Source organism: Leptospira kemamanensis, from assembly GCF_004769665.1.
GTDB classification, from domain to species: Bacteria; Spirochaetota; Leptospiria; order Leptospirales; family Leptospiraceae; genus Leptospira_A; species Leptospira_A kemamanensis.
In genome coordinates this window covers 1-57,671 of the sequence record NZ_RQGG01000015.1, presented here as the reverse complement: position 1 = coordinate 57,671, position 57,671 = coordinate 1, and the positions used below count along the sequence as shown (strand labels likewise).

Genomic DNA, 57,671 nt, shown 5'->3' with positions numbered 1-57,671 from the left:
CGCCATCACATCCAATGCGGACGCAAACGTTCCCAATTACCAACTCGATTTGTCGCGGCAATTCATCAAATCTTCCAATAAGATTCGAGAAGAAGATAAATCCTTTTTAAGGGGAAGTTCCTCGGGCTCTGGATCTGGTGGTGGTAGTGGCGGGCTGTCTGGAGGTGGAGGAAATGCTTGTGGTGGTTGATCCCTAGAAAATAACATTCAAAGAAATGAAGTTTCTTATTTTACAACTGTCGGTATTGGTTTGTGTTTCTATCAATTTCTTCAGTTGTAAAGAGAATTCATTTCTGGATGAACATTGGAAACATCCCTTACCTCTGTTAAATGATTCAAACCAAGGCATACAATTTCAACTTTCCTCTTTTGAATCCAATTTTGATCCAAAACAATGTGCCACTTGCCATGAAACTCAATGGAGAGGATGGAAAAATAGCTTTCATTCCAAGTCGATTGGGAGTGGACTTGTTTGGCAAAAGGAAATCTTAGATGCGAATGAATTTAATAATTGTTTGGATTGTCACTCTCCCTTACCCGAAACCAAAGCAGAAGTCTCCGAATCTTTTCGAACAAAAGAAATACTAATATCACAAAAGAATCATTTCCCTGAAGGGATTACCAATCCCTCGATTCAATGTGCTAGTTGCCATATCCGAAATCAGATCTGGTATGGACCTCCACCACGAAATTCTGTCTTCAAAGAAACAGAAAACAATCATCTACCACATAACGGATTTCAGTCGAAGTCAGAATTTGAGGCTTCTGGTTTTTGTAAATCATGCCATGAAAGCCCGGAAAAAGGGACTCTCTTGAATGGAAAACGTTTGATGGAGGTATACAAGGAATGGGAAGAGTCTTCCTATGCAAAACAAGGGGTTCAATGCCAAAATTGTCATATGCCAAACAGAGAACATTCTTGGAAAGGAATCCATGACAAAGAATTTGTTCGTAGTGCAGTAGAACCGAAATGGGAACTGAATAGAATCAAAAATGATACCATTCATATCCATGCGGAATTAAAAAGCATCCATGTAGGTCATAAATTTCCAACCTATCTAATTCCTAAAATTACCTTACGCTTTTTTGCCATCGACACTAGTGGGAAACGGAATTTGATCGAAGAATCGATCATTGGGAGACTTGTGGACACAAAACTCACACATGAATACTATGATACGAGAATTTCACCAAACGAAAATCATACGGTAAACTTCGAATTTCATCTAAATGGAGAAAACATAAAATCTATTGTATGGGAAACGGAAGTGAATCCAGATGAACACTATGTTCGCAGTTTTGAAGAAAGTTTAGAAATCAGAAGTGATCATTTATCAGAAAAAACGAAAAATCAATTAGAACTATCTCTTTCCGAAAAAAGAGATAGTCGATATATTTTGTTTACTTTGAGTTTGCCAATGCCTGCTTCACTTCGGCAATGATATCATCAATGTGTTCTAGTCCTACAGACACTCGGATGAGTCCAGGTTTGATTCCAACAGCCAACCGTTCCTCTTCTGTAAGTTTGGAGTGTGTGGTGGTTGTGGGATGGGTCACAGTCGTTCTTGTATCACCCAAATTAGCAGTTAAAGAAAACCATTGGAGTGCATCTAAGAATTTTTTAGCCCTTTCTACTCCTCCTTTGATGACAAAAGAAACGATGCCTCCACCAGATCTCATTTGTTTTTTGGCGATCGCATAACCAGGGTCATTTGGCAAAAAAGGATACCTAACTAACTCCACATCACTTGACTCTTGTAAAAAAGTAGCAAGTTTCATTGCATTTTCTGCATGGCGATCCATACGAACTGCCAATGTTTCCAAACTTTTGGATATAATCCAAGCATTCATTGGCGAAAGGGAAGGGCCTGTGTTTCTTGCCATATACCGAATCGGTTGGATGAGTTCTTTTTTCCCTAAAATCACACCCGCAATGGTTCGTCCTTGTCCATCCAAATATTTAGTTGCTGAGTGGATCACAATATCCGCACCAAAATCAGCTGGTCTTTGAATGTATGGTGAACAAAAACAATTATCAACAATAAGGATCACTTTTTTCTTTTTGCATAAAGATGCGACCCATTCCAAATCCACAATATCAAGTCCTGGATTCGAAGGTGTTTCAATATAAAGGATCTTTGTATTCTCCTTAATAGCGGCTTCCCAAACCTCTTGTTTATCGATGTCCACATAAGTTGTTGTCACACCAAACCGCGGTAAGATGTTCGCAAAAATTTGGTGAGTGGAACCAAAGATGGCTCTTGCCGAAACAATATGATCTCCAGATTTTACAAGTCCAAAGATGGAAGTAAACACTGCAGACATTCCTGAGGCAGTGGCGATTCCATCTTCTGTATGTTCCAATGCACATAATTTTTGGATGAGTTCAGTTGTGTTGGGATTAGAAAACCTTGTGTATTGGTTTCCTGTTACCTCTTCTGCAAAAAGGGCCCTTGCATGTTCGGCATCATCAAACACAAAGCTGGAAGTTAAAAATAAGGGGGTGGAATGTTCTTTTTCCCCTGTGCGTTTGGTTTGGATGCGGATGGCGTCGGTTTCAAAATGTTCAAACATGTCTTCTACCAAACTGGGTGAAGAGCATACGAATTCATCATTTTTTTTGGAAAATATCTGCTATAGAATCGAAATTAGACTGCTATAGCAGATATTTCAGGAAATTTCAGCGATTTTTCCATCCACCATGTGGATCCGTTGTTGTGCAATGCCCGCATAATCAGGGTCATGCGTCACAAATAGGATTGTGGTTCCATCTTCTTTGTTGATACGTTTGAAGATATCCATCACCTTGTCTCCGTTAGCTGTATCTAAATTGCCAGTTGGCTCATCAGCAAACAAAAACTTGGGTTTTTGAACAAGTGCACGTGCAATGGCAACTCTTTGGCCTTCCCCACCTGACATTTGGCTTGGAAACTTATCTTTACAGTGAGAAACTGAAAAACTTTCCATCAGATGTAATGCATACTCTTCTACTCGTTTTTGATTCCCTGTTTTGCGAGCGGGCATTGTGATATTTTCCAAACCTGTTAGTTCAGGTAATAAGTAGTGAAATTGAAAAACAAACCCTATCGAAAGATTCCTCAATTCATGAATCGCTTTGCTATCCATTTCGGATAAGGATTTACCACTGAGTCTGACCTCTCCACTGGTTGGATTGTCAAGGCCACTTACAATGTACAGAAGAGTCGATTTACCTGAACCTGACTTCCCAGTGAGTGCAACAAAATCACCTTCTTTGATTTTTAATGAGACATCCTGTAAAACTACTTGCGGTGGTTCTCCAAACGATTTAAAAATATTGTCTGCTTCAATTCCTAAATTCATGTAGCACCTCGAATGATGTCAACTGGTGACAAACGACTTGCCATACGTGCTGGAATAAAACTAGCAATCGATGCACTGAGAACCGCAATGGAGAACCCTTTCACATAAATCATTACATCCCAAGAAATCATCATGGTTTTCATAAGTGCTTTTGAGTTTTGTTTAGGATCTCCAATGGGAATACCATCTATATAATAACATCCAAGTATCCCTACAAAAATTCCAATGATGGCTCCTAAGGTTCCTAAAAATAAACCCTGAAAAATAAACAACTGAATTGTGTCTTTCTCATCAAAACCAATGGATCGCAAAATGGCAACTTCCTTCTTTTTTTGGTTCACTACCATGTTGAGTATATTATAAATTCCAAATGCAACGACAAGAATGATGGTAAATGTAGTTGAGTTTCGCACGATGTCTTGGGTTCGGAATACTTGTAAGATACTAGCATTCACTTCGTCCCAACTTTCCACCTTGTCTTTACTGAAGTAACGCCAATCTTCTGCAATGGATGCGGCTTCGCGAATGTCTTTGATTTTAACAATGATCTGCGAAATTTCCCCACTGGACTTCGTTATACTTTGAACCGTGGAAAGAGAAGAATATACCGTCACCTCATCTACCAAACGATTTCCTGTGCTTAAAATACCAACAATTTTGATCGGGATCAGATCTGTTCCAGGAATATACACAAAAATCGTATCGTCTATTTTGGCACCGAGTTTATTGAGAACTCCCTCTCCCGCAATCGCAAGCGAAGTTCCACGTGAAAGATCACCTAGTTTCCCTTCCACAATGTAATCACTGAGATTGGTCACTTTAGGTTGGATATTCGGATCCACACCCACAAACCTTGCCGGAGCAGTTGATTTTCCATTCACAAAAATCACTTCTTTGGTGAGTTGTGGTGCATAGGATATCACCCGATGATCGTTCGACAATTTATCCATCCACCCAAGAACATTCGTTAAACGTGAATTATCGGTTCTACCGGAAGGAGGAGAAAGCCATCGAACTTCTTTTCCTTGAAAGAATACATCATCAAACGTACGTTCCGTGATGAGCTCATCTTTTGGCGAAATTTTAATTTGCCCATCCGAATTCACAAGTTGGTCAGTAATGACGGCCTGGAACCCGAGCATAATTCCAGAAAATACAATATAACCAGCAGTCCCAAGAATAATCCCAATTAAGGTTAAAATGGATTGTTGGGGTCTCGATAAAATTTGGCGGATCGCAAGAAATAACATTTAATTTTTTACGAGAACCTCATCCCCTTCGAGTAAATCCCCTTGGATGAGTTCACCAAACTCTGCATTGATGGCACCAATACGAACTTCGATTTTTTCTTTTTTCCCATTTCTATATCGTGTGAGTTTGCCTCGTTCTACAGCCACAAGTGGAACAAGAATCACATTGTCTTTCGAGGAAACTTCGATGGCAACATCCGTTGTCATATCTGGTAAAATTCCTTGGGGAAGTTCACTTGGTTCAATTCTCACGAGAAACTGGCCGTTCGATGGATAAATACGTTCCACTTCCCCTTTATAAACATTTCCTCTGATGGATTCAAAACTGAGTTGGGCATGTTGGCCTGGTTTTACACGTAGTGCAGACTCTTGGTCGAGGGATACGGATATAAAGACTTCCTTTAAATTTTGGATTTCCAAAATGGGAAGCCCAGGCATAGCCGTTTCATTTTTGGCAATGCTTAGTTTGGTAACAGTGCCTGTGAATGGGGAACGGAAGGTAATTCCAGAATCATTGACAAGGAGTGAATCTCCTTTTTTCACAGATTGACCTTCTTCCACAAAGATCTCGCGAACCGATGCTGCGATTCCAAATTTCAAAATGAAACTATCTACAGGTTTTACAGTGCCAAGGGCATACACAGCCTCCACTAACGAACCTTTTTTGATGACAAGAAGATTGGATTTAGAACCTCGAAAGAAATATACAAGGACCAAGATTAGAATGATACCAATTAAGGATACGAACCCGTAGAGTTTTTTACGATTCATGATGAACCTATCATGATCACTTCTCTGGTTTTGGAAATCTTTTTTCTTAAGTATTAACGAGCAAAGGTAAAGAGGAATTCTCCTTCTTTGTCTTTGGCGGGGAAATATTCTTCACACCTAACATCGACAAATTGACCTTTTTGTAAGGTATCAATCGGGAACGTTTCGGGAAGGCGTCCTTTTAAATAATGATCCGTCACAAGTCTTCCATCATTTTCCAAAATCGCTTCAAAGGTTTTCCCTATTGCTGTTTTTGCATAAGTTTCGTGTAATTTAGAACTGAGTGCCATAAGATCCAAGACACGGCGTTTTTTTTCATCCCCAGGAATGGGATCCCCTAAAGCTTCGGCAGTGGTTCCTTTTCTTACTGAATAAGGGAAAACATGTAATTTAGCAAAACCAAGCTCAATTAACAATTGTTTGGTTTCTTGACATTCGACTTCTGTTTCAGATGGAAAGCCGACAATCACATCTGTTCCTAAAAATAAATTAGGGAGTTTTGATTTCGCAAGTTCGATTCGCGTACGAAACGCATCTGGATGGTAGGTCCGTCTCATATCTTTTAAAATTTTACGACTGCCACTTTGGATGGGAACATGTAAAAATTTACAAAACCTAGGGTGTTGCATAAGATCCAGCAAACCAGATCCCACGTCGGGTGGTTCAATCGAAGACAAACGGATCCGTGAGTATTCTAATACTTTTAAGATGTCTTCCACTAAATTCAGGAAACCTTTGTCTCCATTTTCCAAACGATACCAACCCAAATTAACGCCCGTTAACTGGATTTCACCAACGCCATTGTCTTGTAAGTATTTGACTTGGTCGATAATATCCCCGTAGTTTCGGCTGACCCCAAGTCCCCTTGCTGCAGGTATCTTGCAATAAGAACACTTTCGATTACAACCATCTTGGATTTTTAAATACGCTCTGGTATGTCCTTCTGGTAATACATCTGAATAAGAAAAACGATCTAAGTTTTGTGGTTGTGAATAGGTCTTCCCTTCCCAGTCCGCTAAGATTTGGTAAGGCAGGCTACTTTTTTCGGTATTCCCAAAAACTCCAAAGACACCAGGGATATTTTGTAATACCTCTTTGTCTGTCTCCGCATAACAGCCAGTCACATAGACTTTTGCACCAGGATTTGTGCGAATGGCATTGCGGATGATATTTCTGTTTTTAACATCAGCTTTGTTGGTAACCGTACAAGTATTGACAACGATGTACTCTGCGTTTTCATCCGCTGTTGCAAGGGTAAACCCTTTGTCTTTTAGGACAGTGTACATTCCATCTGTCTCAAAAAAATTGAGACGGCAACCGAGTGTATGGAACTTAATTTTCACAGCGCTGCGAGTGAAGTGATCCTTTTGGAATTTTCTTTGATGGTGTTACTTTCTCCATTTAGAGAAGATGCTTTTTCAATACAGGTTTTGGCTTCTTCCAAATAAGAATTGGCCATACTTTTTTTGCCCAATTTTTTATTGGTTCTGTAGAGTGATTCTTGAACGAGTGCTAGGTTATTCCAAATTTCAGCAGAGTTTTGGTTGATGCTCGATGCCCATCGCAAACTCATATCAGCTTTATCATAATTTTTTAATTGGTAATAAATTTTCCCTTCTAACTCAAGCATACGAACATCACTCGGACTTCCTGCTTTTGCTTTTTCAATTTGGGAAAGAGCCGTTTTAGATGCACCTTTTTCAGAGAGGGCCAAGGCATAATAATATCGAATCTCAGGATTTTGCGGGTACATCGGAATGGCTTTTTCCGCTAACTCAATTGCGGGTTTCCATTTTTTGTGACGAGTTAAGATAGCAAGACTTCCTTGTAGAAGGTCTTCATCATCAGGTTTACGTTTTCTTGCTTCCAACATGTTTTTGTAGGAATTGTCAAAATCGTTTAACTTATCATAGTTGTAAGCAAGTAAGGCATAAAATTCGTAAGAGGACTTACCATCAACGAGTAGGCTTTTTACTAGTTCGATTGATTTTGCATAATTTTTGATTTTGAATTCATCTACCGCTTGGAAATACGCAGAACCAACTTGTTCTTTCTCTTGCGCATACAATGAGGATACAAGTAGACAAATAACGGCAGTGATGAGAGACAAATGTTTCATAATAAATCCGAGGGAACCGTAATGGAGTTCAAATTGACCGTATCGATCCGAGAATGGTATGGCTCAATAGGGTCCAGGTATAGGAAAACGCTTCCCCCCTTGGAAAGCAAGTAATGTTCGATATGTTCTTCCGTAATGATTTCCAAATCCCCGACATAGAGAATTGGATTTTCCCCAGGGCCTAAATGTAGGTGGAATTCTTCGGTAGGCAAAAAATCGGATAAACCCAGGTAACCCGATCCAAAATACAAACCGGATTGGAAGTAGTATTTGTAGTGAACTTTGACTTCGGGAAGGATTAGGTTCGGACGGATGTACCCAAGTTCGATTCGTTCAATGGTCCCAACTGTGCGAATTTTACGAAGTTGGAACCAAATTTTACGGATGAAAAAGTAGGAAAATAGGAAGACGAGGGGAATGAGTATTGCCATTTCCGTTCGCCTTCCCCATCACTCTCTAAACGAGAGCTAGATCTTTTTCCTCAGTGTTTGGAGAAGATCCGTCATCTTTTTTCGGGACTTCTTTGTAGTCAGACCAAGGAGTTTCGGAATACACAAGTTTTCCTTCTGCCAAATCTACCAAAATTTTGGTAGGATTGTCATAAACCCCTTTCAATGACTGCACTGCCATATAATCTTCCAACTCTCTTTGGAACACTCTTCTCAGAGGACGAGCACCATAGTTTTGGTCGTATCCAATGGTAGCAAAATGTTCTTTTGCTCCTTGAGTGAGTTCCACTAGAACTTTTTTCTCCGTCAAACGTTTGTTAAAATCTTTTAACATGATATCGACAATGCTAACGATTTCTTCTTTTTTGAGAGGAGCAAAGTATACAACTTCATCTACACGGTTGAGAAACTCAGGATTGAAGTGTTTTTTCAATTGTTCTCTTGCTTGTTCTGCTTTGTAAGATTCTCTTTCTTCAGCAAAATCTTCAAAACCTAAACGTCCCCCTTTGGAAATCTCCTTAGCGGCAATATTGGATGTCATGATGATAATGGTATCTCTGAAGTTGACCTTACGACCTTTGGTGTCTGTTAAATTCCCTTCTTCCATAATTTGGAGTAGGATATTAAACAAATCATGGTGCGCTTTTTCAATTTCGTCGAGTAACACCAAACTATATGGTTTTCTTCTCACAAATTCTGTAAGTTGCCCACCATCATCATACCCTACATATCCAGGAGGAGCTCCAATGAGTCTGGAAACTGCATGAGGTTCCATGTATTCAGACATATCAATGCGAAGCATATTGTCTTCAGAACCAAACAACTGCTCTGCGAGTGCCTTCGCAAGTTCTGTTTTTCCCACACCTGTTGGTCCAAGGAAAATAAAAGATCCTGTAGGGCGTTTTTCACTTTTCAGACCGGTGCGAGAACGTCTGACAGCACGTGCCACTTTTTCGATAGCTTCCGTTTGCCCAACAATACGAGATTTAATTTCTTCTTCCATATTGAGGAGTTTCGTGTTTTCGGACTGTTCCATTTTTTTCAAAGGAATTCCTGTCCATAAACTAACCACTGAAAGGATGTCTTCTTCTTCGATCGATACAGCATACCCTTCCATACGTTCTTGCCATTGTTTGGTTTTTTCTTCCAATTGGCCTTTTTTGCGATTCACTTCATCGCGAACAGCCGCTGCTTTTTCATACTCTTGGCTACGTACTAAATCTTCTTTTTTGACAGAAAGAGCTTTGATTTCTTCTTCAATCTCTTTGATTTCATTTGGTCGTTGGCAATTGGCAAGACGTGCTTTTGCCCCTGCTTCATCAATGATGTCAATTGCCTTGTCTGGTAAAAAACGATCATTGATATATCGGTGAGATAATTTCACAGCTTGTTCGATGGCTTTTTCCGAATAACGCACCTTATGGTGGGATTCGTATGCTTTTTTCAAACCATCTAAAATGAGAACCGCATCGTCTACAGAAGGTTCAAGCACCTTCACCATTTGGAATCGTCTTTCCAAAGCAGAATCTTTTTCGATGTACTTACGGTATTCGTTATTGGTAGTTGCACCAATACATTGTAGTTCCCCACGTGCGAGTGCTGGTTTAAGAATGTTAGCAGCATCCACTGCTCCTTCTGCTGCCCCTGCTCCAATGAGAGTGTGTAACTCATCAATGAAGATGATGATGTTTTGTGAAGTTACGATCTCTTTCATGATTTTTTTCAATCGTTCTTCAAACTCACCACGGTATTTGGTACCTGCAATGAGGCTTGCCAAATCCAATGATAACACTCGTTTGTCGAAAAGGAGATCCGGTACTAACTTTTCTATGACTGCTTGTGCAAGTCCTTCTACGATAGCTGTTTTACCAACACCCGATTCCCCTACGAGAACTGGGTTGTTTTTGGTTTTACGAGATAAAATCTGAATGACTCGTTCGATCTCTTTGGACCTTCCAATGACTGGATCCAATTTTTTTTCACGAGCGAGTTGTGTGAGGTCGCGCGCAAATTCATCTAGGATCGGAGTTTTACTTTTTTCTTGTCTTGGAGTGGCGCTTTGCGTTTGGCCTTGTCCTGTGGTTTGTGAACCAGTTGATCCAGCACTTCCGACAGAACCAGACGGTGGAGCTCCGAGTAGGCGTAAAATTTCCGATTTGATGACATTATAGTTCACACTGAAGGAAGATAAAGATCCACCAGCGATATTATTATTATCACGAAGTAATGCGAGTAAGATGTGTTCGGTTCCCACATAGTTGTGTTTGAGGCGTTTTGCCTCTTCTTTGGAAACTTCGATCATTTTTTGGTACTTGTCTTGCCCTTGGCTGACATCGAGTAACAAAGCACCCGAACCCTCACGAGTACGTTTCTCCACTTCTTTTCGGAGTTCGTTTAAATTGATATTTAGATTCGTTAGAATCTTAATCGCGACAGAGTCCTCCTCCCGGAGAAGCCCAAGTAAAATGTGTTCAGGACCGATAAAATCGGAACCCAAACGTTTTGCCTCATCTTGGGCGATTTCGTTGATGACTCTTTTTGCTCTTTTGGTGAATTCCAACATGCCGCACCCTGCCTTTAGTAATTAGACGAACGTCCTTGTTCCCATCATGACCGTACTGGGTCAAAGGGAGCCTCGTAAACCAAGAATTTTGTAAAACTGACGTTTTTGGACCGCGAATGCGTTCTTCCACGAGATTTTTACGACAAGTCCACGGAAATTTCCCAGGGACTCTCTTCTATGATCGGTGGAAGGAGCAAATTCTATACCAAATTCAGAAAGTTTCTCGAAAAGTGAAAAGAATCGGGGATCGATACCCGTTTTCATCCCAAGAAGGAAAGAATCCCTCCTTCCTTTTCCCAAATTCGTAGGACAAGAGGAAAGAAACCCAATATCCTTTGCGTAGGCCCAAAGTTTTCGCTTGGTAACAAAACGAAGTAGAGAACGTTTTTCCTTCGTGAGTTTCGTTTTGCCCATTTCGTTTCGTTTCCGATACGCACCAAAATCTAAATCCAAAGTTTGGTAGATTTCCAAACGAAGGTGGTCTTCCGAACCTAAATACAAACGGTACATTGGGTCTAAACCCATTTCTCGTAGGAAAAAAATATTTTTTTCCTCTTTTAAAAAATGCAACACCCCATTTTCAGCTAACATCTGTTTTACTTCTTTTTCCTTTGGTTCATAATAGGGAAAAAGGGTATGAGAAAGGTTTCTTGTGATCCGAGTTCGGACAGATAAAACACGGAGCTTGGATGGATTTGTTTGTAGGATCTCTTCGATTTCCAAAAGGAGTGACGTCGGAATCCAATTCCTACGTGGGCTTTTTGGATAGGGAAATTGTGAGACGCAGTGTTCACATCCAAATTTACCTGAGATGCAAAATTGGGACTCTGTTGTCCCACAAATCCGACAATGCATTACGGGCTAACGGGTGATAGTTTACCAGAAACAATACGATTTCGTTTATGAGCCATTGATGCAAGTTCTAAGTCATGTGTCACAAGGATGAGAGAAAACTTAAACTCATTTTGTAAGTCTTTGATGAGATCCATGAGATGTCTTGAGTTATCACGGTCGAGGTTTCCCGTGGGTTCATCGGCAAGGATGAGTTGCCTTCTTCCCACAAGGGCACGCGCCACTCCCACCCGAGCACTTTCTCCCCCTGAGAGTTGGGAAGGAAAACTTTCGGTTCGTTCCCCGAGGCCAACTTTTTTTAAGATCTCAATGGCTTCGGCTTTTGCTTGTGATGGATTCATCCTCGCAATGAGAAGAGGCATCATCACATTTTCTAAGGCAGTAAAATCAGGAAGTAGTAAATGTTGTTGGAAGATAAAGGAAATTTTTTCCGCACGAAAACTTTCTCTTTGTTTTTCGTTTAGGTTTTTGAGGGAGACTCCACAAACTTCCACCTCACCGTCGTCAAACGAATCCATGGCGCCTAGGATATTGAGGAGTGTGGATTTTCCAACACCGGATGCCCCTTCTACCGAAACGATTTCCCCAGGTAACACTTCAAAGTCGAGACCAGAAATGATATGGTATCGTTTGTCCACAACTTGGTAATACTTTTCTAATTTGCGAACAGAAACTGTTGGTTTGATTTCAGAATTAGTCATTGCGAATGGTATCCACTGGGTTAAGATTAGCGGCCATACGTGCAGGGAAATACCCAGCAAGGCCTGAGAGAATGGTAGCGGCAGTTGTCACCATAAAGATAAACGAAATATCAATGTCCACTGGGATGTGATCAAAGTAATAAATGTCTTTCGGAACCAGTTCCACAGGATCCCAATCTCCAGGATTTAGGAGACTTCCCACACCATTGATGATTTCTGAAATCGCATTGATGATGACTTCTAACTTCGTGGCGATAAAAATCCCCGTCATCCCACCTACAAGCGAAGATAATATTCCAACGATCATCGCATTCAATGTAAAGATCAGTAAGATATCGTTCGAGGCAAGGCCAAGGGCCTTTAAGGTTCCAATGGATCTACGTTTGGCACGAATGAGAGAGTGGACCGTTGCTACCATCCCAAGGGCCGCAAGCACGATGAAGAGAAAGACAATGATGGAGATGATGGTTTTTTCCAAACGAAGGGCTGCAAGGAAGTTCTCTTGTTCTTCTGCAATGGTTCGAACAGACCAAGAAGTATCATCTTGGATTTTTTGGTTCCAATTTTCTTCGTTTAACCGAGATAAGATTCTATGTTTAGTGAGTTTTAAGTCATCCAATGAACGAACCTTGATGGCAATTTGGTTCACAGCACCTTTCATCTTAAAAAACTCTTGGGCTTGCGGGAGTGATAAAAAAACAAACTTCGAATCGTAGTTATAGTATCCAGTTTTAAAAAGTCCTACCAAACGAAAGGATTGTACATTCACTTGTACACCTCGTTCGACAGTGAACCTCCCCCCAGGCACGGCCATGGTGATCTCACGCCCAATCCCATACCCATAAATCGCACTCATTTCCTTTCCTACCACGACCATTTTTTTGGTATTGATATCTGGGATTTCGTCTCGGTTGTATTGCAAAATGCGAGGGAAGTTGGGAAGCCCATTTTCTACCAATTTTTCAATGGAGTCAATGGGAACAGCTCGGATCATAATCGGGTTAAAATTATTATTACTTTGGATGAGACCGTGGCTTGTGATATTTCCTTCCACAGACACAAAGGATTCCGCAAGTTTTGGATCCGATTTTAGGTGAGCAATGACTGTTTCATAATCATAAATGGCCCCCGACCCGTACGAATTTTCAATCGTGATGTGTGGACCACCTTGCCAAAGGGATTCCTTCACTTGTTTTTGGAATCCATTAAAAATGGACAAAACGACAACAAGAAGCCCCACTCCCACTGCCATCACAATGAACGATAGTCTGGATTTAATGGAGAGGAATCCCAAAACGCGGGACCCTCGGATGTAACGGATTGTGATTAAAGAGACGATTCCCATGATGACCTAATCTTTTTGACAGCTTTCTTTGAAAGATGGATACTGTCAAAAAAGAACCTTATGCCCGAAACACCAAACTATTATTCTGTCAAAGTCAATCTTCGAGACGAAGCCAATATGGTGTACACCATGGTTTGTGCCATCATAGACCCGGTTGAAATCAAATCGGTAAAATATGAAGGCGTTTCGTGTACAAGTCCTCTCTCCCTTTTGCCGGTTCGATCCACCTTCCAAGACTTCTACAACCGAATGCAGAGGGTGATTTACAAAGGGGAACAACAAAAAAACATCACCAAGTCCTTACAAGAACTCATCAAAACCAAATTTGGTTCGGAAAGTTTTTTAGAAGAGATCCTCCACTACATGGATCACAATCTTACAGACCGATTGGACTTTGTGTTCAGCGAGATTCACAAACGAACCGCTGGCAATTCAGAGCCAAAGGTGGAAATCCACTTTGAACTCATTGATCCAAACGATATGACAAAAACCACTGTGGATGAAGAGGAGATTGCCAAAAAAGAAGGACCTCTCGTGACTCCAGTGCCACAAGCTTCGGGGTTTCTCATCCCTGCTGACAAACAAATTGTACAGTTTAAATTCCAACTCTCTCCTGTGAACGGTGTGCCTCTCGTCGAACTGAAAGCAGGTGACAATGTGTATGTGCGTTTGGTGCCTGGGGATTCGATCACTGATTCCATCATCAACACTTTGGAACTCAAAGAAGAGTCGGGTGCAATCAAACAGATTCCTGCCAAAATTGTGAACATTTCGAATAACAAAAATTTTTCGGAAGTAGTGATCAAAATCAACGAACAAATTTATGGAAAAATCATCGAAGAAGAAAACTCAGTGAAAATCAAAACCACTGATACAAGCCAAGGGGCAGCCAATATTATGAACTCAGTGGCATCTCCTACAGCGAAAATGACGAAAGCTAAACAAAATCCAAATTTAGCTGCTGATGAAAGTTTCCATTTACTGCCTTATATCATTATGCTTGTGGTACTCGCCATTGGAATGATGACGATATTTGTAATTCTCTAACACATGATGACCCAATTCAAAAAAAAATTACCAATCCTATCTCCTCTCTTCATTGCCCTTGTGATTTTCCACTCTCTCTTTGTGGATTACTCGGTGCAGTTTCCAGATTTTATTTCATCCGACTCTTCCGAACCGAGTAGAGAAATGATGAAACCCAAAGTGATTCAGGAATCTGGGCTTGTGGGAAAAATCTCTTATTTAGAATCCTTTTTAGCCGAACTGGAATCGAAAGAACTTCCGATTGATACAGACTTAGAAGACACAAAAGATAGCGTCAAACGGGCGCTCATCGGACAAAAACTTTTTTTAGGACTTGTTTTATTTTATCTCTTTCTTACTTTTTCTGCTTCAATTACCTATGCGTTCCGAGCTTGGTTTCATAAATCCATCGCACATGTTTTATATCCAGTCTCTTTGGTAGTTTTGTTACCTAAACTTTTTTTCCAACTCAACTTAATGGCCCAAGAGGATGTTTTATCCTATTTTTATTTTGTTTTTTTAGTGTTTACGTATGTAATTACCATCTGGGCTTATCGCCTCATCATCAAAGACAAAGAAAGTTTTGAAGGATTTCAAGCCTTACAATTTTCATCTTCCTTAGAAGAAGAAGGCCGTTCTCCGAGTAATACCAAAACAGGAACCTACTTTGCTCCGATTTTTCACGTGCTTGTGATTATACTGATTGGTATCCTGATTGGAAACCTAGTGTACATTCCCATCTTTTTATTACAAAAACACTATGTGAGTGAGTTTAGTTATTTTATTTTCTTTCTCATTGCACTTCTGTCTGTTTTTTATATCTTCAATTACAATAAAGTGGGTGGGGAAAAGGAAAACAATAAATGGCAAAACCTCGCCGTAAGTTTTGCATATTTACAATATCGTTTCTTAAGAAATGGGTTTTTATCGATCTTTAGCACCATTCTCATCGTTTTGTTTGTTACATTTTTATTTAGTTTATTACTCTTTAACATTGATCTCATCCAACACAACTTAGGGTTGTTTGGCAAAACATCTGAGTTCTAATACTGATAGTTGATTGTATCTAATAGAAGTCAAGTTAGGGAAAGGCATATTCGAAATCATCGAAATCCAATCTCTGATTTGATCTCAGTTGCAGAGATTCACTATTGACAAACTGCAGGTTGATTCTTTCTCATCACACACCAAACTGATCCATTCGGATAGTACGTGTTACGCGAAAGAAGCTCCCCTGATTCAGAATACAATTCGGAAGCTTCTTTTACACCAGTTGGATAATAATAAAACCATTCGCCGATTTTTTTATCTTCCAAATAACTTCCTTTCTCTTCTACTTTGGTATCGGGATAATAGCGAACCCAATCTCCTGTCCGAAGTCCACCATCAAAAAATCCTTTTTCATTCAAACGACCATTGCGGAAGTATCGAAAGTAAGCTCCGTTTTCATTTCCTAATTCTGCGGTAAGGATCCAAAGTTGTTTTTTACGATAACCTGCTTTGTAATTTTGTTCGATGTAAAGTTTGCCATCTGAGAAATAAAATTTCCAAAGTCCATCTCTCTCGCCATTGACCATCTTACCTTCCATAATGGTAATGCCATCCAGATAGTTTAACTTTTTACCAACTCCATCGGATAATCCCATTTGATTTACTGGAAATAGAGTGACTAGGTTTCCATTTTCATACCATTCACGAAAAAAACCTTCACTCGTTTGTTGGTAGTGATTTGTTTTTTTATCATACTTTGCATCTTTTGGAACTGATTGTGGTCTTTCCACAGAACCTTTACAAGGTCCAAATACAATTCCAGACAATACAACAAACAATAATAAACCGATAATAATCCAAATGGAATTGTCTTTAGTGGGTGTGGATGTAGATGTCATTTTCTTCTTTGAACTTTGTTAAAATTTCTTTTGAGATTAAAATACGATTCAGACGTTTGGATCGAATGGGTGTGAGATACCGTAAACACAACAAAATTATTCCTTCTGGTTCCAAGGAAGTATAAACGATCGGAGTGGTTTTTCCAAGTCTCACGAGATAGTTTTTTGACATTTCCCGAATTTTCGATTCCACAAGTTCTGGTGCGAGCACCAGTTCTTCATGTAAAATCTGAGAACAGATTTTTTCTGCTTTTTCCCAATTGGATTTTAAATCCAAAAAAATTCGAAATTCATCCCAAACAAAATCCATGGTTTCAGAAACGATAAAAAATCGATGTAACACAATGTTGTAATTTGGGAAATGGATGAGTCTGTTTGTGGATTGTTCAAATCTTGGATCTTGTGCAATTTCGAGTAAGGTAAACTTAAAAAACCCAATATTGACAACATCTCCCTTGATGTTATCAATTTCGATTCGATCCCCTACTTTAAATCCGTTGGCTCCCATAATCATAAACCAACCCACCATATTGAGCCACACTTCTTTCAGTGAGATCACAATCCCGGCACCAGCAAGTCCAAGCACAGTCGGTAGTAAAGACAAACTAGAAAAAATCACAGGAAGGTAAGCAATTCCAAAAACGAGTAAAAAACCCATCCTTGCCACTTTCCTACGATTGTATTCGTGAACCGAATCTAACGCAGGTTTGATTCTTTCCACAAGGAACATTGTGATTTTATAACAAATCACAGCAAAGATCACCATATACGCAAAAAGTATCAAAGTCTCCGCGAAGTCCCGATTATGACTTCGCAGGATTGTCAACGGATTGAGATCGAGGTAAAATTCTTTAATACTTCCACTACCCATGAAGCTTCATTCCTTTATGGCGTTTCAAAATATCTAAGATCATTTTTCTTTCAACAGGAACACCGAATTTGGGTTTTCCAAAATCTTCCAATAGGACATATTTTAAGGTATTTCCATCTTTCTTTTTGTCATGTTCCATATGTTGCAAAACAAGTTCCGGTTTTTCTTCTAAAACGGTTGGTAACTCCAACTGGTTCATCATAGAAATTGCTTTTTGAAAATTGGATTCTGAAAAACCTAAAATCTCTTTGGACAATAGTAATGCTGTGACAAGTCCCACAGACACTGCTTCTCCATGAGAATACTTTTTATAAGATGTGAGAGATTCAATGGCATGACCAGTTGTATGCCCCAAATTGAGAACAGCACGTAAACCAGATTCTTTTTCGTCTTGAGATACAATCTGAGATTTCACACGCACGGACTCTTCGATCGCATAACGAACGATATCCGACTTCTCGGAAAAATCGGATCGTTTAGACTTGGATAGTGTTTCCAAAAAGGTTCCACCATCTAAAAAGGAGTGTTTCACCACTTCAGCGATCCCACAACTCCATTCTTTTTTGGGTAAAGTAGATAAAGTAAATAAAGGTGCAAAAACAAATTCTGGTTGGTAAAATGCTCCTACCATATTTTTACCAGAATCCACATTCACAGCCACCTTACCTCCAACAGACGAGTCAACGGATGCAAGTAAGGTTGTTGGAACTTGTACAAATCGTACCCCTCTTTGATAAGTGGCAGCAACAAATCCAGTGAAATCGCCTACAACACCACCACCGAACGCAATGATTACAGCATTACGATCAGCTTCTGCTTGGATGAGTTGGTGATATACCTTTTTCATGCGGTCGATGTGTTTGTTTTTTTCGCCCGCTTTCAGATAAATAAAATGGAAGGGTATGTTACTATTTTTTAATTCTTTTGTGATGTATTTTTCGTAAATCCCAGCAATTTCGCGATTTGTGAATACAAACACTTGGGATACTTTTTTTAAGTTCTTTAGTTTTTCAGAAAGACCAACAAAGTCTTCATGTAATTCGATCGGATAACGAAAATCGGATCCAACGATTTCTCTTTCTGATAACTTCATGGTTCATTCACCCATGGGCTAGAAATATATCTAGGTTTATTTGTGCTTTTAGAGCGAAAGTAATGTTTTATGTCTGGGCGTAAATCCATACCCAGAATCTCTTTTGGAGTAAAATACCCAAATCCAGAGATTGCCTTTTCTTTGGCATTCAGAACAGGTAAAAGTTCTTTCACTTTGGTTAAAAAAACAATTTGGATGAGGTGTCTTTTTTTATTGGGATCAATGGATTCGTTTAATAATAAAAATTCCGTAGAACTCACTTCGAGAGACAATTCTTCTTTTAATTCTCGTTTGAGAGCTTCTTCTCCTGATTCTCCAAATTCGATCCCACCACCAGGAAGTAACCAATAACCCGATTGTTTTTTCTGTTGTTGGACGAGTAAAATTTTTCCTTTGGAATCTTGGATGAGAGCTGCCACTCGGACTCGCATAGATTTGGATTTTAATAAAAAATCGATCATAGTAGTTTTAAAAATTGAAGAGCAGCTTTTGCTGCCATTTGTTCAGCTCTTCGTTTATTTTTTCCATCACCGCTCGTTTGAAAGTATTGTTCACAAGAGACAGAAACTAAAAATTCTTTCTCGTGATCAGGGCCTTCTTCTTTCAAAAGAACATACTCTGGTAATTTTTTCCATTTCTTTTGGCAAAATTCTTGTAAAATGGTTTTATAATCTTTTGTTTCTTCCGCGTTTTCAATCGCCTTTTCCATCTTCTGGAAGTGAGGAGTTAAAAAAATACGACAACTGTTTAATCCTTGGTCTAGATACAAGGCACCTAAAAAGGCTTCAAAACAATCTGCTTGTAAATTCAGGTTCACTTCTCCCTTTTCTTTTTCTCCTTTTCCTAGGAGTAAGAACTCAGGGAAGAGGTAGTGACGCGATAGTTTGGCAATGGCGGGGGCTGAAACCATTTTGCTCTTGAGCTTTGCGAGAATCCCTTCTTTGCCCTTAGGAAGCGATTTGTAAAGGTATTCAGCGGCCAAAATGCCAAGCACAGAGTCTCCTAAAAATTCCAATCGTTCATTGTCTGATAAATACCGATCCGAGTCTTCGTTGGCAAATGACCTATGAACAAAGGCTAGGTGAAGAAGTGAAATATCCTTAAAACTAGTATGGGTAAGAGTTTGTAATTCTTGGAGAGAGGAAATTCTTTCGGGAGAGAGTTTGATGCGAATGGAATGGGACAAGGGAAAAAGATCCGGGTTCCTCTATTCGGGGAACCCGGTTTTTGGATTGGGAATTACCCCTTAAGTTTATCGATGAATTTAATTACATCGCCTACGGTTTGGATTTTTTCTGCGTCTTCATCAGAAATTTCCACACCAAACTCTTCTTCAAGAGCCATCACTAGTTCAACTGTGTCAAGAGAGTCAGCACCAAGATCATTGATGAAGTGAGCTTCAGGTGTAACTTCTGATTCATCAACACCAAGTTGTTCTACGATGATTGACTTAATTTTTTCGAAATCTGCCATTTTATATCCTCCAGGCCACTGTGAACAGTGGGGCAAGTGTTAAATCGTTTTCCGCCAGGTATATATGTACGCCTAGCGTTTTTTTAAAATGAAATTGTCGGAATTTTTGGCAAGTCTAAATAGATTATTTTCCTCTTGAAACCTTTGCCATCATTCTAACATCACCTAACATAGATTATAACCGATAATCCACCGAGTACCCAATAAAAAAGAACCAATCTGTCTTCCTTTCGGAGCTTTGGCAATATCTTACTCTGAATTCCAATAGATTGATCTATTTTAACAGAATTATATTCCGCTATAACAGATTCTACTTCCCGAAACCAAAAGGGAGTCCGAAATCAACCCTAAGAAATTTATTTTTTAGGAGCCAGCCATGATTCAGAAATGGACAAAAACTCTCTCTTCCCTATTCCTACTTTCCTCTTTTGTTTTTTGTACAGAAAAAAAAGACAACAATGATGCCTTACTTGCCGGGTTATTACTCTCTTTAGCCAACCAAGTGAAAGTGAATTCAGCAACTGATTTAGTCAATGAGTCAGCAGAGGATTACAACGAAAACAATTGGGGACTCATCACAGGATCTACCTTAAATCGATTTGTGTCCGATTGGCAGGCAAACAAACCAAGCCATATCACAGGAAATCTAATCATCTTACAAACAGATGTGGCGAACCGAGTTGCAGCAGATTCTCATCTAGCTTACGTAAAATCGGATGCCTCAAAGGGTGTTTATGTATACGAATTAAATGATTACCGAACCGGTTTTCGTTTCAACCAGACAAGAGATTCTGGTCTTTTTTCCAATTCAGTTGCTTACCAAGCAAATGGTGAATTTGTCGATGATTGGCTGAATACATTTGGCATCAATCCAACAAGAGATCTAATCGTTTTTGCTGTTGGTACTGGAAATGGAACCACAGTTGCCGCTGACCCGGGAACAGCAACTGCAACTGCGGCAGGTGGAGTTCAAGATATTACCAGAGGTGTTTATTGGTTACGGTATTGGGGTGTTGATATCAAACACCTTGCAATATTAAATGGTAATTTGCGAAGTAACTTTGCACAAACTTATACAGCTCAAACCAGTTCATCCAAAAGTACGCTTCCCGGAAAAGGAAACTTTAGTGTGAAAAGTATAAGAGTGGATAATACCATCATCACTTCTGGACTTGAAGACATCTACGAAATTGCAAAAAACAATCTAGAAGCACAAATCCCAGGGCTTACCACAAAACAGTTCTTAATTGACGCAAGGCCGACAGCACAATTTGGAGCTTCAGCCTCAAGATCTGCCGGAGTGAATGGAAATATTACACAATACATTACGACTAGTTGGGATTCTGCTGGAGCTCCAGTAGTATGGACAGCGACCGGTGACCGCAATATTGCAGAGACTACTGGAAAAACCTATGTGCCTTTCGAACGGATTTGCTGCCTTAAATATTCTCGGGTATCCATCGACATACTATGATGGTTCACTTGTCGAATGGACATCACTCATTGCTACACATCCAGACTCAAGTATCAACCAAGTCCCTACTGATTTTAAATGGAGAACTGACTTAAATGCAGTAAGTGTATTTGATTATAACCCACAGCTCAATAATACAGGGAATGTTGGTGCTGCATTTAATAGGGTTAAACCAGCACCAATCAATCTTCAAGCAACCACCACAAAAAAATTCATTCAGGAAGACAAAGCTTACAAGTATTAAATTCTTTCCCAGTTTACACTTTCGTCTCTTGGTGAAAACCAAGAGACATTCTTTTCCAAATTAAAATCCCTTTTCAAAAAACTTTTTATCTGGCAGTTTGGCCAAATGGCAAGGAACGAAAAAGAAGAATCCATCCACATAGGATTTCGCGAAGCAATTACACTCATAGTACCTTATTTTCAAAAGAAATTATGGTTACAAACGAAATCAGTCGTGTGGGTTGTTTTGTATCTAACCTTATTCCAACTCATCATATTAAGGATTCCGATCAAAGAAGCAGGAACTATCTCGATTGGAATTTTTGCAATCATACTCGGACTTACTTTTTTTATGGAAGGATTGTATTTAGGGATTATGCCTTTAGGAGAAAGCATTGGCCTTCGACTTCCTAGAAAAGTTGGATTGTTTTCGATCATTCTTTTTTGTTTATTTGTTGGGATTGTAGCGACACTTGCTGAACCTGCCATCGCTGTTTTAAAACAATGTGGGTCCACCGTTTCTCCCTGGGAAGCGCCACTGCTTTATCACCTTCTGAATGAAGGAGCAGATGTTTTATTTTTCAGTATTGCTTTCGGTGTTGGTGTATCAATCGTACTGGGAGTTCTAAGAATCATCTACGGAGTTTCTCTTTCGAAATTTTTGATTCCAAGTTTGGTTGTATTACTTTGTATCACTGTTTATTCTTTTTTTGATGAAAACTTACGATTGGTTTCGGGTCTTGCTTGGGATTCAGGAGTTGTGGCAACGGGTTCTCTCACCGTTCCCTTGATTGTTGCATTAGGAATAGGAGTTTCTAAATCAGCACAATCCAGTGATTCCACAACTGGATTTGGTGTTGTGACTCTCGCCTCCTTGTTTCCCATTTTTAGTGTTTTTTTTGTAGGAATATATTTTTCCAGTGTAGTGCCAAATCCAATGCCCAAAGAAGTTTTTCTAAAAGGTGGAATATCAGCACAAGAACACAAACTGATGTTTGGTGAAAAAGAAATCAATTTTCAAAATGGAGACTTAAATCGGGAACAAACTTCTCAACTTTCTATCCATAGTAAAATTTCAAAAATTTTAGAAGGTATGGGTGAGGGATTTACGAATTCACTCCAAGCAATTTTACCGCTAGCAGGATGTTTACTTATTTTTTTATACTTCATTTTGAAAGAATCAGTTCCTTTTGCCGACGAATTGTATTTAGGAATTGTTTTTGTTTTGATTGGACTTTCCATTTTCAATTTTGGAATCTTTTTTGGTTTGAGTAAATTAGGGAGCCAAGTTGGAAATAAATTACCTTCCTCCTTTCGTTCGATTGAACTAACAGACTCAATTCGCGAAATCCAGGGATTTAATCCTTCGATAGTTGTAAAAGCCACAGATGAAGTTGGAACCACAGAAGAGTTCTTCTATTTAAAGGAGAAAAAGTCATTTAGCCAAATTCCCTACCGTGAAAAAAATTATCATCCTGAATCCAAACTTTACCAATATGTTCCGATCCATGGACCATTATTTGGCAAGGAAGAAAATCTATTAGGTTATTTTGTTGTATTGGTTTTTGCTTTTGTATTAGGATACAGTGCAACCCTAGCAGAACCTGCGTTAAGTGCATTAGGAAATAGCGTAGAAGAAGTAACAGTTGGAACCGTCAAAAAAACAATTCTGATCCAAGCCGTTGGGATTGGTGTAGGAATTGGAACTTTGTTAGGGATTTTAAAAATCCTAATCAGTATTCCCTTACTTTATATATTATTACCGTCTTATCTTGTTTTGATTTTATTAACACTTGTCAGCAAACCCGAATTCATCGATATCGCCTGGGATAGTGCAGGTGTCACCACAGGTCCAATTACTGTTCCCTTAGTGATTGTATTAGGGTTAGGAATTGGAAACCAACTCAATATCGTCGATGGATTTGGTGTTCTCTCTTCCACTGCTATTTTCCCTGTTCTCACCGTTCTCATCATGGGATTATGGATGGAACGCGCCAGAAGACAATCCATCGCAGAATTGGAGACGGAATCAGAATGAACCATTGTGACGCGATTCGAATTACAACAATTGTCCATAAAGACTTAAGTGACGAATTACAAAAAACATTCAAAGATTTGAATGTTCCGTATTATTCTTGGGAACTAGGTCGGTATCCTATTTTAAAACGGAATCGAATTTTTTTATTAAATTTGTATTCGAGTAACCAACTTTATGACCTACCAGTGGTCATCTTCCAAGTGTTTACCGACAAAAAAACGGAAGATTTTTTATTAAATTCCATCATAGAAGCGGCTGATCTCACAATTCCTGGGCATGGTTCGATTTATTCAGAAGAAGTGAAAGTATACAACCCAATCGCGGAATCCTTCCTCTATCACAATCCCATGAAAGTGAAAAAAGCTCTCGGATTTACTGGACTTACTGGTATTTTCTGTATCATCCAAAGAGGAGCTGCCGACAACATGTCCCATTATATTTTGGAGAATGGAATTGCTGTTCCCACAATCACTTATGGGATCGGAAGAGGACTCCGTGACCGACTTGGACTCTTACGAATTACCATTCCAAAAGAAAAAGAAATTGTGAAGATGGTTGTCCATTCTTCTGACGCAGAACATGCTTTGAATTTTATTATCGAAGCAGGGAAACTCGACCTACCAGGAAAAGGATTTATCTTCCAATACCCAATCAAACGAGGACTCATCAATACCAAAATCAGTTTGGATGGACCCAAACAAGCGGCAAGTATGGAACAAGTGATTTCTGCTTTAGACCATTTGTATGGGAATCTAGAATGGAGAAGGCAATTCACAACCTTTCGCAAAGGGGGAAGAAAACGAAATTACTTTGAAGGAGTCAATATCCACCTCAATGCCAAAGAAGGAACTGTTGAAAAAATTTTAATGAAACTGGCAAAATTAGGAATTTCTGGCGCCACAATTTCACAAGACAAACTGATCAAAAGAGAAAATGAAGAAATCAATTTTGATCCAGCAAGAGACTCAGCAAATCTTCTAATCCCCAAATCAATGTTAGCGGAAGTAATTTCTGAGTTGGACGGGTATGGATTTTTTACAAATGAATTTGAAGGGATTGCTTACACAATGGAAATTCCAAGAGCTTTTTCTTACCAATCGAAACCGTTGAAACAAAAGTAGGAAAATCGATCAGTGGATGAGGAGAAATATTGTGAAATTGGTTCTGTGTGGTGAGAAATGACTCCACTTGAGATGTAGATACCCCAAGTGGATGGAAAGAATCCTTCTTTTTAGTGACCGCCACCTGGTAAAAAGCCACCACCATTGATGTCCAGGATATGCCCTGTGATAAAAGAAGAAGCATCTGATGCAAGGAATGCAATTCCATTTGCGATGTCTTCAGGAAGACCAGCACGTTTTAATGGAATCGCTTGCACCATACCGTGTCTGATATTCTCAGGAATTGCTTCTGTCATTTCTGTTGCAATGAAACCTGGAGCAATCGCATTACAACGAACTTTTCTAGAAGCCATCTCAAGAGCCACAGCTTTTGTAAAACCAATCACACCTGCTTTTGATGCAGAGTAATTTGTTTGTCCAATATTTCCGTTTTCGCCAGAGATAGAAGATAAGTTAATGATGGATCCACCATTTTCTTGTTTCATCATCACTTTGATCGCTGCTTGTGTACAGAGATAAGTTCCAGTAAGGTTTACAGCAATGACCGCATCCCACTGCTCTTTTTTCATTCTCATAAGGAGTGTATCACGAGTGATACCTGCGTTATTCACAAGGATATCAACTGATCCAAATTCTTTTTTTGCTGTATCAATTAGTTTTTGAGCATCTTCTTCCACAGATACATTGGCAACAACTGCGATTGCTTTGTATCCTTTGGATTTAAGTTCTTCCGCAGTAGCGTTTGTTGCTTCTGGGTTCATGTCTGCTACAACGATGTTTGCACCAAGAGATGCAAGTTTCAAACAAGTTGCCTTTCCGATTCCTCTTGCACCACCGGTTACGATGGCTGTTTTCCCTGATAAACTGATCATTTTTGGTTCCTCTTTTTTCTAATTCCTAAACAATTTACTAAACAAATCAAATAAATGAAAACAAACATGTCCAAATTCGAATCGCAAAATCACCTAATTCTAATTCTGCGAGATATCTAAATACGCGATCCAAACTCTCTCTTTTTGATTCTCTGTTTTTTTAGTGAGAATCCCCCAAGATATTTTTATATTCTCCCAAACGTTCACGAATTCTTTCGTTGATGCCATGTTTAGCACATTCAGCAATCACTCTTACTGCATTCTTCACCGCAAGAGCGTTAGACGATCCATGTCCAATCATACAAATCCCTTCCACACCTAGCAGAAGTGCGCCGCCATATTCAGCGTAATCCAATCGTTTTTTCACAGCAGTAAATGTGGATTTTAATAATAAAGCACCTGTTTTTGCAAGGCTAGATTGTCTGATGGAATTGCGTAAGACATTGAAAATTGATTTCGCAAGACCTTCTGTGGCTTTTAGGACAATGTTTCCTATAAATCCATCACAGACGACAACATCCACTTCTCGTCCACTACCGTATAAATCACGTCCTTCCACATTACCGACAAAGTTAAACGGAATTTTTTTTAAGAGATCAAAGGTTTTGACAGAAACGGTATTTCCTTTTTTGTCTTCTTCCCCATTGGATAGGATTCCTACTTTGGGACTTTTGATGCCAAATAGTTCTTTTGCATAAATTTCACCCATAATGGCAAATTGCGCAAGGTATTCTGGTTTGCAGTCAACATTGGCACCGGCATCTAACAGAAGTACAGGTGGCCCTTCTTCTCTGGGAATATGAGCCGCAATGGGTGGGCGTAAAACGCCAGGTAGGCGACCAAGGTGTAATAATGCAGCGGCCATAGTAGCGCCAGTGTTTCCCGGGGAAAACACACCGATACATTCTTTATCTGCTACTAAACGAACTGCTTTGACTACGGAAGAATCCTCCATAGCGCGGACAGCTATGGATGGAGAATCATTCATACCGATGATCTCGGTAGAATGTATGACACGGATTTTTTCTGTGTCATAATCGAATTTTAACAGGATATCAAGTAACTCTTGTTCATCGCCAACGAGCGAAACAGACAGTCCGAATTCTCGTACTGCCAGCACCGCGCCCTCGACAATACCTTCAGGGCCGTAATCTCCGCTCATCGCGTCCACGGCGACCCACATGACGGTTAGTTATCTTCGGTCGTTTTTTTAACTTTTTGAGCGACTACGAGTTTACCCTTATAAAAACCGCAATAAGGGCATACACGGTGGGAAAGAACAAATGATCCACAATTGGAACACGGGTTTAAGTTAGGTTTGCCTATCGCGTGATGGGCTCTTTTCGTTCTAACTTTCGATTTTGATTTACGTCTCTTTGGGACTGCCATGGCTATCCTCTATGGAATTATAACTGGTTTTTACTATGTTTTGGAAATCCGATGTGAAAACAATATTTTAATTTTCTAGGCTCTCGATAAGAGACCGTAATTCGGCGTGTTTGTGATAAAAAGAGGATCGATTGCTCACTAAACGGGCCGTACTATACAAAATCGACTCAAATTCCTTGAGACCGTTGGCTTTTAAGGTGCCACCAGTGGAAACTAAGTCCACAATACAGTCCGAAAGACCTACAATGGGAGCAAGTTCTATCGAACCATAGAGTTTGATGATTTCACAAGAAATGCCTTTGGAAAAAAAATACTCCCGAGTGAGGTTCGGGTATTTGGTTGCCACACGCACTTTGGAACGTTTGGCGAAGAGATCAAAGTCAGGGAAGGATGCGAGGGAGAGACGACAGGCTCCTAATTTGAGATCCACAGGTGCCACAAGGTCGAAACCACCCTCTTTTAGGATATCCCAACCCACAATTCCAGCATCTGCAGCTGCTTCTTCCACATAGGTGCATACATCTTGGGATCTAACAAATAATAGGCGGAGGCGTTTGTCTTCGGAGACGTAAGTAAGTTCTTTGGAACCCTCAGATGGCAAATTTTTTAGCCACCCTTTGGATTGCAAAAGAAGTGCAGTTTCTTCGGCAAGCCTACCTTTCGGGAGAGCCAAAGTTAACATAAGTTAGTTTTTCCCGAGTTTCAGCAGTAAATAACTAGAAAGAAGTTTCACTTCTTCCCCAGATTCTGCGCCATCGAGTTTTACAGCTTTTTCTAAGAATTGTTTCGCACCTGGTTTATCTCCCGTAAGGAAAGACAACCGTCCTGCTTGGTAATAAGACCATGCTTTGAACCCATTGAGTTCACGAGCCGGTTCCACCACAGTCGCTGCGATTTTATAATTTTCTAAAGATTTGGCATTGTTTTTTTCACGTTCCCGGTAATTGCCCGCGATGTAAAAATAAAGAGCTTTGATTTCTTTGGGAGTATCGATTTTTTTTGCCGCATCTTCTAAGTAAGACGCTGCTTTCCCAAATTCACCCTTCTCAGCATACAACTTAGAAAGGTCTTTCCAAACTCGAAGTTCCATTCGACCGGTACTTTGGTTTTGTAAAAACACTTCCAAACTTTGGATTTGTGCATCCAAACTAACATTTACTTTTTGATGAGTGAGTTTTAAGTCTTCTAAGGTAACCGTTTCTTTATCAAAAAGATATTGTCTGTATTCAAAAAAACCAATCACACCAGCTAACACAACGATAGCAGATGCTAGACTGATAAATACAGACTTACGATTTTTAGATAAAAAATGAGTGAACTTTAAAAAAACAAGTTCCGCTTTGGAACCTTCAAAATCAGCGAACTCATCCTTCTCGATGAGTTCGGCTTGTTTTTTTTGTTCGATGATGTTCTTCTTATGAAACTTATCCATAGACCTATCGGTTTTGGTTTAAATTCATAAAAGATCCGATGGATTCACGTGAAGGTTGGTTGTCTTCCTTCATGTATTTAGCCATCTCTTCTCTTTCTACAGCTTTATCAAAGTCTTTGATTGAGAGGGAGATCTTTTTGTTGTTAGGTTCAATTTTCACCACAACAGTGCGAACAGAATCACCTACTTTGTAAAGGTCTTCTAACTTGATGTTACGACCATCTGGGATTTCAGAAATGTGAACAAGGCCTTCGTAACCTGGTTCCACTTCCACAAACACCCCAAAACTAACGATGGATTTCACACGACCTTCTACAAGAGTACCTGGTGGGTATTTTTTGCGAAGAGCTTCATAAGGATGCTCAGAAAGTTGTTTTAATCCACAGCTAATGCGTTGTGCATCTAAGTTGACATCTAGGATTTTGTATTGAACCGATTGGCCTTTTTTGAGGAGGTTTAAAGGGTTCTTTTCTTTTTCATCCCAAGTGATGTCGGAGATATGAATGAGTCCTTCGATTCCACTTTCTACTTCTACGAAAGCACCGTATTTAGTGATTCCAGTGATTTTACCTTCGAGAACATTTCCTGCACGAACGTTTGCAGAAAGAGCTTCCCAAGGGTTAGGAAGGAGTTGTTTGAGTCCGAGAGACAAACGTCTTGCTTCGAAATCAATGTCTAAAATTTCAGAGTCAACTTCTTGGCCTTTTTTCAAAACATCTTTTGGATGAGGTGGTTTTTTTGCCCAAGAAAGTTCTGTTGTATGGATGAGTCCTTCTAAACCTTCTTTGAGTTCAACGAAAGCACCGAAGTTAGTAAGGGAAGTCACGATTCCTCGCACCACCATTCCTTTTTCGAGTTCTTTCTTTGCCCAAGCCCAAGGATCTTCATACAACTGTTTGATGCCTAGGGAAAGTTTGTTATTTTCCTTATCAACTTCTAAGACAATCACTTCGACTTCCGCGCCGATGTTGAAGTATTGTTTGAAAGGAGCAAATTTTTTATAAGAGATATCGTTTTGACGAAGAAGTCCTACTACATCGTAAACAGAAAGGAAAACACCAAAATTGGCAATTTTAACCACCTTTCCTGTTACCTTGTCTCCTACTTTGACCTTACCGAGGAGTTCTTCCCACTTTTCGCCGTTGATTTCGTCGAGAAGGGTTTTTCGAGACACCACACCGGTTCTCGTTTTTTCGTTGAGTTCAATGATTTTGAAGGAAAACTCTTTTCCACCTTCAGTGGATTCTTTGAAACGGACACCTACGTGAGAAGCAGGGAGGAATAATTGGATTCCTTCACTTTCTACGAGGTAACCTTTGTTTTTCACTTCGCCGACAATTTTGCCAGAGAGGGGATATCCGTTTTGACTTGCATCTTTGATGGTTTCCCAACCAACTCTTTGGTCCGCTTCTTTTTTGGAGAGGACACAATACCCGTCGACCCGCTTTTTGATGATCGCACTGACTTTCTCACCACGTTTTGGCGTTTCAGAGAAGTCTTCACGAGAAACACGAGCTTCTAATTTTTCTCCAATATCAAGGAAAACAGTGTCACCGATGACATCGACTACAGTCCCTTCAATCAGGGTGCCTTTTCCTGCGGAGTTCTCTTGTTCTTGTGCTTGTGACTGCGATTCCCACTTCTCTAATAATTCGCCGAAGGAAGTGGTCTCATTTTTGGGGGAGGATGGGTTGGTTGAATTCAATGGTTACCGGGATACAAAACTTAGATTTGCCCAGAGGATGAAACCTTGGACAGGATAGTATTTAGGACAGTTTCTGTGTCGAGGGTGCTCGTGTCAATCAGGATTGCGTCGGAAGCTTTTTTCAGGGGAGCCACAGTACGGGTGGTGTCACTCTCATCCCTGGCCACAATCTCATCCTTGATGTGGTTTAGGTCGGCTTTGAAGCCTTTGGCAACTAGTTCATCGTATCGGCGTTTGGCCCGGACTTCCACAGAGGCAGTGAGAAAAAATTTAAATTTCGACTTTGGAAACACTTCGGTTCCAATGTCTCGGCCATCCATCACGAGTTTGTGAGTTCTGGCAAATTCTCGGATGTGGCGGTTTAAGATTTCTCGAAAAGCGCGTCTTGGGGCAATGTAACGGATTTTTTTTGTGATCTCTGGATCGCGAATTTCATGGCTTATGTCTCTTTCTCCCAGGAACATGATGTTTTCGCCTTGGGAAGAGAGTTCACAATGTACGGGAATCTTTGCCACAGAGAATCCAAACTCGGCTTCGTCTTTTTCCAAGAGGCAAGCATCTGCCAGTTTCTCTGTGAAAAATGGAAATTTAGATTCATCTTCTCCAGTGGTTTGGAATTTTTCCCAAATCGCAAACGTGAGGGCGCGGTAAAAGGCACCTGAATCCAAATAATGAAATCCCAATTTGGTGGCGATCATGCGGGCAAGAGTACTTTTTCCAGAACCAGCTGGCCCATCAATGGCGATTACGTTTTCTATCAATTGTAAACTCATAACTAGAAAACCAAAATACTCGAATGGAATTGACTTTGTCTAGAGGAATTCTCGTCCGAAAGAGAGTCGAACTTCCCGGAACCATCTCTATCGATGATTTCCATTTACGAAACGGAACTTGAGTTGGTTCTCAATTTTGATTTTGGATCACATTGATTCCAGAATCTCAAAAAATCCCGGGAAACTAGTATCTACCCAACTCGTATCATCAAACGAAAGTGCAACGCCAGATAATTTAGAGAGGATCGCAAAACTCATTGCTATGCGATGATCCATATAGGTTTCAATTTTAGTGGATTGGATGGTTTGTATTTCTCCAAACTCATAGCCGTCCTTAGTTTCGTTCACCTTCACTCCCAATTTTTCTAAATTGGAAACCATGGATTGGATTCGATCGGATTCTTTGGCTCGAAGTTCTTCCGCATGAGAGATTTGGAAACCACCTTCCGAAAAAAGTCCTGCAATGGTAAGGATTGGAATTTCATCGATGATCGAAGGAATTAAATCTTCCGTGATTACCGTGCGTTTCAATTGAGATGGATAAACAAGTAGATCCCCAATCTCTTCTCCACATTCCACACGTTTGGCGACGATTTCAATTTTGCCACCCATGTTGTGTAAAACGGTAAGAATTCCAATCCGAGAAGGATTCAGTCCAATGTTTTTGACGAGAAGTGGTTCACTTCCCCCTGCACAAAGACCAAACACAATATAAAATGCAGCACTAGAAATATCTCCAGGGATCACATACTTGGTGCCTTCAAATTGGTAAGGAGGTTTGACAGTAAAGTGAACTGGAGAATGGTGAATGATATTCCCACCCAGGAATCGAATCATATTTTCCGTGTGATCTCTTGATACTTCCGATTCCTTGTACTCAATCGAAATACCAGAAGCCAAAGCAGCAAGAACAAGCGCACTTTTGATTTGAGCAGAGGCAATGGTACTCTCGTAAGAATAGTCTTTTAATTGTTTTCCTTGGATGTGGAGAGGTGCTCTGTCGTTCCCATCGATCGATCGAATCTCAGCTCCCATTTCTTTTAAAGGGTTCATGATCCTTGCCATAGGCCGTTTGCAGAGAGAGGCATCACCAGTGAGAGTCGCTTCGATCCCCGGAAGGCCTGCGAGTAACCCAGCAGAGAGTCGAATTCCTGTTCCTGCGTTTCCAAAATCCAATACTCCTTTCGGAGACTTGAGGTTGTGTTTTCCAGGACTCACCACTGCATAACTTCCTTTTCCTAGGGAAGAGACAGAAAGTCCCATCGATTCAAAACAATGTAAGGTGTGGAGAGGATCTTCTCCTTCTAAAAATCCATGAATTTCGGATTTTCCTTGGGAGAGAGCGCAAAAAAGGACGGATCTATGTGAGATCGACTTATCCCCTGGGACATAAATTTCTTTTTTCGCATTTAATTTGATTTGTGGTCGTAACATGTTGTATTTTTCTAAAAAGTATTTTGCAATTTGGCGCTTCTTTATTAGCGTTTGTCGGAAACCTAAGTTTCCTTTACGAACAACCAAATGCCTCTAGATACCAGTAAAAATAACCAAAAGATCCCAGTCAATCCCGGTGAAGTCCTTTTCATTGGAGGTAAAGCCTCTCAGTCCATGAACATCCTTCACGAGGGTTCGGTGCGAGTGGAAACCACACTCGGAGACACAAGCATTGTTCTTTATAGTTTGGATGGGGCAAACCTAACACCAGGTATCTTTGCACTCCTGGAAGGAACACCCTATCCCTATACCATTCGTGCAAAAACTTCCTGTGTTGTGTCCACATATGTGATGAACCAAGCAAATGCTAAAAAAACTCTCACTTCCAAGGTATCAGTGGGAGTGATGGCAGTTCGCACTTTACTAAAAGAAATCGGGGAACTCTACAAACGAGTTTTATCCATCAAGGGCCTTGCAGCCAAGTTTGATCAAACGATGGATAATTTAGGTGCTGTGTATTATATTTTAAATCCTTCTATCTTTTCTGATGTCAATCCCGGTGGGATGATCACAAGAGATGAAACCATTATCGATCCCGTGATGAAACTCATCCGAAACAATTTAGCTGGGTTCCAAGAACATGGTGGTATGTTACCAGACAAACCAACAATCAACTTCTTAGAAGAGGACCATGGTGAGTTTTTTGAAAAAGATTATAACGAATCCATTGAGTGGAACGATGCGGAATTCCATTTCATTCGAAAAATTCTATCGGTGAATCCAAAAATTTCACAAGCATTGTTTGAAGCAGACCCAACTCTTTTACAAAGTGCTGCAGAAAGTTATGTAAAAACCTATCGCGAGTTATTCGAATTACTCAGCAAAGAAACATTTGATTTATCTGAAACGATGACTTCTATGTTTGTTGGGGAAAATTCCTTATTAGAAAAATTTAACCTCACGTTAGACCTATTTAATACTGGTTATTCAACAATCCCATCTACTGTATTACTTCCCATCACAGAATGGGCTTTAAAAAAATCCAAATCCTTGTTAGAGGAATACAAACAAATTTTTGGAACCAACTTTGGTTCTCTTGGCAATAACCTGGACAAACTTGAATCCAAACAAGCAGAACTCACTTCTAAATATGGTCATGAACTGAGTGCACAAAAAAACAAAGAAGAAGCCATTGCCCAAGGGGGAGATCCAATCCGTGCCGGCATTGATACCCAAGCTCTCAAAGTAGAACTTTTAAACTCGGCAAGCCAAATCCTCAATTATTCACAGGTTGATCCCGAATCCGTAAAAGAGTTTTCCACTCTCATGGTAAAACTGAAGTCTTTCAAAAACCCACTCGATCCAGAGCCGGACAACCGAAAAATCCGTAGAACCATTGCCAAAACCTATTGGGATGTGTACAAAAAATCCTTCACCAAATGGTTACAATCAGGCAAACAAGCGCCAAAAGCCGTTGAACTAATGTTACGTTATGGTTATTTTGACGAAACCTTACTCGACGATGGCCATATTGTAGAACTCGTAGGTCGTTTGTACCAACCAGGTGGGAATCCAAGTGCTCCGATCCACCACGGTACCGATTGGTTAGAAAAAATTTATTCAAGAGAAGTTCCAACATCTGTAGATGAACTCGGGCAAACTTTTTTTGAAAAACTAAAAATGGATCTCAAAGATTCTGGAATCAAATCCGAAAAAGACATTCCCCCTGATTATGATACAGGAGAAGCAAGACTTGGTTCGGAAATTTCTTCCATGTATGAACCAAACGTACGTTTGACATCAGGTAACATTGCAAGTCACTTCCCAATTCTCACAAAATACCATATCACCATTCCTTTGGAAAAATGTTTTGTTTCGAAAGATGATGTGGAAAAGGCACTGCAATACATCTTAAGTATTGATTACACCGCTTTCAATCGTGAGGTCATTTACCGAAACGAAGACATTGGAATCAAAAACGAATTTATCCAAAGGTCCATCATTCCAGATTTTATCCTCGTCCCTTCTATAGGACCCAAAATCATGATGTGGCAAGACCTTTCGATCTTTCGTGGTGCGGGATCCAAAGAATCCAGAGGAAAGTATGCCGTAGGTTTGAAAACAGTGTGAGTTAACTCTAAGGCTCTTAAGTAATTGTCCAAACGTTTCACTTTGACAAAATTGATGATTTCGGTTTGGATTTTCTCTTTGGGAAGGTATCCCACGATGATCATACGAGGAAAGAGGTTCTTCTTCAGTAGACCAATGAAGTCCTCAAAACTATCCACACGGTCAATGAACCCTTCGTAAGCTCCACCACCCAAGTTCATAATCTGGGTCACAATGTCCATGGAAAAGGATACTCCTTCCATCGTAGACATATCTGAAATGATGACAAGTCCCTCGTCTGGTTGGAACACTTTGAACATGTCCACACCTTTGAAGTGCCGGCGGAGGAGTTTGGCTGCGGAAACGTCAATTTCCTGGGCCTTTGCCAAAAGCACCTTCCCTTGTGGGTCTAAAATGGGGTCTCGGGTGATGAGATACCGCTTTTTCACGGCATTTTGGTTCATAACTCGAAAGGCCTTTACTTTTTCTTCGATTTCATCTAAAGTAGAGTAACCAATTTTGAGTACGTTCTCCCGTTTGCGTTTCCCGATGTCTGTTTCTTCCATGAAAGCTTGGTGCCTAAATCTTTGTATTGCTTATCCTATGGTAATTCTGCCAATGTATAGCATATTTTTGTCTAAGGTTTAAAATGCGGTTCAAATTTTACGGATTTCTAATGGTTTGTTTTTTTTGGGGTTGTTCTTCGGTCGATTTCATCCCAGAACCTGATTTTAGGCCAAATGATCACCGTTATAAGTTGCAAACTTGGGAAGAAGTGGAAATCCTTCGAGAAAGACCAAAAAAACTCTTTAAAATCGTGGGTGAGATCATCATTCGAAATACAGAGGACCTGACTTGGGAAGACTATGAACCCCGCTTAAAAAAAGATATGTTCCGACGAAAAATCGACGGGGTTTGGATGACAGAAAAGAATCAATCCTTGGTTGACAATGTTTCGGTGCAAACCATGGACCAAAAGGGTCGCACAACCAATTCCTATGTGCAAAAGTCCAACCTGCCTTATTGGAAAGGCTATGCCTTCCGTTATAAATAATCCTATGCCAAGAAAATTTGATTCTGAAATCTACATCTCCCCGGCCGACGAATGGATCTTTCGTGGGAATCCCATTGATAAAGAGGAAATCCTCACCTACTTTCGTAACAATCTACATGGTAACGAAAAAGGTGTGTATATTGAAAATACCTTTGGTGAACTTTCGGAACACGGGTACTTAAAAATAGACGGCTTTCCTTGTCATGTTGTACACGTGGAAGTGACAGAAGGGGAAATTTCCTTTATTACCGATGATGGACGGAGTTATCTCCTTGGTGAGTTTGAAATTTATGAAACAAAAGACGGTGGAATTTTGGGACTAAAGGCAAATGAAGAAAGGATCAAATACCGTTTCACTTGGAATGCCGCCAAAGAATTGTCTGATTTGTTAACAGAGGAAGATGGTTTGACCTATTTGGATTGGAAGGGTGTGAAAATGCAAATTCCAACCTACGAGGGAGAGGTAACGGTTCCCCTCCCCACTGACTACAGTTAATTGGAAGGAGCTTCTTCGTCCGCTTTCAATTCTCTCCAAAGTTCATTCGCTTCCATAAAATCTTTTTTTAAGGAAAGAGCTTTGTGTAAGTATTGTAAGGATCTTTCTGGACGATTCCAAAGTTTGTAAAGGGTCGCTAAATTAAAATAGGAAATATGAGGGGCATCATTTCGTTCACAACGAACTGATTTTTTCAGCCAATACACTGCCTCTTTGTCATTTCCCATTCGAAGGAGTAAAACTCCGATTTCGTTACAAGGATTTCCGTATTCATGGTCTAAACTAACGGCTTTGTAATAAGATGCCAAAGCATCACTCCATAATCCAAGAGCGTTTTGGACAAGTCCCAAGTAAAAATAAGCTTCCTCTGATTCTTCCAATTCTAAACTGGAACGAAGGTGGAATTCGGCACGATCTAAATCACCGATTTTGAAATGGTCTTTTGCTAAATCTAAAGAAAGTTGGAAAGAACTTGAAGACAAAGAGATCCTCACCTGTTTTCTTTCATTTTCGGAAGCCTTAAAAATCTCCTTGAAAACTTATTTTTTATTTTTGCAAACTAGGTAATAAATCTTCTGCAATCTGAGCTGCCGTTAACCGGTAATGTTCTAAAATTTGGTTTCTTTCCCCTTGGTGGATCGGTTCCAAAGGAAGAGCAAATGTTTTTAAGAACTTTCCAATGAGATTGTTTGGGATTTCGTTCAAAAGATAACCGGAAGCACCAGAATGTAGGTAACTTTCATCTAAAATGATAAACTGTTTGGTTTTTTGAATGAATGTGTGAACGAGGTCCTTGTCGTAAGGTCGTAACCAAAAGAGATCAATCACAGAAACATGATACCCTTTCGATTGTAAGGCCAAAGCCACTTGTTTGGCAATAGGCAACATAAAACCTAGAGACAAGATGAGTAAATCCTCCCCTTCCATGACAAGCCTTGCTTTTGCTTTTTGGATAGGGTTTGGGGATTCAAACTTTAACTCCCGTAAGTCGCCATTGTCTTTTGGAAACCGAATGGCAATGGGATGTTCAAAGTAATCCTTCATAAAATGAAGGCTGTCAATGATGTCCTGAGCAGAACTTGGTACCATGATGTCCATATTGGGTAGACCTGCTAAGTATCCTAAGTCAGACAAACCTTGGTGCGTTTCCCCGTCTGGCCCCACAATTCCTGCCCGGTCGATGACAAATCGTACGGGTAAGTTCATGAGGGATACATCTTCTACTAATTGGTCCATTGCTCTCGTTAAAAATGTAGAATAAATACACATGAATGGAATGGCACCACCACTTGTCATAGCACCTGCAAAGGCAACGGAGTGTTGTTCGGCAATTCCTACATCAAATGTATGGTTGGGATAGGTTTCTTGGTAATCGCGGAGTCCTGATCCTTCAATCATAGCTGGAGTGATGACCGCAATACGTTTGTCTTTGTTTGTTAAATCGATGAGAGTTTTTCCCACAATTTTCGAGAGACCAATTTTATTAGAATCGGAAGTCGCCATCTTCCCTGACTCTTTGTTAAATGGCGTCACACCATGGTATTTGATGGGGTCAGCTTCCGCTGGTTTGTATCCTTTTCCTTTTTGTGTGAGGACATGGAGAAGGATTGGGCCTTGGATTTTGGATAGGTTTTGCAACATTTGTACGACTCGATTGACATCGTGGCCGTCAATGGGTCCAAAATAGGTAAACCCAAGGTCTTCAAAAAGTCCACCTGGACGCATCATAAAATGCTTAAAGGATGTTTCCATATTATGAGCTAATGCTTGTAAAGCGGGCCCAATGAGAGGAATCCATTTTAAAAAACTATAAATTGCAGTTTTGCCTTTGTTATAAACCTGAGAAGAGATGATTCGATTCAGATAATTGGAGATGGAACCAACGTTTTTGGAGATAGACATGTAGTTGTCATTTAAGATGACAAGCATATCGGGTTTGATATGGCCACCATGGTTCATGGCTTCAAGTGCCATCCCTGTGGCAATAGAAGCATCTCCAATCACAGCTGTTACTTTATAGTTCTCTCCCATTAAATCGCGAGCACATGCTTCTCCCAAGGCTTGGGAAATGGAGGTTCCAGCATGTCCCGTGTTGTACAAATCGTATTCTGATTCTTCGCGTTTAGGAAACCCAGAGAGTCCTAACCATTTACGAACCGTGGGTAGTTCTTTTTTTCGACCCGTTAGGATTTTGTGAGGATAGGTTTGGTGGCCCACATCCCAGATGATTTTGTCTTTTGGGGTTTGGAAGACGTAATGGAGAGCAACGGTGAGTTCGACGACTCCAAGGTTACTAGCAAAATGCCCTCCCACGTCGGAGAGGGTGTCAATGATGTATTCCCTGACGTCGTGACAGACGGCAGGGAGATCTGTTTCCTTTAGGTTTCTAAGGTCTTGTGGAAAATTGATTTTGTCGAGATATGGATACGATGGCATTGAAACTTCATGTTGCCGCCTTTTGGAGTGGCCGCTTCATTTTCTCCATATCTTCTGGGTTTGTGATTCCAAGCAATTCGTAAATCCGAACAGGTTGGGTTTTTCCTTTTACACGCACCAAATCAAGTTCTCTTGTCACCACTCGGTCTTTCACTTTTTCGTAGGTGTATTCTGAGATGATGATATTTGTGGTGTACATTTTATTGGAGCCTTCCAAACGGGATCCCAAGTTGATGGTGTCTCCCATACAGGTATATTCCATCCTATGGGAAGATCCCATGTTCCCTACGACCGCAGGGCCAGAGTTCAAACCACATCCAATATCGATCACAGGGACATTTCGTTCTGCCCATTTTTGTTGTAGGACTTTTAAGTGGTCGAGCTGTGCAAGAGCTGCCACGCAGGCATAATATGCATGGTCTTCCAATGGAACGGGAGCACCCCAGAATGCCATGATCGCATCTCCCATGTATTTATCGATGGTTCCTTTGTATTCGATGATGATGTCTGTCATCGCTGACAAGTATTCGTTTAGCAACTTCACCAAATCTTCTGGACCAAGTTGTTCCGAAATGGTGGTAAACCCACGAACGTCGGAGAAAAAGATCGTAATTTCTCGTTTGGATCCACCCAGTGCTAAATTGTCAGGGTGTTTGAGAAGTTCATCCACAACATCCTTGGATACGAATTTCGAGAAGGTTTGACGGATGTATTTGACGTTTTCCTCTTCTGTTAAGATTCTAAATCCAATGATGGCCACAAAAACCACGATCTGTTCGATTGTGACTGATGGTAACACTGTGATGAGATTGAATGTCTGGAAAATATAAAGAGCTGCGATCACATAGAGTAACAATTGTGTTAACATAATCGCAAAACCAATATGGGTTTTGACTCGAGGTTGCAAAAATCCAATCATCACACCAAGGCCAACGTAAATGAGAAAGATTCCCCAATTTGGCATCGTTGCCAAAAAGTCTTGGTTAAGAATTGTATTTACTGCATGAGCGTGGTGTTCAATCCCCGACATATCACCAAACGGAGATAAGTGGGAGTCTTTAGAAGCACCGCGACCAGTTGCATAGTACATCGCCACTAAGAAAATTTTATTATTGATTTGGTTTGATTCGAGTAATTCTGGATTCCAATCATTTGTGACTTCGAAAATTTCATTTTGTTTGAATGAATACCTTCCTCCCACAAAATTGATCTCCATTTGACCTTCCCAATCAATGGGGATGACCACTTCTCTGTTTTCATTCGGGATGTGCATGACATCACGTTCTTCAAACTTACGTGCTTTGACATTGAACTCACGGATGATCTTTTTAGGGATGTTTTTGAGTTTTACGTAATGACCCATGTTGACTTCGACATCTTTTTGCACATTGATCCCATAGTATTGGCAAACAATGAGTAAGTCGATGGATGGGAAATATTCTGTTTCGCGGTCTCTCCCTGAGTTATACACTTTTACCACAAGAGGCATCTTTCGGTTGAGGCCAGATTCGTCTTTTTTTACGTTTGCAAAACCAAGACCAGCTGATAAATCCCCAATGGGCTCGATCGGAGGTTGTGGGAATTTCACCCAAGAGATTCCAGCATCGTTTTCATCGATGACATTTTTTAATTGGAATTTACGTAAGATATCAATTCGTTTCTCAAGATTGAGAACTGCTTCTTTGGATTCCGCACTGACTTCCATAGGGTAGTCAAATAGAACATTGCGATTCTTTTGCAATGCAGCTACCATCTCTTCCGTTTGACCCGGTTTGTAATCCACGAAGAAAATATCGAACATCAGAATGTTGTTCGAATCTTTGAATGTTTCAATAATGTCTGCATAATAACTCCAAGGAAGTGGCCAAGTACCTTGCAATTTTTCGAGTGACTCTGTTGTGATACCAATGATGTTGATATCTTTTCTAGCATTGGCAGGTGGGTTGTATTGGATGTATTCAATCCGACCAGTATCCCCTTCACTTTCTGTTTTGGTATTGGTTCCTCTCAAAAATTGGAAACGGAATGAGATGGAATTTTCTTCCAACTCTTTGAGTGGTTGGAATGTGTTTACCATCGTATACATAAAAATGGCGATCACATAGGATAACCATATAGCACCTGACTTTTGTTTGTCTTTCGATACTTTTTCGATGATTTTGTATACAAAGTAGGAAGAAGTGAGGAGTAAAAGCATCCCACCTACCAGGAAGGAAGATTCATATACCCATCCTGTCATGACAACAGATACGATCACACCAAGTGACCCAAGGGTTGCAACGGCAACGCTGAGGTAATCCAAAATCGAAAGCGATTTTGATTCTTTGTCGGACATAGAGCCTCTTTATTCGTTTAGGAATTTCCGACCATTTTCTCGGATTTTTTAAAGAGACTCAAATGTTTTTGAGTGATTTGGGAAAAAAATTTAGGGAATGGCAACCCGAATCTTTGCAATGTACTCTGCCAAAGCTTGTTTGGCTTTGGGAAAGTCCTGTCCGTTCTCTTCAATGATCCTTTGGATGGCAGAACCGATGATAATTCCATCTGCATAACCAGAAATTTGGCTTGCTTGGTCTGGAGTGGAGATCCCAAATCCTGCACAGATAGGAAGTTGGATGGTTTCTTTTAAAAAACGAATCCTTTCTTTCAAATCTATGGAAAACTCACGGCGTTCTCCCGTTACTCCAAAGGAAGTTACATAATAGATAAATCCAGAGGATGTTTTCTTTAAAGCTTCAATCCGCTTTTTAGTTGATGCTGGTGTGACCAAATGGATGAGATCCATGTCCCTCAGTTTCAATTCCTGGAACAAAGTTTCACTTTCTTTGGTATCAAAAGGTAGGTCTGGGATCACAAGTCCAACAACCCCTGCTTCTTTTGCCCGATCTAAAAAGGTTTTGATCCCACAATGATAAATCGGGTTGAAGTAAGTAAGATAAACAAGTGGAGTTTCTTTTTTATGTTCGTGGATTTCTTTTGTGACTCGAAAAATCTCATCAAAAGAAAATTTGTTTTTTAAAGAACGTGCCACTGCTCTTTGGATCACTGGACCATCGGCAACAGGATCGGAAAAAGGAATCCCAAGTTCTAAGATATCAGCTCCATTGTCTAAAATGGTTTTTCCAAACTCAATCGAATCTGTATAATTTGGATCACCCAAAGTAAAATAAGGAATAAATGCGGATTTAATTTTTCCACTTTCAAAAAGATCTTTAATTTTACTCATTTACTTCTCTCACCTAACAAACGAAGTACTTCCGTAACATCTTTATCACCACGACCCGAGAGACAAATGATGAGGTCTTTCTTTTTTCCTAAGTCTTTGGCAACATCTCGTGCTACATGAAATGCATGTGCTGTTTCAAGTGCAGGAATGATCCCTTCAACACGAGTCACTTCCAAAAAGCAATCTAATGCTTGTTCGTCTGTCACCATACGGTAATCTACACGTTTTGTTTGGGACAAAAAAGCATGTTCTGGACCCACACCTGGATAATCAAGTCCAGCGGAAACAGAATGTGCCGGAACAATTTGACCTACGTCATCTTGGATGATGAGAGTTTTTGTTCCATGTAAAAAACCAGTTTTTCCATAAGTTAAGGTTGCAGAATGTTCACCAGGTTTGGGACCTAGACCACCAGCTTCCGCTCCATAGATCGCAACATGTTTGTCTTTCAAAAATGCATGAAACATTCCAATGGCATTCGAACCACCACCCACACAAGCGACGATCGCATGGGGGAGTTTATGATTGTGTTTTTTGAATTGTGATCTTGCTTCTTTTCCAATCACTGCTTGTAAATCACGAACAATCGTTGGGAAAGGATGAGGACCAATTGCAGACCCAACAATATAATGAGTTGTGGAGACATTCAGTGCCCAGTCGCGCATGGCTTCGCTCGTTGCCTCTTTGAGTGTGGCTTCTCCTGCTGTTACTGGTAAAATTTTAGCACCTAACATCTCAATTTTTTTGGCATTGAGATTTTGTCTTTCTACGTCCACTGCACCCATATAGACAACAGTTTCCATTCCAAACATAGCACCAACAGTGGCAGTCGCAAGACCGTGTTGACCAGCGCCTGTTTCAGCAATGATACGTTTTTTGCCCATGAATTTTGCAATTAACGCTTGTCCGATGGCATTATTAATTTTATGAGCGCCTGTATGATTTAAATCTTCACGTTTTAACCAGATACGTGCACCTCCCCAATGTTTGGTGAGACGTTCTGCGTAAGTTAAAGGACTAGGTCTTCCGACATAATTGCTTAAGTAAAATTCAAGTTCCTTTTTGAACTTTTTACTTTTCTTTAACTTTTGATAGGTGGACTCTAGCTCTTCGAGAGCCTCTGTTAGAATTTCTGGTGCATATCTGCCACCAAATTCTCCAAAATATCCAGGTTGGTTTTTGCCCATATGTCCCAAGATAGAGGGATAGGTGAATATGAAAACTGCTTCTTTTGGGGGAGGTGGGGAGTTGGTGGATTTTTAAGAAGATTTCCCCGCCCTAATCGAACTGGGTGGGGTTATCCACCCGCCACCCAATGACCTCTGTTTATCACAGAAGCCGATTTGGATCTACAAGTTCCTTTGCTTTCAAAAAAAATTCTTGGGAAAAGTTCATGTTCCCGCAAGAGATACGTCATTTTGGATCGTTTCTTCCAGTTTTGCGATTTTCTTTTGGAGGTTTGAGACTAAATCTTCGTTTGTCGTAAAAGGAATGGTCTCTTCCACCATGGACTTACGATCAAGAATGGTGATCTCATTTTTCTCCAAAAACCCTTTTCCTAAGGTGATTCGGATGGGAAACCCAATGAGTTCGGAATCTTTAAATTTGAATCCGGGACCAAGGTCACGGTCATCCCACAAGACTTCAATCCCAGCCGCGACAAGTGCCTTATAGATAGATTCAATTTTTGCTATGTCATCAGGATTTTTGGCAATACTCACCAAACACACCGTAAACGGTGCGATGGAAACTGGCCAAAAAATCCCTTTGTCATCATTACATTGTTCGATCACGGTTGCCATACATCGGTTCACACCAATTCCATAACAACCCATGGTTGTGGTGGTGGCTTTCCCTTTGTCATTGAGAACAGTGATATCAAATGATTTGGAATACTTTTGTCCTAATTTAAAAATATGACCGACCTCAATCCCCTTCTCTGCGGTTAATCCTGTTCCACATGACGGACATGGATCGCCTACCTTTGCTTGGGATACATCGATCTTTGTCACTTCTTCTTCTTTAAAAAAAGAAGAGAGCTGAATACCTGCTATGTGGTGATCAACTTCATTCGCACCAGCGATGTATTGAAATTTCCAATCGAGTAAAGCATCAATGTAAATTTTAAGTGAATCGGATTTTGGAAACCCTGGTCCGATAAAACCTGGGACAAGACCAAGTTTTTCCATTTCAGCTGGACCCATCGGCCGTAGTTCATTACAACCCAAATGGTTTTTTAATTTGTTTTCGTTTAGCTCGCGGTCTCCTTCTAAAAAGGCGAGGACATATTGTCCATCAGCAACGAGTGCCACAGCTTTCAAAAGATTCTCTTCTTTTGTGTTTAAAAACTCTGCAACTTCCGCGATGGACTTTTTCGCAGGAGTAGAAAGTTTTCCGTTACCATTAAATGCTTGTTTGGTTGCATTGTTTTTAGCGATCACAGGAGTTTTTTCAATATTTCCTGAATAATGGCAAGATGGACAAATTGTGAGAGTCTCTTCTCCGATCGGTGACACAACCATAAACTCTTCCGATGCAGAACCACCCATATTCCCTGAGTCCGCTTGGACAGGAATTGTCGAAAGTCCCATCCCAGCAAAAATCCTTCGATAGGTTTTACGCATTGTTTGGTAGGTTTTGTCTAAGGATTCATCATCTAAATGGAAGGAATACGCATCCTTCATGGTAAACTCACGGGAACGAATCACACCAAACCTTGGGCGGATTTCATCTCGGAATTTTGTATGGATTTGATAAACATTGATCGGAAGGTCTTTGTAAGAACGAACCATCGGTTTTATGAGCACACAAAATGATTCTTCATGTGTGGGGCCAAGGCAACTTTCGTTGTCATGGCGGTCTTTCAAACGAAACATCTCTTTCCCCATTTTGTCCCAACGACCAGATTCTTTCCAAATTTCACTTGGTGTTAAGATAGGAAGTTGGAATTCCAAAGCTCCAGCCGCATCCATTTCTTTTCTGACAATGCCTTCAATCTTACGAAGCACACGTAACCCAAGTGGTAAATAGGAATACAGACCTGCTGCAGACTTACGGATAAGGCCTGCGCGCATCATCAATTTATGAGATGCGACCACTGCATCTTGTGGGTCTTCTTTGGCAGTAGGAATTAAATAGGAACTAGCTTTCATTTCATTTTTCTCTTTATGATTAACAATCTAACAATACAAAGTTTGGTTTTAAAAAATACGCATCACATCATTGAAGGAAACATAGAGTCCAAGCCCAATGAGAAAGAAAAAACCCAATCGGAAGATGGCTTCAATGGCTTTCCTCGGAAGTGGTCTTCCTGTAATCGCCTCATAAGCATAGAGTACGATGTGTCCGCCGTCAGCCATAGGAATGGGGAGTAAGTTCATCACCATCAGTGCTAATGAAATTTTTGCAACAAAGTCAAGATAGGTGACCCAACCATATTCCAAACTGATCCCAGCAATCTGCACAATCCCAATCGGACCCGACAAATTTTCTTTTGGAGACAACATTCCCGAAAACAACATGCCAATTCCCTTTAATGTAGTGGAAACGTTTTCGTATACTTTGTTCCCTGCACCGACTAGCGATGAATAAACGGTAGATTCTTTCTGTATTTTTTCGGCTTCAAATTTCATGGAAGCACGAAAGCCAAGAAGACCAATCGGTTTTACATTCACATCCGCAATGTATTTCATATTGCCGATCCAAATTTCTTTTTTACCTGCACTGGTTTTTAAATACGAAGTAAATGCATCCGCAGACGTAAACATTTGGTTTTGGATCTTTAAATTGGAAAGTCGGTTTTCGATCTCCGCATCATAACTATCCAATCGAAAATAAGGAATTCCTAATTCAGGGAATTTTGGATGTTCGATATTCCAAAATTCATATACATTGGCACCTAACACTGGGATTTGAATGGTTACTTTTTCTGTTGCCCAAGGAGTAAGGAGTGGATAGGTTTTACGTTCCACTTCGACAGGAATGGTTTTTCCTTGGTGTTTTCCGAGTTCTGTTTGTAATTCAGGCACGGTATGAACATCCACACCCGCCACGGTTAAAATCATATCTCCGTCTTTCAAAAAAGAGAGAGCTCTCCTTCTGAGTGATTTTTCCCGTTCTGCAATTTCATGTTGTTTTAGGAGTTCTTCTGGAATCTCTTCTTTTCGTTCTTCAATTTTTTCTTGGAAGTAAATAGAAGATTTATCTTCTTTATCTAAAACATTTGCCATAAAGTGGCTGATCTGTTCCCCATAAGTAAACGTAGCCACCACTCTCCTTTCTCCAAACGGCATCACCCCAATCGTAGGATGCCCACCAGCAGAGTATAAATTGGGAACAATTTCGACTGTCTTTGTTTCGTTATCCCGTTTGTAAGTCACTTGGATGGGATCACCCGATGTTAAACTCACATTGGTAAAAATATCTTCAAAACTTTCTGTGGGTTTTCCATTGATGGAGAGAATTTTATCACCCGTACGAAGACCTGCATTGTAAGCGGGGCTTGATACTTTGTTTGCATCTTCAATGAAAATGCGGTTGGAAGAAGGACTGTCTCCCGAAAGTTCCAAAATAAATAATAAGAAAAAACCTAACACTAAATTGGCGAAAGGGCCACCAAGGACAGGAACCATACGACGAAGTGGCGGAGTCGCAAGTAAATCCCCTTGTTTTGGCTTTTTAGTTTTGCTATAATCATCCCCACGAAATAAAACATATCCACCGATGGGAATGGCAGTGATTTGGTAGATGGTTTTCCCAATCCGTTTTTTCCAAATCCCTTTTCCATAACCTAACGAAAAAATACGTGCTTCCACACCTACCAGTTTCCCACATAAGAGGTGCCCCAATTCATGGATAAAAATCGATACAGCTAACATGAATACAGCGCCGAGTATTAATACGATCATGTAGTCACTCCCCCTTTTAAAAATTCAGATTGGATCAAATTACGTGTTTCTTTGTCTTTTTCCAAATACCCTTCAAGGGTCTCTGGAAATTCATTTTTGACTTGGTTTAAGGCGGACTCAATGAGCCTTGGAATTGTAGTAAAAGAAATTTTTTCTTTTAAAAAAAGTGCCACAGCTTCTTCGTTTGCTGCATTAAAGATACAAGGTGCCACTCCACCAGCTTTCCCCGCTTGGTATGCCAGTGTGAGTCCCGGATACCGTTTGGTATCTGGTGGAAAAAATTCCAAGGTTTTCCAAGTGGAAGGTTTTCGTTCGATGAGCATTTGCGGAGTTGGATTTGGATAAAATAAGGAATGAGCGATAGGATAGACCATATCGGGGTGGCTTGTGTATTGCAAACAAGCACCGTCTCTCGTTTCAATGATTCCATGAGTCAATGACTGCGGATGGATCACCACCTCAATCTCGTCATACGAAAACCCAAAGAGAAAATGCGCTTCGATGACTTCGAGACCCTTATTGATAAGACCCGCTGAATCCACAGTGATTTTTGGACCCATCGACCAAGTTGGATGATTGAGCGCCTGTTTGACGGAAACATGCTCTAACTCTTCGATGGGAAGTGTGCGAAAACTTCCCCCCGATGCAGTGAGAGTAATCGCGCGGATATTGGAACGAGCTTCTCTTTCGATGAGTTGAAACAGTGCATTGTGTTCGGAATCCACTGGCACCATTAGCGTGTTGTGTTTTGAGACCAAACGATTGATGAGAGGCCCAAATGTAACGAGTGTTTCTTTATTGGCGATGGCTATTTTTTTGCCAGCTTCAATGGCCGCAATGGTAGGAAGGACTCCCCTTGCCCCAACCACAGCGGTTACCACAACATCCACAGAAGACAATTTGACTAAGTCAGTAAGAGAATGGTTTCCATACAAAATCTTTGTGGAACCAAAACGATCCCCAAACTGACCCACTAACTTGGGATCGGTGATACAAACCACTTCGGGAGAAAATTCAGCAATAAGGAGCTTCGCCGTTTCCCAATTGGAGTGAACGGAAAAACTACGTAGCGAAAACTGGTCTCGGAATTGCCTGAGCACCTTCACCGTGGAAGAGCCAACAGAACCTGAAATTCCTAATACCGAGACACCTACCATATATTGTTTAGACAGATCCGAGCCGAATGATCAGACAGGGAATCCGAGGAAACCTTTGAAGAGAAAGTAATAATAAATAGCAGGCACTGTAAACAAAAGGGCGTCTGCCAAATCCAAAACCCCACCGTGGCCTGGGATGAGACTTCCGGAATCTTTGATTTTGGCATCACGTTTCATCGCAGACTCAGCCAAATCTCCCATCACAGAAATCACGGAAATCACAAAGGATAAAACAATGGTTTCGAGAATCCCCACTGGCAATTTCACACCACTAAAGTGTTCCCAAGCCACATTGAGAACTTGCGCCCCAATGACAGCAGTTAGGTTCCCTGTTACATATCCTTCCCAAGTTTTTTTCGGCGAGATTTTTAAACCTGCCGGGTGTTTTCCAAACCATCTACCACCGAAATAAGCACCCGCATCACTCATAAATGTGATCACAGACACAAGAAAGATATAGTAAGTTCCAAACGGTAAAGCGAGAAGGAGTAAAAAATGACCAATAGGAATGGCGATGTAGATGGGACCAAGCATGGTTCCACCGACGGAAAACAATGCTCCATCTAACGGACGTTTTAGAATTTGCAAAATCCAAACCGTGATGGAAAGCGCCACGAGTAAAAAAGGAGTGGGATGGAATCCTTCTCGGAAAAGTTTCGAAAGTTCCAAAACAAAACCAGGAGGTGTCACTTCAAATTGTAATCCCAAAAACTGAATGTAATACACAGTAAAAATGAGTAAGGAAAATAGAAGCCCTGTTCCAAAAAATGGTTTTGATTCTTCGGTTTTACAGAAGGCATATAACTCTTTCAGCCCAAGGTAAATCAATACGACACCAAAGAGATAAAATTCAATGAAATACCATGAGCTATGGAAGATCATAAAGACATAGATAAAAGTAAGCACAATTGCAGACAGAATACGGAGTGTCGTTTCACTCATAACAAACCACCAAATTTTCGTTTTCGGGAATCAAAAAACTGAAGAGCTTCCTCAAGTGAGGTCCTTCCAAAGTCCGGCCAAAGTGTACTCGTAAAATACATTTCTGCGTATGCACTTTGCCATAATAGAAAGTTAGAAATCCTTTGTTCTCCCGCAGTTCTGATCAATAAATCTACGGGTGGCAAAGGGGATGTATACAAATATTTTTCAAATTCTTTGGGGGAAATGGCTTTGTCCAAAGCTTCTTTTTTGGCCTTACGTGCTGCCATCACCCGGGAAAAATTACTTAAAATTTCTTCATGACCACCATAATTCAAACAAAAGTTAGCTGTGAGTTTTTTGTTTTTTTTAGTCACGGCCATGGCGTGGTCAATTTTTGCCAAAACCGTTTTGGACAGTTTGTTCCTTGCCCCACTGTGGTGAATCCGAATCCCTTTCTCGTGAATGGTATCGAGGCGAGTTTCGATAAACTCAACTAACAGATCAAAGATGGCTTGGATTTCGGTGATAGGACGTTTCCAGTTTTCTGTGGAGAAAGCATAGAGGGAGATATTTGGGATTTTGTATTCCAAAGCCACATCCAAAAGGCGATCAATTGCATTTGCCCCTTCTCTGTGGCCTTCGGTTCTTTTTTTCCCTTGGTTTTCCGCCCACCTGCCATTTCCGTCCATGATGACAGCAATGTGGGAAGGGATTGAGTTCAACTTCATAGGAAATTAAAGAGTAGTGATCTCTTTTTCTTTTTCCTTTTCTAAATCTCCCAATTTTGCAATATAAGAATCCGTAATTTTTTGGATTTTATCTTGGTGGCCTTTGACTTCATCTTGGGACATTTCAGATTGGTGTTTTTTTAATTCATCATTGGCATCACGGCGGATGTTACGAATCGCAACTTTTTTTTCTTCCGCTTTTTGTTTCACCACTTTCGCAAGTTCTTTTCGTCTTTCCCCTGTTAGTTCAGGGATATTGATCCGAATGCTAGAACCGTCGTTATTTGGTGTGAGCCCAAGACTTGCAGCAAAAATTGCTTTTTCAATGTCTTTTAACATTCCTTTTTCAAAAGGAGTGATGAGAATCACACGTGGCTCAGGGCAGGCAATTTTTCCGAGTTGGTTGAGTGGAGTGAGTGTTCCATAGTAGTCCACTCGCACATCTTCCACCATCATCGGATTTGCTTTTCCCGTACGAATGGTTCCAAAGTCTTTTTTTAGAGCTTCCACTGTTTTGTCCATTTTGGACTGCATGGATTTTATAATTTCATCTACCATCTAGAATTACTTCCTCTGTATTGGAAATCAATGTACCAATTGGTTCCCCATCGATTAATTTTCTTAAATTACCAGCTTTAAAAATATCAAACACTATGATTGGCATATTATTATCCATACATAGACTGAGTGCTGTTGAATCCATAACCTTTAACCGGTGTTTGATGGACTCCATAAAAGAAACTTGTAAATACCTTTGTGCATTTGGATCTTTTTTTGGATCCGCAGTGTACACACCGTCCACTTTGGTTGCCTTGAGAATCACTTCGCAACCCACTTCCACAGCCCGTAAGGATGCAGTAGTATCTGTTGTGAAATAAGGATTCCCTGTTCCGCCAGCAAAAATAATCACACGATTTTTTTCTAAATGGCGAACGGCACGTCTACGAATATAAGGTTCTGCAACGGATTTCATTTCGATGGCGGAAAGAACTCGGGTAAACATCCCTTGTTTTTCGCATGCATCTTGTAAGGCGAGACCATTCATGATGGTACCAAGCATACCCATATAATCGGCAGTGGCACGGTCCATTCCAGACTTTGCTAAGGTTTCGCCGCGGATCATATTCCCACCACCAACAACCACAGCCACTTCCAGACCTAAGTCATGAACTTCTTTGATTTGTCCGGCAAGTGAGAATGTTTTGTTGGTATCAATACCAAGTTCACCCTCACCGGCGAGAGCCTCGCCGGAGATTTTAATTAGGATGCGTTTGAAACGCGGACTAGTTCCCACCTACTTGGAACCTCGAGAACCTACCAACAGTAATGTTCTCTCCAAATTTTGCAATGGCTTCTTGGAGAAGGTCATTGATGGTTTTGGAGTTGTCACGAATTGATTTTTGGTGGATGAGACAAATCTCTTCGTAGAACTTTTTCATTTTACCAGGAAGGATTTTTTCGATTTGATCCGCTTTTTTCCCTTCTTTTTCAAGAAGAGCTTTTTGTACGTTCATTTCGTTCTCAATTTCAGATTTTGGAATGGATTCTTCGTTTACATACAAAGGATTCATCGCAGTGATTTGAAGAGCGATCTCTTTTCCAAGAGCTTCAAACGCTTCGTTGTTTGCTACGAAATCAGTTTCACAGTTGAGCTCGACTAGAACTCCCGTTTTCCCTGTTCCGTGAACATAAGCGATGATTTTTCCTTCACCAGTTTCGCGACCGGCCCGTTTTGCCGCTTTCGCTAAACCTTTTTCTCTTAAATAAGTGACTGCTTTTTCAATATCGCCACCCTTTTCTTCGAGGGCTTTTTTGCAGTCCATCATCCCCGCGCCCGTACGTTCGCGGAGGTCTTTGATTTGTTCGGAGCTAACTGCCATTACTCTTTACCTTCTGTTTCTGGTTTTGCTTCAGCTGCTGTTGCTGCAACTTCTGCTGCTTTTTTTGCTGCATCAGCATCCACAGGGATGTCTTTTGCGACTGGAGGAAGTTCATCGTCCATGATGAATTTTCCGGACTCATCGTACTCACCTTGGTATTCAAGTGCAAGTTGTTCTGCGTCCATATCTTCCGCAAAATTAGTTTGGATGACTTCGCCACCAGTTCCTTCCAGAACTGCATTTGCCATCGTATCGAGAAATAATGAAATTGCACGGATTGCATCATCGTTACCTGGAATTGGGTAATCGATTGGCTCTGGATCGCAGTTTGTATCAATCACAGCGAACACTTTTAAACCAAGTTTTTTCGCTTCTTTGACTGCGATTTCTTCTTTTTTAGGATCAATTACAAACAGGATTTCAGGCACAACTGCCATATCCTTAATCCCACCAAGTGTTTGGCGGAGTTTTTCTAACTCACGTTTGAGTGATAATGCTTCTTTTTTTGTACGAGCTTCTTGTTCGAAAGAGTTGTTCTCTTCCATTTGCTCAAGTCGTTTCAAACGAGCAATTGACTTCTTAACTGTGTTCCAGTTTGTGAGAAGTCCACCTAACCAACGGTTAGATACATAGTACATACTGCACGCTTGTGCTGCTCTTTCGATGGCACCGCGAGCTTGTTTTTTTGTTCCCACAAAGAGAACTTTTTTTCCTTGGCCAGTTAACTTTTTCAAAGCATCATAAGCTTCTTTTGTTTTTTGAACTGTCTTTTGGAGGTCGATGATGTGGATCCCGTTACGAGCCGTATAAACATAAGGACTCATTTTTGGGTTCCAACGACGTGTTTGGTGGCCGAAGTGTACGCCTGCTTCTAGCAGACTTTTCATGGAAATTACTGACATACTTACCCCTTTTTTAGTGCGAGATATCCAGACGCTACAAGACCAACGATACTTGCAGGGGTTAGCTGGAACTCGACTTTAATTATATAAAGCTCAAACGATACTGGTGATTCGAACAAAAACCGAGAGAGAGTGTTTGTGCCAAAGAGACGATCTAAGACCACTCCTGCCACAGCTCCCGCCATCAGTCCCAAAAAAAGCACCAAAAGCAGGTTCCCCATCTGGGTTTTGTTCATCCAAAAGCACCTTTATCAAGCTTTCCTGTCAGAATTTGGCATTTGGGCAGATTGTCAAGGGGAAAGGAAAAGCACGGGCGCACATTTCCGGCTCTCCCTCGGCGAGGGCGCTCAGTCGATCCGGGGCGCAGGGGGATCAATTTCTAATACGGATTCCGTTTCCCTTTTTACTCTGGAATGGAAGCTCATCAATTTCGCTGAGTACTTTGACGTAACTCCCCCAACCTTTGTACCCCATATAGTAGTCAGAAGTGCACAACGGCAGATTCGGTTCGCCAGGATACACTTCCAAAACTTTCAATTGAATGGCAAAGATATTGCCATACCACGTCGTATACTTCACTGGTTGAAACGACTGCATGGCATTGATGATTTTTTCATCTTCTTGGATCTTCGCATCTTTTGTTGCTTGTTTTTGATCCTGTGCAGCGTTTATGTTCTGTTCGGCGAAGCTCATTTCTTCCATTTGGACCATTCGTTGCAATACTCACACCTGTTAACTCAGCAGATGTGGAATGTCCATCATGATTGACTGTGGATATGAGCCCTAAAGTAGAGTCAGGATCTGTATAACCAACACTAGCTGAGAGTCCGGTCCCTGCTACGTCATACATCATGGAAAAATTCCAGTCTCGACGTGGTCCTTCCCCTGTTGGGTTTTAATTCAACCCTATATTGGTTGTGACATCCCCAGCAAATTGGACTCCATGCCCTAATGAATAGGATCCTTGTACGGTCGTATTACCAGACCCAATAGATCCACCCCATCCATCTTTTGGATCAGGACTATAAGTGATTCCTAAAAGAAAATCATTATAAATGCATTTGGCGCATCGGATCTGTTAGTTGAGCGTCATTCTACAAAGTAACGTCCGCGCTATCCGGCTCAAATCTTTCCTATAGGAAAGGATTTCCGCTTCAATCGCTTGCGCGGGGTTATAATAGAATACGACATAGAAAATTGAAAATAATTACAATTCAAATAATTTAATTCAATATACTGTAAAAGAATATAAATAGCATTTTTTTTGAAATCCACTCGGACAACGAAACATAAAATCCAAATCTCTCGAATTCCTGAAATGATCTTCAGGATGAAAGTATCTACCTCCTAAAAAAACAATATTGACTTCATCGCCATTACTTCCCCCTTCCATTGTAATGAACCTAATTTCCATAGATTTCTCTAACCAATCCCGAGGAGAAACAAATGATGGCTCAATTTGGTTAGTATCAAACAAGATGGCGATTTTCTTTTGAAGTGTTCTTGTTTCAAAAAACAAATCACAAATTAAAAACTTGTGCTTTTCTTCAAAAAATCGGTCTTTTCTTCTAAATATACCATCGGTCCTTTCACCCGTGCTGAAATAAACGGTATCATCTAAAACACTTAGAACAGACTTACAGTCTTGATTTTTTATGGCAGTAAGAAAATCTCGAAAATACTTCCCTTCTCCTAATACTTTATCTGGAATTATTTCTTGAGATATTTTCATTTTAGCTTTTGACACGGGATTATCGTTTTCGGAGCAAGAAAAAGTCAAGTTCAAGCTAACGATCAACATTATGATTATCTTCATTCTTTATCTCCAACCCAATGGTCGTAAAAATCCTTTCTTTTCATCTGCTTATTTCCATCAGGCTCATAAGAGTGCAGGTGTAAATGTGGACCATCTGAATGCCCAATTGTTTTTGGAGTAGCCCCTAAAAAAGTTCCAGCTGGAAGTATTTTTTTATCCGGATCGGTGCTTTGAAAAGCTTCAATCAATTGGTTATTAATTGCAGTTAAATGTACAACATCCACGATGGAGGTTATATTTCCATTCTTATCAAGAAGTGCCAGTCGAACATTCGTACCATGGACAACGTTTGCATCTTCGAATCCTTTGCTTTTACCGCCTTCAATTTTTACATCCAACACTTTGAATTATGTATTTGGTCCATACCACATCATATCATTTCCAGCGTTTATCTTTATCCTGAAAAGAATTAAATACTTCTACGTTTGACTTACCTACGTCTTTTCTGATTTCTTTGCCTCTAGTATCCCATATAGTCGATTTGTTTTGTCTTAGGATCCTTAGTAACTTCTTTGATTTTAACTTCTTGAGTAAATTTTATCTTGTGCTCTTTTCCATCTAAAAACTTTGCATCCGTATAGCCAATTGTTTTGGAGAAAAAACTATCTGGCCTGATTCGTCTTTAATTCTTTCATAATTTTTCTCTACGATTTTTTGTATTACCTTTAAAGTTTTAGGATCCAAGCTTTTACTTGGCATTCCATAATTTTGGAGAAAATAATCAGTATTTAATCTATCCCCTTTGATCAATTTGGTAAGTGAAGAAATTAAATTGGATTCTGCGGAGCATTCGGATTTGTATTTGGGAAATTGCCAGTTGCAAAACTGAATGCGATTGCCCCACCACTCATAAGAAGCCCACCTAACGCAACACCAGCATCTGCAAAATTATCAAATATGGATATTTGGTCTTGTCGAATTTGTGCAGCTCGGTCTGCCAAATCTTCTGGAGTCATACCATTGATTTCGTCTTCTGTGAAATTTTCTTTTTCGGACATCATCAAATCCGACGATACTGACTCGATGGCCCCTTTCATATTTTTCAATTTTTAGACCTTTCGCATCATACTTTGTCAATGCAGGAGGTGCATCCAAGTACATTCCTGAAGTGACAATCTTACCTTACCGCAATTGTTCTTTAATTGCATTGTATTTCGCTTCATTGGAGCCTATCTGTGATGTGAAATCTTTCGCTTTCAGACCAAATTTAGAAAGAATACTGTTATAGGAAGTGATTGTATTCGAGGACATACTTCCCATTTCTCCTGCCTTGTATGGGAGCCTTGTTTCCTCGTGGATGAGTTTTAGTACAGCTTCCGCATTGTCACGAAATTTTACTCACTTCCTGGACCAACTGGCAAAGAATTATTTTGCATTGGCAGTTGTTTTCTCCGTTTTAGATACTCCTACTTCCCAGCTTTCACTTGCGACGCCAATCCATCGGTTAACAAATCCAATTCTTCTATCGTAAAACCGCGCAACTGCACATCTTTTAATCCAATCTCTGGATCTTTGACAGCAACTTTCAGAGCTTTCTTGAGATTGGATAGATACAGTTCTGGATATTTTTTGTCGGTATCAATATAACCAAGAAAACTTGCACCTAAATCATCTTCCACATTCACCAAAGCACGATCCTTGATGGTAACGATTACCCAGGACATGGGAGGCATTCCGTTTTCTGGATTTGATGTCTCGAAATAAAATTTACATTTGATCAAAGTATCTGTGTATTCGGAACATTTGACATTTTTTATAATTCCATCAGAATTACTACCAGCAGTATCAAATGTTGAGTATGTTTGAACTCGGTAAATCAATATTCCTTTTTCATATCCAAACCGAAACCAAACAATTGCCTCATTAAAAAGTTTTTGAGAAATTAAACTACTATCAATACCTTTAATTGAAACAAAAGGATCTGCTTGATTACCAAGAAAATAATCGAAATCTTTTAGCATCTTTAAGGTGTTAAAGCTTTCCAAACTTTCGAACTCACTTTTAGCAGCCCAGAATATACTACCATCACTTATGGATACTTTTGATTCAATTTTTCCGTAGTCAAAATTCGGAGTACTAATTTCTGTCCCTTTAGAAGGTAGCTTATCCATGTCACAACCAATCAAAAGCAACAGGAAGATAATGATATTGAAAGAATTTCTCATTTGATTAAACCCACTTTCTTTAATAGTGGAATATCATCTTTGGTGGGAACCCTTGTCTTAAACAGCGGTTCACCTGTCTTCGGATCATCTCCAGCATAAAAACTAAACTCAACATGTGTATGATCCCCTGGATTTCCGATGGATCGACCACTGTTACTAGAGATTGAGATTGCTTATCTCGTTATCACTGAGCATTTTCCTCTACAAAAAAATTCACCAGAAAGGTTAATCCTGTAAAATTTGGTGGATACAATTTGATTTTGTTCGCAAAACTCGCTGTTGATGATAGAAGAAAATATAATAGATTGTAGTTTTTCCGAAACTCGGACATTTTTTAGTCGCCAGGAAAATTCTCTTCAAACCATTGAATCCCACCACTCTCAGCATCTCCTGTTTTAAGATAATAGTTTATTTTTCTATTATCACACCAAAAAAAAGATAATTTTAAACAATCAATCTTCATTGAAGAATCGGTATCAAACTTGAACTTCAATTTTCTTGTTATTTTCTCGCTACTTTCTTTTAAGCGATCAACAAACTGGCAAGACTGATTATCACAAACAAAAGACTGATATTTTTCATAATAACTATCAGAACCTGTACTATACCAAATTTTGTAGAATGTTTCATACTTTTTAATTGAAATACGAATTGTGGATAAAGGATAGCTATTAATATCTGATCGTCCATTATACTCTTTTTCAATTTTTGTCCAATCGCCTTCGATTTTTTCTCTATTTTGAATTCCAAAATTTTTTAGTATTTTATCACATCCGAACAGAAGAATTAATGAAAAACTAATCATTGTTATCAAAACTGAATTTAAAATTTTCCCCATATCATTCACTTCCTTTTGGGTCTACTGGCTTCTTTAAATTTTCATCAATAAAAACTCCAAAATGAAAATGAGCTCCAACTTGCTGAGAAACACCATCTTTTATAAAAAAACCTGAATTACCAGAACGACCAAGCTGAGAGCCTTGATTCACTTGATCTCCAACTTTTACATCAGAAGAACTTCGGTAAGCATAAACATTATAGCCATCTTCGCTCTTTACAACAACATAATTCCCCCAAGATTCGGAATAATTAGATTTAATAACTGTTCCGCTATATACAACAGGTACAGGCGTGCCTATTGGAACAGGGAAATCTAGTCCGTTGTGAACTCCAGAATCAGTCACATCTCTTGGACCGAAATCAGAATTAATTATTGGAAAAGGTAAAATCGCACCATTTTGATTTCGGTATACAGGTAATCTTCCTTCATATTGTATAACATCATAGCCTTTAAATGCAGCTTCCACGTTTCGATTTTTAATCCTTCCTTCTTCAGTTTTTTCGTTTTCCCTCCATTCATTTTGCATTCGGTCCAATTCTGTAGTTAATTTTTTCTTTGTTTGTTCATCGTAATTTCCATTTTTAATATATTCTTCCGCTTTAGATCTATCTTTTAATATGTAAATTTCAGATAATTCTCTTTCAGGGAATCTATCAAGAATACTCGCTCTAGACTCTGAGAGGTTTAAACCTTTAATTGGTTGTCCAGGATCATCAAAGCTTCCCCAAATATGCTCACTAATGGACAAAGGACGAGTTGGAATTGCGGACTTGTTTTTATCTCCCATAGGATACTTGTTTTTAAGTTCTGTTAATGTATCTTTATC

General features: G+C 40.1%; 59 protein-coding genes and 1 pseudogene (1 of these 60 running past the window's edge). 11 read left to right on the top strand and 49 right to left on the bottom strand.

The window, feature by feature from the left end; translation table 11 throughout:
* Together EHQ59_RS06765 and EHQ59_RS06760 are read left to right on the top strand one after the other, a co-directional pair.
* Positions 1–190: the 3' end of a rhodanese gene (locus EHQ59_RS06765; protein WP_135618592.1), read on the top strand. 1,259 nt of this gene lie to the left of the window's left edge; only the last 190 of its 1,449 coding nucleotides appear in the window; its start codon lies off the left edge, out of view; its stop codon occupies positions 188–190.
* A 25-nt stretch (positions 191–215) separates the two neighbouring features.
* A complete protein-coding gene (locus tag EHQ59_RS06760; protein ID WP_135618590.1) occupies positions 216–1,442 on the top strand; it encodes a multiheme c-type cytochrome in 1,227 nt (408 codons plus the stop codon).
* Here the strand turns inward: EHQ59_RS06760 and EHQ59_RS06755 are convergent.
* The 11 genes from EHQ59_RS06755 to EHQ59_RS06705 form a co-directional block, all read right to left on the bottom strand.
* Entirely contained in the window at positions 1,402–2,574 is a 1,173-nt protein-coding gene (locus EHQ59_RS06755; RefSeq protein ID WP_135618588.1) for a trans-sulfuration enzyme family protein, read from the bottom strand. The two genes, EHQ59_RS06760 and EHQ59_RS06755, sit on opposite strands and share 41 nt — an antisense overlap.
* A gap of 96 nt (positions 2,575–2,670) precedes the next feature.
* The gene (locus EHQ59_RS06750; RefSeq protein ID WP_135618586.1) at positions 2,671–3,342 is read right to left on the bottom strand and encodes an ABC transporter ATP-binding protein; all 672 of its coding nucleotides are present in this window, start codon (positions 3,340–3,342) and stop codon (positions 2,671–2,673) included.
* Positions 3,339–4,592 carry an ABC transporter permease gene (locus EHQ59_RS06745; protein WP_135618584.1) on the bottom strand — a complete coding sequence of 418 codons (1,254 nt, stop codon included), beginning with the start codon at positions 4,590–4,592 and terminating at the stop codon, positions 3,339–3,341. Before EHQ59_RS06745 ends, EHQ59_RS06750 begins: the two co-directional genes overlap by 4 nt.
* Positions 4,593–5,363, bottom strand: coding sequence for an efflux RND transporter periplasmic adaptor subunit (locus EHQ59_RS06740; protein ID WP_135618582.1), 771 nt, complete (start codon positions 5,361–5,363; stop codon positions 4,593–4,595). It lies immediately after the preceding gene.
* Positions 5,364–5,416: 53 nt separating this feature from the next.
* Positions 5,417–6,706, bottom strand: a complete 1,290-nt coding sequence (mtaB, locus tag EHQ59_RS06735; protein WP_135618580.1) for a tRNA (N(6)-L-threonylcarbamoyladenosine(37)-C(2))-methylthiotransferase MtaB — start codon at positions 6,704–6,706, stop codon at positions 5,417–5,419.
* A complete protein-coding gene (locus EHQ59_RS06730; protein WP_135618578.1) occupies positions 6,703–7,482 on the bottom strand; it encodes a tetratricopeptide repeat protein in 780 nt (259 codons plus the stop codon). The genes mtaB and EHQ59_RS06730 overlap by 4 nt, the downstream gene beginning before the upstream one ends.
* A complete protein-coding gene (locus EHQ59_RS06725; protein ID WP_135618576.1) occupies positions 7,479–7,913 on the bottom strand; it encodes a hypothetical protein in 435 nt (144 codons plus the stop codon). The genes EHQ59_RS06730 and EHQ59_RS06725 overlap by 4 nt, the downstream gene beginning before the upstream one ends.
* A gap of 25 nt (positions 7,914–7,938) precedes the next feature.
* Positions 7,939–10,494 carry an ATP-dependent Clp protease ATP-binding subunit gene (locus EHQ59_RS06720; protein WP_135618574.1) on the bottom strand — a complete coding sequence of 852 codons (2,556 nt, stop codon included), beginning with the start codon at positions 10,492–10,494 and terminating at the stop codon, positions 7,939–7,941.
* 60 nt (positions 10,495–10,554) lie between these two features.
* Positions 10,555–11,217: an ATP--guanido phosphotransferase gene (locus tag EHQ59_RS06715; RefSeq protein ID WP_341867140.1), complete on the bottom strand. Its 663-nt coding sequence runs from the start codon at positions 11,215–11,217 to the stop codon at positions 10,555–10,557.
* 131 nt (positions 11,218–11,348) lie between these two features.
* Positions 11,349–12,047 (bottom strand): ABC transporter ATP-binding protein, encoded by a 699-nt coding sequence (locus EHQ59_RS06710; RefSeq protein ID WP_135618570.1) that lies wholly within the window; start codon positions 12,045–12,047, stop codon positions 11,349–11,351.
* Positions 12,040–13,392: an ABC transporter permease gene (locus EHQ59_RS06705; protein WP_208652330.1), complete on the bottom strand. Its 1,353-nt coding sequence runs from the start codon at positions 13,390–13,392 to the stop codon at positions 12,040–12,042. Before EHQ59_RS06705 ends, EHQ59_RS06710 begins: the two co-directional genes overlap by 8 nt.
* Before the next feature lie 60 nt (positions 13,393–13,452).
* On the opposite strand from EHQ59_RS06705, the gene EHQ59_RS06700 reads away from it, so the two are divergent.
* Positions 13,453–14,439, top strand: a complete 987-nt coding sequence (locus EHQ59_RS06700) for a hypothetical protein (RefSeq protein ID WP_135618568.1) — start codon at positions 13,453–13,455, stop codon at positions 14,437–14,439.
* A 6-nt stretch (positions 14,440–14,445) separates the two neighbouring features.
* Positions 14,446–15,465, top strand: coding sequence for an LIC_10230 family protein (locus EHQ59_RS06695; protein ID WP_135618566.1), 1,020 nt, complete (start codon positions 14,446–14,448; stop codon positions 15,463–15,465).
* A gap of 101 nt (positions 15,466–15,566) precedes the next feature.
* Here the strand turns inward: EHQ59_RS06695 and EHQ59_RS06690 are convergent, their stop codons facing one another.
* Genes EHQ59_RS06690 through acpP form a run of 6 tightly spaced genes read right to left on the bottom strand, consistent with a single transcriptional unit; the run spans position 15,567 to position 19,744 of the window.
* Complete coding sequence (locus EHQ59_RS06690; protein ID WP_135618564.1) at positions 15,567–16,307, bottom strand: toxin-antitoxin system YwqK family antitoxin; 741 nt, start codon at positions 16,305–16,307, stop codon at positions 15,567–15,569.
* On the bottom strand, positions 16,282–17,178 hold the full coding sequence (locus tag EHQ59_RS06685; RefSeq protein WP_135618562.1) for a mechanosensitive ion channel family protein: 897 nt from the start codon (positions 17,176–17,178) through the stop codon (positions 16,282–16,284). Before EHQ59_RS06685 ends, EHQ59_RS06690 begins: the two co-directional genes overlap by 26 nt.
* Complete coding sequence (aroB, locus tag EHQ59_RS06680) at positions 17,171–18,271, bottom strand: 3-dehydroquinate synthase (RefSeq protein WP_135618560.1); 1,101 nt, start codon at positions 18,269–18,271, stop codon at positions 17,171–17,173. Before aroB ends, EHQ59_RS06685 begins: the two co-directional genes overlap by 8 nt.
* Positions 18,268–18,732 (bottom strand): NUDIX domain-containing protein, encoded by a 465-nt coding sequence (locus tag EHQ59_RS06675; protein ID WP_135618558.1) that lies wholly within the window; start codon positions 18,730–18,732, stop codon positions 18,268–18,270. The genes aroB and EHQ59_RS06675 overlap by 4 nt, the downstream gene beginning before the upstream one ends.
* Positions 18,729–19,457: a ribonuclease III gene (gene rnc, locus EHQ59_RS06670; protein ID WP_135618556.1), complete on the bottom strand. Its 729-nt coding sequence runs from the start codon at positions 19,455–19,457 to the stop codon at positions 18,729–18,731. The genes EHQ59_RS06675 and rnc overlap by 4 nt, the downstream gene beginning before the upstream one ends.
* Before the next feature lie 53 nt (positions 19,458–19,510).
* Positions 19,511–19,744 (bottom strand): acyl carrier protein, encoded by a 234-nt coding sequence (acpP, locus tag EHQ59_RS06665; protein ID WP_002974954.1) that lies wholly within the window; start codon positions 19,742–19,744, stop codon positions 19,511–19,513.
* A 376-nt stretch (positions 19,745–20,120) separates the two neighbouring features.
* Between acpP and EHQ59_RS06660 the strand changes: the two genes are divergently transcribed.
* From EHQ59_RS06660 to EHQ59_RS06650, 4 genes are all read left to right on the top strand, one after another.
* A complete protein-coding gene (locus tag EHQ59_RS06660) occupies positions 20,121–21,218 on the top strand; it encodes a hypothetical protein (RefSeq protein ID WP_244245422.1) in 1,098 nt (365 codons plus the stop codon).
* Entirely contained in the window at positions 21,157–21,462 is a 306-nt protein-coding gene (locus tag EHQ59_RS17830) for a hypothetical protein (protein WP_244245421.1), read from the top strand. The genes EHQ59_RS06660 and EHQ59_RS17830 overlap by 62 nt, the downstream gene beginning before the upstream one ends.
* Positions 21,463–21,567: 105 nt before the next feature.
* Positions 21,568–23,478 (top strand): DUF1538 domain-containing protein, encoded by a 1,911-nt coding sequence (locus EHQ59_RS06655; RefSeq protein ID WP_135618554.1) that lies wholly within the window; start codon positions 21,568–21,570, stop codon positions 23,476–23,478.
* A complete protein-coding gene (locus EHQ59_RS06650) occupies positions 23,475–24,599 on the top strand; it encodes a P-II family nitrogen regulator (RefSeq protein WP_135618553.1) in 1,125 nt (374 codons plus the stop codon). Before EHQ59_RS06655 ends, EHQ59_RS06650 begins: the two co-directional genes overlap by 4 nt.
* A gap of 110 nt (positions 24,600–24,709) precedes the next feature.
* On the opposite strand, the gene fabG is transcribed toward EHQ59_RS06650, so the two are convergent.
* From fabG to aroA, 8 genes are all read right to left on the bottom strand, one after another.
* A complete protein-coding gene (gene fabG / locus EHQ59_RS06645; RefSeq protein WP_100727124.1) occupies positions 24,710–25,471 on the bottom strand; it encodes a 3-oxoacyl-ACP reductase FabG in 762 nt (253 codons plus the stop codon).
* A 160-nt stretch (positions 25,472–25,631) separates the two neighbouring features.
* Positions 25,632–26,654: a phosphate acyltransferase PlsX gene (gene plsX / locus EHQ59_RS06640; protein WP_135618551.1), complete on the bottom strand. Its 1,023-nt coding sequence runs from the start codon at positions 26,652–26,654 to the stop codon at positions 25,632–25,634.
* Positions 26,655–26,659: 5 nt separating this feature from the next.
* On the bottom strand, positions 26,660–26,860 hold the full coding sequence (gene rpmF, locus EHQ59_RS06635) for a 50S ribosomal protein L32 (protein ID WP_015679024.1): 201 nt from the start codon (positions 26,858–26,860) through the stop codon (positions 26,660–26,662).
* Positions 26,861–26,927: 67 nt separating this feature from the next.
* The gene (hisG, locus tag EHQ59_RS06630) at positions 26,928–27,542 is read right to left on the bottom strand and encodes an ATP phosphoribosyltransferase (protein WP_015678972.1); all 615 of its coding nucleotides are present in this window, start codon (positions 27,540–27,542) and stop codon (positions 26,928–26,930) included.
* A 3-nt stretch (positions 27,543–27,545) separates the two neighbouring features.
* Complete coding sequence (locus EHQ59_RS06625; protein WP_135618549.1) at positions 27,546–28,292, bottom strand: tetratricopeptide repeat protein; 747 nt, start codon at positions 28,290–28,292, stop codon at positions 27,546–27,548.
* 4 nt (positions 28,293–28,296) lie between these two features.
* Complete coding sequence (locus EHQ59_RS06620; RefSeq protein WP_135618547.1) at positions 28,297–29,997, bottom strand: 30S ribosomal protein S1; 1,701 nt, start codon at positions 29,995–29,997, stop codon at positions 28,297–28,299.
* A 20-nt stretch (positions 29,998–30,017) separates the two neighbouring features.
* Entirely contained in the window at positions 30,018–30,770 is a 753-nt protein-coding gene (cmk, locus tag EHQ59_RS06615) for a (d)CMP kinase (RefSeq protein WP_135618545.1), read from the bottom strand.
* Between the two features lie 147 nt (positions 30,771–30,917).
* Positions 30,918–32,204, bottom strand: coding sequence for a 3-phosphoshikimate 1-carboxyvinyltransferase (gene aroA, locus EHQ59_RS06610; RefSeq protein ID WP_135618543.1), 1,287 nt, complete (start codon positions 32,202–32,204; stop codon positions 30,918–30,920).
* A gap of 87 nt (positions 32,205–32,291) precedes the next feature.
* On the opposite strand from aroA, the pseudogene EHQ59_RS17960 reads away from it, so the two are divergent.
* Positions 32,292–32,483 (top strand): annotated as a pseudogene (locus tag EHQ59_RS17960) (hypothetical protein); the annotation flags it as partial.
* Positions 32,484–34,153: 1,670 nt separating this feature from the next.
* Here EHQ59_RS17960 and EHQ59_RS06600 read toward each other — a convergent pair.
* Positions 34,154–34,879 (bottom strand): hypothetical protein, encoded by a 726-nt coding sequence (locus EHQ59_RS06600; RefSeq protein WP_244245420.1) that lies wholly within the window; start codon positions 34,877–34,879, stop codon positions 34,154–34,156.
* Between the two features lie 83 nt (positions 34,880–34,962).
* Here EHQ59_RS06600 and EHQ59_RS06595 point away from each other — a divergent pair, with 83 nt between their 5' ends.
* Together EHQ59_RS06595 and EHQ59_RS06590 are read left to right on the top strand one after the other, a co-directional pair.
* Positions 34,963–35,367, top strand: coding sequence for a hypothetical protein (locus EHQ59_RS06595; protein ID WP_135618541.1), 405 nt, complete (start codon positions 34,963–34,965; stop codon positions 35,365–35,367).
* A gap of 4 nt (positions 35,368–35,371) precedes the next feature.
* Positions 35,372–35,863, top strand: coding sequence for a hypothetical protein (locus EHQ59_RS06590; RefSeq protein ID WP_208652329.1), 492 nt, complete (start codon positions 35,372–35,374; stop codon positions 35,861–35,863).
* Here EHQ59_RS06590 and EHQ59_RS06585 read toward each other — a convergent pair.
* The 23 genes from EHQ59_RS06585 to EHQ59_RS06480 all read right to left on the bottom strand — a co-directional run.
* Positions 35,860–36,345 carry a tetratricopeptide repeat protein gene (locus EHQ59_RS06585; RefSeq protein WP_135618537.1) on the bottom strand — a complete coding sequence of 162 codons (486 nt, stop codon included), beginning with the start codon at positions 36,343–36,345 and terminating at the stop codon, positions 35,860–35,862. The genes EHQ59_RS06590 and EHQ59_RS06585 overlap by 4 nt on opposite strands.
* Positions 36,346–36,409: 64 nt before the next feature.
* Positions 36,410–38,299, bottom strand: coding sequence for a 1-deoxy-D-xylulose-5-phosphate synthase (dxs, locus tag EHQ59_RS06580; RefSeq protein WP_135618536.1), 1,890 nt, complete (start codon positions 38,297–38,299; stop codon positions 36,410–36,412).
* Positions 38,300–38,306: 7 nt separating this feature from the next.
* Positions 38,307–40,634: an adenylate/guanylate cyclase domain-containing protein gene (locus tag EHQ59_RS06575; protein ID WP_135618534.1), complete on the bottom strand. Its 2,328-nt coding sequence runs from the start codon at positions 40,632–40,634 to the stop codon at positions 38,307–38,309.
* Positions 40,635–40,724: 90 nt separating this feature from the next.
* Positions 40,725–41,525: a tryptophan synthase subunit alpha gene (trpA, locus tag EHQ59_RS06570; protein WP_135618532.1), complete on the bottom strand. Its 801-nt coding sequence runs from the start codon at positions 41,523–41,525 to the stop codon at positions 40,725–40,727.
* A complete protein-coding gene (gene trpB, locus EHQ59_RS06565; protein ID WP_135618530.1) occupies positions 41,522–42,712 on the bottom strand; it encodes a tryptophan synthase subunit beta in 1,191 nt (396 codons plus the stop codon). Before trpB ends, trpA begins: the two co-directional genes overlap by 4 nt.
* Before the next feature lie 204 nt (positions 42,713–42,916).
* Positions 42,917–44,677 carry a proline--tRNA ligase gene (locus EHQ59_RS06560; RefSeq protein WP_135618528.1) on the bottom strand — a complete coding sequence of 587 codons (1,761 nt, stop codon included), beginning with the start codon at positions 44,675–44,677 and terminating at the stop codon, positions 42,917–42,919.
* A 48-nt stretch (positions 44,678–44,725) separates the two neighbouring features.
* Entirely contained in the window at positions 44,726–46,432 is a 1,707-nt protein-coding gene (locus tag EHQ59_RS06555) for a site-2 protease family protein (protein WP_135618526.1), read from the bottom strand.
* Positions 46,429–47,589, bottom strand: coding sequence for a 1-deoxy-D-xylulose-5-phosphate reductoisomerase (dxr, locus tag EHQ59_RS06550; RefSeq protein ID WP_135618524.1), 1,161 nt, complete (start codon positions 47,587–47,589; stop codon positions 46,429–46,431). Before dxr ends, EHQ59_RS06555 begins: the two co-directional genes overlap by 4 nt.
* 30 nt (positions 47,590–47,619) lie before the next feature.
* Complete coding sequence (locus EHQ59_RS06545) at positions 47,620–48,531, bottom strand: phosphatidate cytidylyltransferase (RefSeq protein WP_135618522.1); 912 nt, start codon at positions 48,529–48,531, stop codon at positions 47,620–47,622.
* The gene (locus EHQ59_RS06540) at positions 48,528–49,241 is read right to left on the bottom strand and encodes an isoprenyl transferase (protein WP_135618520.1); all 714 of its coding nucleotides are present in this window, start codon (positions 49,239–49,241) and stop codon (positions 48,528–48,530) included. The genes EHQ59_RS06545 and EHQ59_RS06540 overlap by 4 nt, the downstream gene beginning before the upstream one ends.
* A 6-nt stretch (positions 49,242–49,247) precedes the next feature.
* The gene (frr, locus tag EHQ59_RS06535) at positions 49,248–49,799 is read right to left on the bottom strand and encodes a ribosome recycling factor (protein WP_135618518.1); all 552 of its coding nucleotides are present in this window, start codon (positions 49,797–49,799) and stop codon (positions 49,248–49,250) included.
* Complete coding sequence (gene pyrH, locus EHQ59_RS06530) at positions 49,789–50,535, bottom strand: UMP kinase (RefSeq protein ID WP_100717691.1); 747 nt, start codon at positions 50,533–50,535, stop codon at positions 49,789–49,791. Before pyrH ends, frr begins: the two co-directional genes overlap by 11 nt.
* The gene (gene tsf, locus EHQ59_RS06525) at positions 50,525–51,121 is read right to left on the bottom strand and encodes a translation elongation factor Ts (RefSeq protein ID WP_100717690.1); all 597 of its coding nucleotides are present in this window, start codon (positions 51,119–51,121) and stop codon (positions 50,525–50,527) included. The genes pyrH and tsf overlap by 11 nt, the downstream gene beginning before the upstream one ends.
* A complete protein-coding gene (gene rpsB, locus EHQ59_RS06520; RefSeq protein WP_135618516.1) occupies positions 51,121–52,023 on the bottom strand; it encodes a 30S ribosomal protein S2 in 903 nt (300 codons plus the stop codon). The genes tsf and rpsB overlap by 1 nt, the downstream gene beginning before the upstream one ends.
* Positions 52,024–52,025: 2 nt before the next feature.
* Positions 52,026–52,259, bottom strand: a complete 234-nt coding sequence (locus EHQ59_RS06515; protein ID WP_100726990.1) for a hypothetical protein — start codon at positions 52,257–52,259, stop codon at positions 52,026–52,028.
* Between the two features lie 136 nt (positions 52,260–52,395).
* Entirely contained in the window at positions 52,396–52,716 is a 321-nt protein-coding gene (locus EHQ59_RS06510) for a hypothetical protein (RefSeq protein ID WP_244245419.1), read from the bottom strand.
* Positions 52,717–53,251: 535 nt separating this feature from the next.
* A complete protein-coding gene (locus tag EHQ59_RS06505; RefSeq protein ID WP_135618514.1) occupies positions 53,252–53,770 on the bottom strand; it encodes a hypothetical protein in 519 nt (172 codons plus the stop codon).
* Positions 53,771–53,835: 65 nt separating this feature from the next.
* Positions 53,836–54,177 (bottom strand): hypothetical protein, encoded by a 342-nt coding sequence (locus tag EHQ59_RS06500; protein ID WP_167481389.1) that lies wholly within the window; start codon positions 54,175–54,177, stop codon positions 53,836–53,838.
* Between the two features lie 429 nt (positions 54,178–54,606).
* A complete protein-coding gene (locus EHQ59_RS06495) occupies positions 54,607–54,837 on the bottom strand; it encodes a hypothetical protein (RefSeq protein WP_135618510.1) in 231 nt (76 codons plus the stop codon).
* Between the two features lie 124 nt (positions 54,838–54,961).
* A complete protein-coding gene (locus EHQ59_RS17940) occupies positions 54,962–55,090 on the bottom strand; it encodes a hypothetical protein (protein ID WP_279638177.1) in 129 nt (42 codons plus the stop codon).
* Between the two features lie 155 nt (positions 55,091–55,245).
* A complete protein-coding gene (locus EHQ59_RS06490; RefSeq protein WP_135618508.1) occupies positions 55,246–56,004 on the bottom strand; it encodes a hypothetical protein in 759 nt (252 codons plus the stop codon).
* A 334-nt stretch (positions 56,005–56,338) separates the two neighbouring features.
* On the bottom strand, positions 56,339–56,842 hold the full coding sequence (locus EHQ59_RS06485; RefSeq protein WP_135618506.1) for a hypothetical protein: 504 nt from the start codon (positions 56,840–56,842) through the stop codon (positions 56,339–56,341).
* Between the two features lies 1 nt (position 56,843).
* The coding region (locus EHQ59_RS06480; RefSeq protein WP_135618504.1) for a M23 family metallopeptidase at positions 56,844–57,671 on the bottom strand (828 nt) is incomplete at its 5' end.

Bases quoted from the DNA above. Each gene is read 5' to 3' on its own strand.
- EHQ59_RS06760 (WP_135618590.1), top strand. From the start codon at position 216: ATGAAGTTTCTTATTTTACAACTGTCGGTATTGGTTTGTGTTTCTATC.
- EHQ59_RS06755 (WP_135618588.1), bottom strand. From the start codon at position 2,574: ATGTTTGAACATTTTGAAACCGACGCCATCCGCATCCAAACCAAACGC.
- EHQ59_RS06750 (WP_135618586.1), bottom strand. From the start codon at position 3,342: ATGAATTTAGGAATTGAAGCAGACAATATTTTTAAATCGTTTGGAGAA.
- EHQ59_RS06745 (WP_135618584.1), bottom strand. From the start codon at position 4,592: ATGTTATTTCTTGCGATCCGCCAAATTTTATCGAGACCCCAACAATCC.
- EHQ59_RS06740 (WP_135618582.1), bottom strand. From the start codon at position 5,363: ATGAATCGTAAAAAACTCTACGGGTTCGTATCCTTAATTGGTATCATT.
- EHQ59_RS06730 (WP_135618578.1), bottom strand. From the start codon at position 7,482: ATGAAACATTTGTCTCTCATCACTGCCGTTATTTGTCTACTTGTATCC.
- EHQ59_RS06725 (WP_135618576.1), bottom strand. From the start codon at position 7,913: ATGGCAATACTCATTCCCCTCGTCTTCCTATTTTCCTACTTTTTCATC.
- EHQ59_RS06720 (WP_135618574.1), bottom strand. From the start codon at position 10,494: ATGTTGGAATTCACCAAAAGAGCAAAAAGAGTCATCAACGAAATCGCC.
- EHQ59_RS06710 (WP_135618570.1), bottom strand. From the start codon at position 12,047: ATGACTAATTCTGAAATCAAACCAACAGTTTCTGTTCGCAAATTAGAA.
- EHQ59_RS06705 (WP_208652330.1), bottom strand. From the start codon at position 13,392: ATGGGAATCGTCTCTTTAATCACAATCCGTTACATCCGAGGGTCCCGC.
- EHQ59_RS06700 (WP_135618568.1), top strand. From the start codon at position 13,453: ATGCCCGAAACACCAAACTATTATTCTGTCAAAGTCAATCTTCGAGAC.
- EHQ59_RS06695 (WP_135618566.1), top strand. From the start codon at position 14,446: ATGACCCAATTCAAAAAAAAATTACCAATCCTATCTCCTCTCTTCATT.
- EHQ59_RS06690 (WP_135618564.1), bottom strand. From the start codon at position 16,307: ATGACATCTACATCCACACCCACTAAAGACAATTCCATTTGGATTATT.
- EHQ59_RS06685 (WP_135618562.1), bottom strand. From the start codon at position 17,178: ATGGGTAGTGGAAGTATTAAAGAATTTTACCTCGATCTCAATCCGTTG.
- aroB (WP_135618560.1), bottom strand. From the start codon at position 18,271: ATGAAGTTATCAGAAAGAGAAATCGTTGGATCCGATTTTCGTTATCCG.
- EHQ59_RS06675 (WP_135618558.1), bottom strand. From the start codon at position 18,732: ATGATCGATTTTTTATTAAAATCCAAATCTATGCGAGTCCGAGTGGCA.
- acpP (WP_002974954.1), bottom strand. From the start codon at position 19,744: ATGGCAGATTTCGAAAAAATTAAGTCAATCATCGTAGAACAACTTGGT.
- EHQ59_RS06660 (WP_244245422.1), top strand. From the start codon at position 20,121: ATGATTCAGAAATGGACAAAAACTCTCTCTTCCCTATTCCTACTTTCC.
- EHQ59_RS17830 (WP_244245421.1), top strand. From the start codon at position 21,157: ATGTGCCTTTCGAACGGATTTGCTGCCTTAAATATTCTCGGGTATCCA.
- EHQ59_RS06655 (WP_135618554.1), top strand. From the start codon at position 21,568: ATGGCAAGGAACGAAAAAGAAGAATCCATCCACATAGGATTTCGCGAA.
- EHQ59_RS06650 (WP_135618553.1), top strand. From the start codon at position 23,475: ATGAACCATTGTGACGCGATTCGAATTACAACAATTGTCCATAAAGAC.
- fabG (WP_100727124.1), bottom strand. From the start codon at position 25,471: ATGATCAGTTTATCAGGGAAAACAGCCATCGTAACCGGTGGTGCAAGA.
- plsX (WP_135618551.1), bottom strand. From the start codon at position 26,654: ATGTGGGTCGCCGTGGACGCGATGAGCGGAGATTACGGCCCTGAAGGT.
- rpmF (WP_015679024.1), bottom strand. From the start codon at position 26,860: ATGGCAGTCCCAAAGAGACGTAAATCAAAATCGAAAGTTAGAACGAAA.
- hisG (WP_015678972.1), bottom strand. From the start codon at position 27,542: ATGTTAACTTTGGCTCTCCCGAAAGGTAGGCTTGCCGAAGAAACTGCA.
- EHQ59_RS06625 (WP_135618549.1), bottom strand. From the start codon at position 28,292: ATGGATAAGTTTCATAAGAAGAACATCATCGAACAAAAAAAACAAGCC.
- cmk (WP_135618545.1), bottom strand. From the start codon at position 30,770: ATGAGTTTACAATTGATAGAAAACGTAATCGCCATTGATGGGCCAGCT.
- aroA (WP_135618543.1), bottom strand. From the start codon at position 32,204: ATGTTACGACCACAAATCAAATTAAATGCGAAAAAAGAAATTTATGTC.
- EHQ59_RS06600 (WP_244245420.1), bottom strand. From the start codon at position 34,879: ATGGAAGAAACAGACATCGGGAAACGCAAACGGGAGAACGTACTCAAA.
- EHQ59_RS06595 (WP_135618541.1), top strand. From the start codon at position 34,963: ATGCGGTTCAAATTTTACGGATTTCTAATGGTTTGTTTTTTTTGGGGT.
- EHQ59_RS06590 (WP_208652329.1), top strand. From the start codon at position 35,372: ATGCCAAGAAAATTTGATTCTGAAATCTACATCTCCCCGGCCGACGAA.
- dxs (WP_135618536.1), bottom strand. From the start codon at position 38,299: ATGCCATCGTATCCATATCTCGACAAAATCAATTTTCCACAAGACCTT.
- EHQ59_RS06575 (WP_135618534.1), bottom strand. From the start codon at position 40,634: ATGTCCGACAAAGAATCAAAATCGCTTTCGATTTTGGATTACCTCAGC.
- trpA (WP_135618532.1), bottom strand. From the start codon at position 41,525: ATGAGTAAAATTAAAGATCTTTTTGAAAGTGGAAAAATTAAATCCGCA.
- trpB (WP_135618530.1), bottom strand. From the start codon at position 42,712: ATGGGCAAAAACCAACCTGGATATTTTGGAGAATTTGGTGGCAGATAT.
- EHQ59_RS06560 (WP_135618528.1), bottom strand. From the start codon at position 44,677: ATGAAAGCTAGTTCCTATTTAATTCCTACTGCCAAAGAAGACCCACAA.
- EHQ59_RS06555 (WP_135618526.1), bottom strand. From the start codon at position 46,432: ATGATCGTATTAATACTCGGCGCTGTATTCATGTTAGCTGTATCGATT.
- dxr (WP_135618524.1), bottom strand. From the start codon at position 47,589: ATGGTAGGTGTCTCGGTATTAGGAATTTCAGGTTCTGTTGGCTCTTCC.
- EHQ59_RS06545 (WP_135618522.1), bottom strand. From the start codon at position 48,531: ATGAGTGAAACGACACTCCGTATTCTGTCTGCAATTGTGCTTACTTTT.
- EHQ59_RS06540 (WP_135618520.1), bottom strand. From the start codon at position 49,241: ATGAAGTTGAACTCAATCCCTTCCCACATTGCTGTCATCATGGACGGA.
- frr (WP_135618518.1), bottom strand. From the start codon at position 49,799: ATGGTAGATGAAATTATAAAATCCATGCAGTCCAAAATGGACAAAACA.
- tsf (WP_100717690.1), bottom strand. From the start codon at position 51,121: ATGGCAGTTAGCTCCGAACAAATCAAAGACCTCCGCGAACGTACGGGC.
- rpsB (WP_135618516.1), bottom strand. From the start codon at position 52,023: ATGTCAGTAATTTCCATGAAAAGTCTGCTAGAAGCAGGCGTACACTTC.
- EHQ59_RS06515 (WP_100726990.1), bottom strand. From the start codon at position 52,259: ATGAACAAAACCCAGATGGGGAACCTGCTTTTGGTGCTTTTTTTGGGA.
- EHQ59_RS06510 (WP_244245419.1), bottom strand. From the start codon at position 52,716: ATGAGCTTCGCCGAACAGAACATAAACGCTGCACAGGATCAAAAACAA.
- EHQ59_RS06495 (WP_135618510.1), bottom strand. From the start codon at position 54,837: ATGTCCGAAAAAGAAAATTTCACAGAAGACGAAATCAATGGTATGACT.
- EHQ59_RS17940 (WP_279638177.1), bottom strand. From the start codon at position 55,090: ATGTCCTCGAATACAATCACTTCCTATAACAGTATTCTTTCTAAATTT.
- EHQ59_RS06490 (WP_135618508.1), bottom strand. From the start codon at position 56,004: ATGAGAAATTCTTTCAATATCATTATCTTCCTGTTGCTTTTGATTGGT.
- EHQ59_RS06485 (WP_135618506.1), bottom strand. From the start codon at position 56,842: ATGGGGAAAATTTTAAATTCAGTTTTGATAACAATGATTAGTTTTTCA.